This window comes from Paenibacillus sp. FSL H7-0714 (assembly GCF_038003765.1).
Taxonomy (GTDB): domain Bacteria; phylum Bacillota; class Bacilli; order Paenibacillales; family Paenibacillaceae; genus Paenibacillus_AQ.
In genome coordinates this window covers 403,700-461,370 of sequence record NZ_JBBOPT010000001.1, presented here as the reverse complement: position 1 = coordinate 461,370, position 57,671 = coordinate 403,700, and the positions used below count along the sequence as shown (strand labels likewise).

At 44.5% G+C, this 57,671-nt stretch carries 54 protein-coding genes and 1 riboswitch (2 of these 55 running past the window's edge); of the genes, 25 read left to right on the top strand and 29 right to left on the bottom strand.

The genetic code is table 11. The features are described from left to right. From NST34_RS02060 to NST34_RS02045, 4 genes are all read left to right on the top strand, one after another. Positions 1-877 carry the 3' portion of an ABC transporter substrate-binding protein gene (locus tag NST34_RS02060; protein ID WP_076300093.1) on the top strand. 173 nt of this gene lie to the left of the window's left edge, so 877 of the gene's 1,050 nt are visible here — the last part of the coding sequence; the start codon falls outside the window, past its left edge; its stop codon occupies positions 875-877. A 79-nt stretch (positions 878-956) separates the two neighbouring features. Then, positions 957-1,250 (top strand): thiamine-binding protein, encoded by a 294-nt coding sequence (locus NST34_RS02055; RefSeq protein WP_036682688.1) that lies wholly within the window; start codon positions 957-959, stop codon positions 1,248-1,250. Then, entirely contained in the window at positions 1,247-2,008 is a 762-nt protein-coding gene (locus NST34_RS02050; protein WP_076300092.1) for an ABC transporter permease, read from the top strand. The genes NST34_RS02055 and NST34_RS02050 overlap by 4 nt, the downstream gene beginning before the upstream one ends. 16 nt (positions 2,009-2,024) lie before the next feature. Beyond that, positions 2,025-2,867: an ABC transporter ATP-binding protein gene (locus tag NST34_RS02045; RefSeq protein WP_081393129.1), complete on the top strand. Its 843-nt coding sequence runs from the start codon at positions 2,025-2,027 to the stop codon at positions 2,865-2,867. 114 nt (positions 2,868-2,981) lie between these two features. Here the strand turns inward: NST34_RS02045 and NST34_RS02040 are convergent, their stop codons facing one another. From NST34_RS02040 to NST34_RS02030, 3 genes are all read right to left on the bottom strand, one after another. Continuing rightward, a complete protein-coding gene (locus NST34_RS02040) occupies positions 2,982-4,532 on the bottom strand; it encodes a flavocytochrome c (RefSeq protein WP_076285167.1) in 1,551 nt (516 codons plus the stop codon). Between the two features lie 203 nt (positions 4,533-4,735). Continuing rightward, complete coding sequence (locus NST34_RS02035; RefSeq protein WP_076285166.1) at positions 4,736-5,485, bottom strand: WecB/TagA/CpsF family glycosyltransferase; 750 nt, start codon at positions 5,483-5,485, stop codon at positions 4,736-4,738. 78 nt (positions 5,486-5,563) lie between these two features. Further along, positions 5,564-6,448, bottom strand: coding sequence for a nucleotidyltransferase domain-containing protein (locus NST34_RS02030; protein ID WP_076285165.1), 885 nt, complete (start codon positions 6,446-6,448; stop codon positions 5,564-5,566). Between the two features lie 183 nt (positions 6,449-6,631). Here NST34_RS02030 and NST34_RS02025 point away from each other — a divergent pair, with 183 nt between their 5' ends. Further along, positions 6,632-7,681: a YncE family protein gene (locus NST34_RS02025; protein ID WP_341058968.1), complete on the top strand. Its 1,050-nt coding sequence runs from the start codon at positions 6,632-6,634 to the stop codon at positions 7,679-7,681. A gap of 34 nt (positions 7,682-7,715) precedes the next feature. Here NST34_RS02025 and NST34_RS02020 read toward each other — a convergent pair whose 3' ends face one another. Next, positions 7,716-9,239: a DHA2 family efflux MFS transporter permease subunit gene (locus NST34_RS02020; protein ID WP_341127031.1), complete on the bottom strand. Its 1,524-nt coding sequence runs from the start codon at positions 9,237-9,239 to the stop codon at positions 7,716-7,718. A 192-nt stretch (positions 9,240-9,431) separates the two neighbouring features. Between NST34_RS02020 and NST34_RS02015 the strand changes: the two genes are divergently transcribed. The 5 genes from NST34_RS02015 (at position 9,432) to NST34_RS01995 (ending at position 14,851) form a co-directional block, all read left to right on the top strand. Further along, entirely contained in the window at positions 9,432-10,322 is an 891-nt protein-coding gene (locus NST34_RS02015) for a TetR/AcrR family transcriptional regulator (RefSeq protein ID WP_256716355.1), read from the top strand. 26 nt (positions 10,323-10,348) lie between these two features. Continuing rightward, entirely contained in the window at positions 10,349-11,038 is a 690-nt protein-coding gene (locus tag NST34_RS02010) for a response regulator transcription factor (RefSeq protein ID WP_042193184.1), read from the top strand. Further along, a complete protein-coding gene (locus NST34_RS02005) occupies positions 11,035-12,039 on the top strand; it encodes a sensor histidine kinase (RefSeq protein ID WP_076285162.1) in 1,005 nt (334 codons plus the stop codon). The genes NST34_RS02010 and NST34_RS02005 overlap by 4 nt, the downstream gene beginning before the upstream one ends. 114 nt (positions 12,040-12,153) lie before the next feature. Beyond that, on the top strand, positions 12,154-12,915 hold the full coding sequence (locus NST34_RS02000) for an ABC transporter ATP-binding protein (RefSeq protein ID WP_341127030.1): 762 nt from the start codon (positions 12,154-12,156) through the stop codon (positions 12,913-12,915). Further along, a complete protein-coding gene (locus NST34_RS01995; protein WP_076285160.1) occupies positions 12,905-14,851 on the top strand; it encodes an FtsX-like permease family protein in 1,947 nt (648 codons plus the stop codon). Before NST34_RS02000 ends, NST34_RS01995 begins: the two co-directional genes overlap by 11 nt. A gap of 58 nt (positions 14,852-14,909) precedes the next feature. Here NST34_RS01995 and NST34_RS01990 read toward each other — a convergent pair whose 3' ends face one another. Further along, positions 14,910-15,455, bottom strand: coding sequence for a GNAT family N-acetyltransferase (locus NST34_RS01990; protein ID WP_341127029.1), 546 nt, complete (start codon positions 15,453-15,455; stop codon positions 14,910-14,912). Positions 15,456-15,524: 69 nt separating this feature from the next. Beyond that, the gene (locus tag NST34_RS01985; protein WP_341127028.1) at positions 15,525-16,196 is read right to left on the bottom strand and encodes an O-methyltransferase; all 672 of its coding nucleotides are present in this window, start codon (positions 16,194-16,196) and stop codon (positions 15,525-15,527) included. A gap of 349 nt (positions 16,197-16,545) precedes the next feature. Between NST34_RS01985 and NST34_RS01980 the strand changes: the two genes are divergently transcribed. Further along, complete coding sequence (locus tag NST34_RS01980) at positions 16,546-17,442, top strand: LysR family transcriptional regulator (protein WP_341127027.1); 897 nt, start codon at positions 16,546-16,548, stop codon at positions 17,440-17,442. 86 nt (positions 17,443-17,528) lie between these two features. Here NST34_RS01980 and NST34_RS01975 read toward each other — a convergent pair whose 3' ends face one another. After that, on the bottom strand, positions 17,529-18,713 hold the full coding sequence (locus NST34_RS01975; RefSeq protein WP_076300174.1) for an MFS transporter: 1,185 nt from the start codon (positions 18,711-18,713) through the stop codon (positions 17,529-17,531). A 243-nt stretch (positions 18,714-18,956) separates the two neighbouring features. Here NST34_RS01975 and NST34_RS01970 point away from each other — a divergent pair, with 243 nt between their 5' ends. After that, the gene (locus tag NST34_RS01970; protein ID WP_076300086.1) at positions 18,957-19,532 is read left to right on the top strand and encodes a TetR/AcrR family transcriptional regulator; all 576 of its coding nucleotides are present in this window, start codon (positions 18,957-18,959) and stop codon (positions 19,530-19,532) included. An 82-nt stretch (positions 19,533-19,614) separates the two neighbouring features. Here NST34_RS01970 and NST34_RS01965 read toward each other — a convergent pair whose 3' ends face one another. The 3 genes from NST34_RS01965 to NST34_RS01955 form a co-directional block, all read right to left on the bottom strand. Further along, positions 19,615-20,097 (bottom strand): NUDIX hydrolase, encoded by a 483-nt coding sequence (locus NST34_RS01965; protein WP_076300085.1) that lies wholly within the window; start codon positions 20,095-20,097, stop codon positions 19,615-19,617. Between the two features lie 33 nt (positions 20,098-20,130). Next, complete coding sequence (locus tag NST34_RS01960) at positions 20,131-21,846, bottom strand: ABC transporter ATP-binding protein (protein ID WP_341127026.1); 1,716 nt, start codon at positions 21,844-21,846, stop codon at positions 20,131-20,133. Between the two features lie 311 nt (positions 21,847-22,157). Then, the gene (locus NST34_RS01955; RefSeq protein ID WP_341127025.1) at positions 22,158-24,410 is read right to left on the bottom strand and encodes a beta-L-arabinofuranosidase domain-containing protein; all 2,253 of its coding nucleotides are present in this window, start codon (positions 24,408-24,410) and stop codon (positions 22,158-22,160) included. Between the two features lie 144 nt (positions 24,411-24,554). Here NST34_RS01955 and NST34_RS01950 point away from each other — a divergent pair, with 144 nt between their 5' ends. Next, a complete protein-coding gene (locus NST34_RS01950) occupies positions 24,555-25,448 on the top strand; it encodes a helix-turn-helix transcriptional regulator (RefSeq protein ID WP_341127024.1) in 894 nt (297 codons plus the stop codon). 72 nt (positions 25,449-25,520) lie between these two features. Here the strand turns inward: NST34_RS01950 and NST34_RS01945 are convergent, their stop codons facing one another. From NST34_RS01945 to NST34_RS01935, 3 genes are all read right to left on the bottom strand, one after another. Next, entirely contained in the window at positions 25,521-27,077 is a 1,557-nt protein-coding gene (locus NST34_RS01945; protein ID WP_341127023.1) for a sigma-70 family RNA polymerase sigma factor, read from the bottom strand. Positions 27,078-27,162: 85 nt separating this feature from the next. Then, positions 27,163-27,492 (bottom strand): carboxymuconolactone decarboxylase family protein, encoded by a 330-nt coding sequence (locus NST34_RS01940; protein ID WP_341127022.1) that lies wholly within the window; start codon positions 27,490-27,492, stop codon positions 27,163-27,165. A gap of 1 nt (position 27,493) precedes the next feature. Next, on the bottom strand, positions 27,494-27,898 hold the full coding sequence (locus NST34_RS01935) for a tautomerase family protein (protein WP_341127021.1): 405 nt from the start codon (positions 27,896-27,898) through the stop codon (positions 27,494-27,496). A gap of 110 nt (positions 27,899-28,008) precedes the next feature. Here NST34_RS01935 and NST34_RS01930 point away from each other — a divergent pair, with 110 nt between their 5' ends. Both NST34_RS01930 and infC read left to right on the top strand, forming a co-directional pair. Then, entirely contained in the window at positions 28,009-28,914 is a 906-nt protein-coding gene (locus tag NST34_RS01930; protein WP_341127020.1) for a LysR family transcriptional regulator, read from the top strand. A gap of 60 nt (positions 28,915-28,974) precedes the next feature. Then, positions 28,975-29,493 carry a translation initiation factor IF-3 gene (gene infC / locus NST34_RS01925; RefSeq protein WP_042184315.1) on the top strand — a complete coding sequence of 173 codons (519 nt, stop codon included), beginning with the start codon at positions 28,975-28,977 and terminating at the stop codon, positions 29,491-29,493. Positions 29,494-29,601: 108 nt separating this feature from the next. Here the strand turns inward: infC and NST34_RS01920 are convergent, their stop codons facing one another. The 9 genes from NST34_RS01920 to NST34_RS01880 all read right to left on the bottom strand — a co-directional run bounded on the left by NST34_RS01920 (position 29,602) and on the right by NST34_RS01880 (position 37,806). Further along, complete coding sequence (locus NST34_RS01920) at positions 29,602-30,303, bottom strand: histidine phosphatase family protein (RefSeq protein WP_076285147.1); 702 nt, start codon at positions 30,301-30,303, stop codon at positions 29,602-29,604. Positions 30,304-30,321: 18 nt separating this feature from the next. Then, complete coding sequence (locus NST34_RS01915) at positions 30,322-30,924, bottom strand: response regulator transcription factor (protein ID WP_042184310.1); 603 nt, start codon at positions 30,922-30,924, stop codon at positions 30,322-30,324. Further along, positions 30,921-32,075: a sensor histidine kinase gene (locus NST34_RS01910; RefSeq protein WP_341127019.1), complete on the bottom strand. Its 1,155-nt coding sequence runs from the start codon at positions 32,073-32,075 to the stop codon at positions 30,921-30,923. Before NST34_RS01910 ends, NST34_RS01915 begins: the two co-directional genes overlap by 4 nt. A gap of 4 nt (positions 32,076-32,079) precedes the next feature. Further along, complete coding sequence (locus NST34_RS01905) at positions 32,080-32,814, bottom strand: ABC transporter permease (RefSeq protein WP_076285145.1); 735 nt, start codon at positions 32,812-32,814, stop codon at positions 32,080-32,082. Between the two features lie 2 nt (positions 32,815-32,816). Next, entirely contained in the window at positions 32,817-33,725 is a 909-nt protein-coding gene (locus tag NST34_RS01900) for an ABC transporter ATP-binding protein (protein ID WP_076285144.1), read from the bottom strand. A gap of 194 nt (positions 33,726-33,919) precedes the next feature. Next, positions 33,920-34,672, bottom strand: coding sequence for an oxygen-insensitive NADPH nitroreductase (gene nfsA / locus NST34_RS01895; protein ID WP_076285143.1), 753 nt, complete (start codon positions 34,670-34,672; stop codon positions 33,920-33,922). A gap of 31 nt (positions 34,673-34,703) precedes the next feature. Then, on the bottom strand, positions 34,704-37,166 hold the full coding sequence (locus NST34_RS01890) for a heavy metal translocating P-type ATPase (RefSeq protein ID WP_341127018.1): 2,463 nt from the start codon (positions 37,164-37,166) through the stop codon (positions 34,704-34,706). 113 nt (positions 37,167-37,279) lie between these two features. Then, entirely contained in the window at positions 37,280-37,480 is a 201-nt protein-coding gene (gene copZ / locus NST34_RS01885) for a copper chaperone CopZ (RefSeq protein ID WP_042184300.1), read from the bottom strand. Between the two features lie 53 nt (positions 37,481-37,533). Further along, positions 37,534-37,806, bottom strand: a complete 273-nt coding sequence (locus tag NST34_RS01880) for a metal-sensitive transcriptional regulator (RefSeq protein ID WP_231573462.1) — start codon at positions 37,804-37,806, stop codon at positions 37,534-37,536. Between the two features lie 377 nt (positions 37,807-38,183). Here NST34_RS01880 and NST34_RS01875 point away from each other — a divergent pair, with 377 nt between their 5' ends. The 7 genes from NST34_RS01875 to NST34_RS01845 all read left to right on the top strand — a co-directional run bounded on the left by NST34_RS01875 (position 38,184) and on the right by NST34_RS01845 (position 44,722). Next, entirely contained in the window at positions 38,184-39,704 is a 1,521-nt protein-coding gene (locus tag NST34_RS01875; RefSeq protein WP_042184296.1) for an MDR family MFS transporter, read from the top strand. A 5-nt stretch (positions 39,705-39,709) separates the two neighbouring features. Further along, the gene (locus tag NST34_RS01870; protein ID WP_042184294.1) at positions 39,710-40,273 is read left to right on the top strand and encodes a PadR family transcriptional regulator; all 564 of its coding nucleotides are present in this window, start codon (positions 39,710-39,712) and stop codon (positions 40,271-40,273) included. A gap of 118 nt (positions 40,274-40,391) precedes the next feature. Further along, positions 40,392-41,369: an aldo/keto reductase gene (locus NST34_RS01865; protein ID WP_076285141.1), complete on the top strand. Its 978-nt coding sequence runs from the start codon at positions 40,392-40,394 to the stop codon at positions 41,367-41,369. Between the two features lie 379 nt (positions 41,370-41,748). Then, the gene (locus NST34_RS01860) at positions 41,749-42,933 is read left to right on the top strand and encodes a hypothetical protein (protein ID WP_341127017.1); all 1,185 of its coding nucleotides are present in this window, start codon (positions 41,749-41,751) and stop codon (positions 42,931-42,933) included. A 1-nt stretch (position 42,934) separates the two neighbouring features. Beyond that, entirely contained in the window at positions 42,935-43,522 is a 588-nt protein-coding gene (gene sipW / locus NST34_RS01855; protein ID WP_076285139.1) for a signal peptidase I SipW, read from the top strand. 90 nt (positions 43,523-43,612) lie between these two features. Then, positions 43,613-44,233 (top strand): TasA family protein, encoded by a 621-nt coding sequence (locus tag NST34_RS01850; protein ID WP_076285138.1) that lies wholly within the window; start codon positions 43,613-43,615, stop codon positions 44,231-44,233. 159 nt (positions 44,234-44,392) lie between these two features. Continuing rightward, a complete protein-coding gene (locus NST34_RS01845) occupies positions 44,393-44,722 on the top strand; it encodes a helix-turn-helix domain-containing protein (protein ID WP_042131791.1) in 330 nt (109 codons plus the stop codon). Positions 44,723-44,923: 201 nt separating this feature from the next. Here NST34_RS01845 and NST34_RS01840 read toward each other — a convergent pair whose 3' ends face one another. Then, positions 44,924-45,079, bottom strand: a complete 156-nt coding sequence (locus tag NST34_RS01840; protein WP_231573373.1) for an anti-repressor SinI family protein — start codon at positions 45,077-45,079, stop codon at positions 44,924-44,926. A 26-nt stretch (positions 45,080-45,105) separates the two neighbouring features. Then, positions 45,106-45,190: riboswitch (cyclic di-GMP riboswitch) on the bottom strand. Positions 45,191-45,661: 471 nt separating this feature from the next. Between NST34_RS01840 and NST34_RS01835 the strand changes: the two genes are divergently transcribed. Beyond that, positions 45,662-48,529, top strand: coding sequence for a 2-oxoglutarate dehydrogenase E1 component (locus NST34_RS01835; RefSeq protein WP_042184285.1), 2,868 nt, complete (start codon positions 45,662-45,664; stop codon positions 48,527-48,529). A gap of 52 nt (positions 48,530-48,581) precedes the next feature. Further along, entirely contained in the window at positions 48,582-49,856 is a 1,275-nt protein-coding gene (odhB, locus tag NST34_RS01830; RefSeq protein WP_042184283.1) for a 2-oxoglutarate dehydrogenase complex dihydrolipoyllysine-residue succinyltransferase, read from the top strand. A gap of 273 nt (positions 49,857-50,129) precedes the next feature. On the opposite strand, the gene NST34_RS01825 is transcribed toward odhB, so the two are convergent. From NST34_RS01825 to NST34_RS01805, 5 genes are all read right to left on the bottom strand, one after another. Then, positions 50,130-51,098: a hypothetical protein gene (locus NST34_RS01825; RefSeq protein ID WP_341127016.1), complete on the bottom strand. Its 969-nt coding sequence runs from the start codon at positions 51,096-51,098 to the stop codon at positions 50,130-50,132. Beyond that, on the bottom strand, positions 51,059-51,724 hold the full coding sequence (locus NST34_RS01820; protein ID WP_341127015.1) for an RNA polymerase sigma factor: 666 nt from the start codon (positions 51,722-51,724) through the stop codon (positions 51,059-51,061). The genes NST34_RS01825 and NST34_RS01820 overlap by 40 nt, the downstream gene beginning before the upstream one ends. Before the next feature lie 277 nt (positions 51,725-52,001). Next, positions 52,002-53,240: an L-lactate MFS transporter gene (locus NST34_RS01815; RefSeq protein ID WP_341127014.1), complete on the bottom strand. Its 1,239-nt coding sequence runs from the start codon at positions 53,238-53,240 to the stop codon at positions 52,002-52,004. A gap of 138 nt (positions 53,241-53,378) precedes the next feature. Further along, positions 53,379-54,107 carry a LytR/AlgR family response regulator transcription factor gene (locus tag NST34_RS01810; protein ID WP_042184277.1) on the bottom strand — a complete coding sequence of 243 codons (729 nt, stop codon included), beginning with the start codon at positions 54,105-54,107 and terminating at the stop codon, positions 53,379-53,381. Next, the gene (locus NST34_RS01805) at positions 54,104-55,708 is read right to left on the bottom strand and encodes a sensor histidine kinase (protein WP_340975098.1); all 1,605 of its coding nucleotides are present in this window, start codon (positions 55,706-55,708) and stop codon (positions 54,104-54,106) included. Before NST34_RS01805 ends, NST34_RS01810 begins: the two co-directional genes overlap by 4 nt. A gap of 262 nt (positions 55,709-55,970) precedes the next feature. On the opposite strand from NST34_RS01805, the gene NST34_RS01800 reads away from it, so the two are divergent. Beyond that, a complete protein-coding gene (locus NST34_RS01800; RefSeq protein WP_042193171.1) occupies positions 55,971-56,486 on the top strand; it encodes a nucleotidyltransferase family protein in 516 nt (171 codons plus the stop codon). A gap of 51 nt (positions 56,487-56,537) precedes the next feature. Here the strand turns inward: NST34_RS01800 and NST34_RS01795 are convergent, their stop codons facing one another. After that, positions 56,538-57,671, bottom strand: partial view of a methyl-accepting chemotaxis protein gene (locus NST34_RS01795; protein ID WP_341127013.1) — the 3' portion only. It continues 384 nt past the right edge of the window; the window shows 1,134 of its 1,518 coding nt (coding positions 385-1,518); the start codon falls outside the window, past its right edge; it ends in the stop codon at positions 56,538-56,540.

Sequence of the window (57,671 nt, the reverse complement as noted above, 5' to 3'; positions counted from 1 at the left end):
GGATTGGACACCGAATACGAACCACACCGGTCTATACGTAGCCAAGGATCTTGGTTATTACGCGGAAGAAGGTCTGGATGTAGAAATCGTTCAACCTGGCGCAGCGGGTTCTGATACTATGGTTACCTCTGGCGAAGCTGCTTTTGGAATCAGCGCTCAGGAAGGATTGACTCTAGCTCGTCTACAAGGCGTTCCCCTTGTCTCGATTGCAGCCATTATTCAGCATAATACTTCGGGATTCGCCGCTCCAGTGGATCGCAAGATTAAATCACCAAAAGATTTTGAGGGTAAAACTTACGGAGGTTGGGGCTCTCCCGCTGAGGAAGCAGCCATGAAGGCGATCATGGACCCTGTTGGTGGCGATGTGAAAAAGGTGAAGCTAATCAGTATTGGTGAAGCTGACTATTTTACTGCAGTCAAACGTGACATTGATTTCGCTTGGATCTTCTACGCTTGGACCGGTATTGAAGCCGAACTGCGTGGTGAGCCTCTGGATATGCTCTACTTGAAGGATTATGCGCCTCAGCTCGATTATTACACCCCTGTGCTGACCACGAGTGAGAAGCAGATTTCTGAGAATCCAGATTTGGTGAAGGCTTTCCTGAAAGCCACATCGAAGGGTTATCAATATGCGATTGATCATCCAGAAGAGGCTGCCGCTACATTATCCAAGGCTGTGCCTGACCTTGATGCCGAGCTTGTCCTAGCTAGCCAAAAATGGCTTAGCCCGAAATATAAGGACGACGCCCCACGCTGGGGAGAGCAAAAAACCGAGGTCTGGCAGAATTACGGCGACTGGATGTATGATTTGAAGCTGCTGGACAAACCGCTGGATGCAGCTAGTGCATTCACGAATGATTTTTTACCGGCGGAGTAAATAACAATTATAAATGAATTACTTCGTTATCAAAGTTGGCTTTTTGAACTACCTATACAATTTGAGAGGATTGATTATTGTGGCTAATACATTATTAAGCATTCAAGTAATTCCTAAGACTCCAAACAATGAGGACTCCATCCCATACGTAGATAAAGCGATTGAAGTTATTCAAAAATCCGGCGTTAAACATCAGGTGAATCCACTGGAAACTACTATGGAAGGTGAACTGAGCGAGCTCCTGGAGGTTGTACGTCAAATGCAGGAGGCGCTGATCGAAGCAGGTAGTCCAAGCGTGATCTCCCAAATCAAAATCGCTCATAATCCTAACGGAATCAGCATGGATAAATTGACGGAGAAATATCGGCCGTGAGATCGACCTGGAAGCTAATATGGCCGCCCCTTGTGGCGGTCGTCTTCTTTTTAACCGTATGGCAGTTATCTGTTTCTCTATTCCATATCGAATCCTGGATTCTGCCGAGTCCTGCTGATATTGCTCGCGAATCCACCAGTAATGCCTCAGGTCTCTGGGCTCATACGATGGCTACGCTCCGACTCACATTAATCGGTTTTCCTATTGGTACAGGTGTAGGCTTGATCGTCGCTCTACTTTTGCATCTTTTACCTTGGGCTAGACGGGCTTTTTATCCACTCATTATTCTGAGTCAAAATGTTCCCTCTATCGCACTCGGACCACTGCTTATCATCTGGTTTGGCTTCGGTCTTTTGCCCAAAATCGTGCTGATTACACTGGTATGCTTCTTCCCGGTAGCTGTCGCTGCAATGGGCGGCTTGTCTCAAAGTGATCAGGTCATGATGAATTATATGAAAATGGCTGGCGCAAGCAAGTGGCAAATCTTCACCAAGCTGGAGCTTCCGTCTTCTATCCCTGCACTATTTTCCGGTGTGAAAATATCTGCTACTTATGCGGTTATGGGAGCCGTGGTCGCTGAGTGGATTGGCGCGGATAAAGGGATTGGCTATTATATGCTCCTGCAAAAATCGGCTTACCGTACGGATCGGATGTTTGTCGCTATTGTTATTATTGTGCTCCTTAGTCTTGTGCTTTTTGCGATTATCGCCTTGCTCGAAAAATGGTTAGTTCGCTGGAAACCGCGCCGTAACTCATAGAAAGGAAGATGCCTGTATGTCTCAAGTGACGCAAATAGAGCAAAGAACAACTGAAAACATAAGCTCTCCTGAAGCTCATACTGCACCACCTGCTCTTGAAGTAAGCGGCATCTCCAAGTCCTTCACCCATCGTCGCCGCGAGACGAACGTGCTTAACAACGTCTCTCTTAAGGTAGAGCAGCAAGAGTTCGTTTCGATCGTCGGTCCTTCCGGCTGCGGAAAAAGCACCTTATTCCATATGATCGGCGGACTAGTGAAGCCCGATGCAGGAACGATCCGCATGAACGGCAGAGCCGTTACGGGTCAACGTGGTGAAATCAGTTATATGCCGCAGCAGCCTGCGCTTTTTCCTTGGCGAACGATTGAAGATAATGTACTTCTAGCCGGGGAAATTAAAGGCGCTCTGCAGGATGGAGCTCGTGAAGAAGCGCGCCAGTGGCTCGCCAAGGTTGGCTTGAATGGATTCGAACAGGCTTATCCGCATATGCTGTCTGGTGGGATGCAGCAGCGTGCTGCTTTTCTCAGAGCATTGCTGGCTCCGCAAGAGTTGATGCTGCTCGATGAACCTTTCAGCGCATTGGATGCACTAACTCGCAGTGAAATGCAGCGCTGGCTGCTGGAGCTGTGGGAGGAGAATCGCCGCTCCGTGCTATTCATTACCCATAACATCGAAGAAGCGTTGCTGCTCTCGAATCGTATTTATGTATTCTCGGGTCGCCCCGGCTCCATCCTACATACTGTTGATGTGCCATTTCCACGGCCACGCCGCGATGAGATTACGGATTCCCCGGAATTCCTTAAACTCAAACGCCAGCTGTCACAGTGGATGCGAGAAGAACAAGCTAAAAGCGAGAAGTAGCTTTTTGAATAGAGGTCACTCCACTCACTTTAAACGAGAGATTAAACAAAGAACCGCCCGGGCTTCAATTAGCCCAAGCGGTTCTTTTGTTTTAACCAGAATAGCAGTTAAATCTTATTGTGCTTGTACAAACTCAGCAGATTTAATCCCTGCTTGACGGCCGAAAATAATGATTTCAGCTACAGAGTTACCACCGATCCGGTTTTGACCGTGCAATCCACCTGTAACTTCACCAGCCGCATACAGGCCAGGAATAGCAGCGCCGTCTTTATTTAATACTTCTGTGTTCGTATTGATCTTCACACCGCCCATGGTGTAATGAATCCCTGGGGCGATCTTAATAGCGTAGTAAGGACCCGCGGATAAATCGTTGTCCATCCCTGTTGTTCTGCCGAATTCAGCATCGTTCTTGTTCTTTACCGCGCTGTTCCAAGTATCAAGTGTCGCTTTTAGCTTATCGGCTGGAACACCGATTTCTTTCGCCAATGCTTCGATGGTATCCGCTTGGATCACGAAGCCCATTTTGTCATATTGTTCAATTGCTTTCACGCGTGATTTGACGCCGGAATCAAAGACAAGCGTTGCCGCTTTTTCAGGAAGTGCATTGATCGCTTCGGTAACTTTATCACGTGTAGTCAATTCGTTTACGAACCGTGTGCCTTCGCTATTCACGAGGATAGAACCTTCGCCGCGTACAGCTTCCCCGATCAGATAAGATTTTTCTTGTTGAACTGTTGGGTGAACCTGGATTTGATCCATATCAACGGTGGTTCCGCCAAGTGCCTCAATCATCTTGATGCCGTCGCCGGTACTGCCGATTTGGTTAGTCGTTACGTATCCTTCCAGATCAGGTCTAACTTTTGATATCATATCCATGTTGGATCCAAAACCACCTGTTGTTACAACAACTGCCTTCGCTGTAATGGTTTTTTCATCAGCTTGGTTAAAGAGTACTTTGACGCCGTTAGCCTTACCGTCTTTTTGAGTAATTTCTTTAACATCCGCGTTCACAAACAGTGGAATTTCTTTTTCTTGTACGTTTCTAACCAATCCTTTGACAAGGTATTGGCCTACCGCAGAGCCGTCTTCTGGACGGTGGGTGCGTTTTTCGCTCATGCCGCCTGTGATCGTAATATTGTTCAGCTTGATTCCGATCGAATCCAACCAATCGATTGCACTTGCGGAATTGTCAACGAAGAAACGAAGCATCTCTTTATCGTTCGTGTCATGGCCGCCCTTTAGTGTCTCTTCATAAAACTTATCATTGCTATCTTCAATGCTTTGCTCTTTTTGAAATTTCGTTTGGGAAGCGTTCATTCCTGAGGAGGATTTACTTGTATTCCCACCTGCAACCGGCATTTTTTCTAAAATAACAGGGTTCAAGCCTTTGGCCTTAGCTTCCAGTGCAGCAGACATTCCTGCACCACCAGCACCAACAATAACGATATCATAATTATCTTTTAATTGATCCAGTGGTGTGTAACTAGCTTCTGATGCACCTGATACGGCTTCAGCTTTATCATTTTTGGCCGTCTCATTTACCTTACTTTTGTTCTCGTTGCCATTACTATTACCTGCGCTGTTGCTATTACTGTTACCGCAGCCTGCGATTACGAGCATGACAGAGAGAATGAGAATGAGAGCAGTACTTGTTGTCTTCTTCATCTTTATAACGCCCCTTTGTGAATGTTTTCACATTAATGATAACGCAAAGATGCTGTTTTGGGAAGTTTTTTATGTAATTAGTTATGGTTACTGTTACATTTCCATGAATATTTTCATTTAAATTTTCATAAAAATTCTTAATTTCAATATTTCCTCAGCTTACTACTCAAAAAAAGCCACCCTTTCCAGGGCGGCCATCTGCCTTATTTCCTAATCATAGCTCGATACACGAATTTAGGAAGAACTGCTTGCCTGCGCCAGCGCGACTTTTGTCCTTTGGCCACAGGTGCGAATAAGAGTCGATGCAGCCACTCCAAATTGAGCTTCTTCCATATCGCAGGGGCTGGAGTCACTTTTCCCGCTATAACATCCAAGCTTCCCCCCACGCCAAACACAACCTTAACCTGAGAAAGCGCCTGTTTATGCTTATAAACCCACTTGTCAGAGTATGGAGCCCCCATCGCGACAATCAGGAAATCTGGCTGTGCGTGCTGAATCTCTGCCACAATGGCCGGTTCCTCTTCTTTAGCAAGAAAACCATTATGTCTTCCGGCAATTTTCACATTCGGATATAGCTCTGTAATCTTTTCGACCGCTTTACAGCTGGTATGCTCATCCGTGCCTAAGAAATAAAAGCTCCAGCCCAGCTTATTCCCTTGTGCGAGCAGCTCAAGAAGTAGTTCATACCCCGTAACTCGTTCAGCTATAGGGTCACCTTTTCTTCTCGATGCCAGCACAATGCCAATCCCATCAGGAGTAATCAAATCTGCCTCATGGAGTATGGTTCGAAGCAGCTCATCCGATTGGCTTGTTATCGTAATTTCCGGGTTCGCCGTAATCAAATGAAATAGCTTCGGTTCTCCGGATTGAATATGTTTTGTTAGATGAAGTGTTGTCTCGTTTAGTGTTAGTTTTGAAAAAGGAACGCCTAATATAGAGACTGTCCCAGCCATTTAATCACCTCTTACTGAAAAGTTCATTCCAGTATACCTTACCGTAATCAAGAAGGATAGTCAGCGTCATTACTCCGTTTATTCATCCAAAAACTTCCACCACTCTATTAACCAAGGTTCATCGATCCCCCGCAGGCGGAATTCCTCCAAAAGTATCTTTCGAAATTGTTTTTCCATTTTGACAAAATTATTGTCCTCCTGGTACATGGGAGCAAAGGATTCATCCTCTCTAAGATAACTCCAAAAATCGCCTGCACACTCCAAAATCTTTCGACCTACGACCGTTTGCTGCGCTACGGGAACAAGCCATTTGTCATAGGGATACGGATAACCTTCAATAGTGATTGCACAGCGTAAAGCCTCTTTATAAAGGGAAACCGCTAAGAACAAGATTGGAAAGGCGTCGCCACGAACTACAGGATTATCTAGACTTCTGGCATAGCTTCTTAGCTGTATGTATGAATTCTTACGAATTTTCATTAGTACTTCAGGTTGGAGTGGAACATAGGAATGGAAAAGTGACTTCAGATCCAGCAGATCGTAGTAAATATAGGACACTGATGCATTCCACAGCCATTCCATATCCCCGCTCATTAAAGCTTCTTTGATATCAGATATTTTATGGAGTGTATAATGCCCTGTCTTCCCACTCGGAAGCCTTAAATCCATAAAAAAACTACTGTGCTCCGGAATCAGCCCTTTTTCCTCGAACCGATGATTAATACTGTTGTAAGACTCATCCTCACAAATAATGATTATATCTACATCCGACTGCCCATCTACCACCCCGAGTGCGGTCGATCCATCTAGGATAATGCTTACCCTCTGACGATCTTCTTGCAATAACGGATGATTCAGGATCTCTTGCGTAATGAACTTTCCAATCTCCTCTAGTAATTCGCGATGAAGTAGCAACTTATCAGGTGTTAGTAAAATATCCGACAATACTGATTTCATCATCATATCCATTAGCCTCCAATCGATCTCAACCCCACTATTAATATAGCGCTTACATTTAATCTCAAATGTAGATTCGGGAATATTATTCTACACTCCGAAGATACATCTTGCAACGATATATGTAGTACCCTTTTGCCTAAGCCTAAATATAATGAAGTATCTATTTACTTGAAAAGGGGTATAAGCATGGCGCAGCCAAAAGTGATTGCTACAGTCCGCTCTGCCGGACCGATCGGAGATATCGAAGTAAATGTCAGCACAAATAGGGTATACTTTGTTAACCCAGACACTGAGGCTGGAACTATCGGGGTACTCGATGGCATAACGAATCGAATTATCGCACGCATCAATGTTGGAAGACTGCCAACACAGCTTGGGATTAACCCCCAAACTAACCGAATCTATGTAACAAATTTTCGTGACGATACGGTTTCTGTTATTAACGGGCGGACAAACCAGGCGATAAAGACTGTGAAAGTGGGCCGCATGCCTGATAATATCGGAGTAAATGTTCGAAAAAATTTGATTTATGTAACTAGCATAGCAGGAATTATATTCGTCATCGATGGGAAAACAAACCAGATCAAAACGAAGATTGAAGTCGGCGGTCGCCCTTCCAGAATCGTTATTAATGAGCTTACAAATCGTATATATGTGACCAATACAATAAAAAATTCCGTCTCCGTCATTAATGGAAATACACAGGCTATCATTGCCACCATAAAAGTCGGTAATAACCCTGTGATACCACCCGCACTTAATGTAATCACAGGCCGCATTTATGTCGCTAATAACTTAAGTCGGTTTCTCTCGGTAATCAACGGCCGCAACAATAAATTGCTGCAAAATGTACAGCTGGGGCGTCTGCAAAGTGAGGTCGTTATCAATCCGCTGACAAACCGTATCTATGTCTCAAGTGCACAAGTTGAAGGTAAAGGAAAGCTATTCGTCATCAATGGAAGTAACAACAAAATCATCACTACAAAGGTTCTGCCTACCTCCTCCAACATAACCATTAATCCGAATACAAATCATTTGTTTGTTGGTAATTTCGATAAGAACCACATGTCCGTTTATAACGCCACCACGTTTAAAAGGCTCGTAAGATTCCCTTTAGTGTCAGGCAGTACTGTGCTAAACCCAGTCACCAATAGAGTTTATGTTGGAGGAAATGATTCCATCACAGTCATTCAGGATGTATCAGAACTTATATTTAAAAAAGGCGCCCACCATTAGGTGGGCGCCTTTCTATATAACAAATCTCGTAGAACTAATGCGTTGTAACCTGCTTAGCAGCTACTTTCTTTGCAGTCACTTTCTCTTCTGCCGTTTCCTTAGGCTGTACACCTCTTTTAATAAAGAAGGCTAGAATAAATGCAATAATCGCTACGCCTACAGATACTAAGAATGCATCATTAATTCCTTCAATAGTAGCTTTCGCAATGACTTGATTTTGTATACCAAGCAATTGGTCTGCCGAAGGTTTAGTCGTTAATTTACTTATAGCATCAGCGACCATATCTTTCACATGTGAAGTGGTACTGTTAGACATAATGGTTACGAGCAGTGCCCCACCTATTGCCCCTGATACTTGCTGAATCGTACTGTTCATAGCTGTACCATGCGGCGTATATTTGGCTGGGATAGAATTCAAACCATTGGTCATAACTGGCATCATCACCATAGAGATCCCGAACATTCTCACAGAATATAGAATCATGAGTGTCGAATATTTAGTCGTTTCAGTCAGATCACTAAAGAAATACGTACTAATTACTACAATCGCTAGACCGATTAGCGCTAATACCTTACCGCCGAATTTATCGAACAATTTACCTGTGATTGGAGACATAACACCCATAATTAACGCACCAGGCAACATTAGAAGTCCCGAATCCAATGGTGAAATCCCTCTAATATTTTGCAGGTAAATCGGCATTAGCATCATCGCTGAGAACATTGCCATATTCAGTGTAATCGAAATCGCTGAAGATAAAGCGAACATCGGATATTTGTACACTCTGAAGTTAAGCATAGGCTCCTTCATCTTCATTTGGCGCATAATGAAGATCACTAATCCAATCGCTCCGATAATAAGCGCGGAGTAGACCATTGGATCATCCCATCCTTTATTCCCAGCAGAACTGAAGCCATATAGGAGACCCCCGAAACCAATCGCTGATAGAACTACAGATAAGAAATCAATCTTAATAGCCACATCTTTTTTAGGATCATGCAATTTGAAGAAGGCCAGAATGAACACCAACACAGCGATTGGGGCAATCATAAAGAATAGTACAGGCCATTCATAGTGCTGAATAATCCATCCAGATAATGTAGGTCCGATAGCTGGTGCAAAAATCATAACCAGCCCGAACATCCCCATAGCTGAACCACGTTTCTCAGGTGGAAAGGTAGTGAACAATACATTCATTAATAATGGCATCATGATCGCAGCCCCTGAAGCCTGAACCATTCTGGCGATCAGCAACACAGGGAAGCTTGGTGCTAATCCGCCGATAAAGGTTCCTATCGCAAATAATCCAATCGCGATTAAGAACAACCGTCTCGCGGTATACTTTTGAATCAAAAAAGCTGTTGAAGGAATCATGATCCCGTTCACCAGCATATAGCCCGTTGATAGCCACTGTACCGTTGAGGCACTGACATTAAAATCCTTCATAATCGATGGTAAAGCTATATTGAGTAGGGTATTACTCAGTAAAGCAACAAATGCACCAATCATGAGGATTGCCAATATCCCGTAAGATGCTTTACTTTCTTTTGCTTTCATTTTGGAATCCTCCATTCTATAATCATACTAACGGTTCAAAATTGAACTCGTGTTATAATCCGGTGTAAAATATATTACTCCCTTATTTCTCGCTTGGCAAGACAAAAATCACTTAAAATTGAAATTGTATTAAGTGGAAATATACGCTAGTCTATATTGGAACAAAGAGTTCAGCTTAAAGGGGCACCTCAGATGATAAATAAACGAAAAGAGCAAGTGGTTCATAAAGCGCATGAATTATTTATTGAAAAAGGCTACCACGCCACATCCATTCAGGATATTTTGAATCATAGCCGGATCTCCAAAGGATCTTTTTATAACTATTTCCCTTCAAAAGGGGATCTCTTTAAGGCTGTATTTACGTCCATTCACGATCGACTTGAAGAAGGGCGAAATTCCCTGCTCATAGGTCAAGATCCTTCTGACATTAAGATATTTGCCGAGCAGATTCAGCTGGTCATGAAAATCAACAAGAAAAATAAATTGTTACAGCTCGTAGAAGATGCTTTGGTCTCCAATGACCCAGACTTAATAACGTTTATCAAAAAAACAAAGTTCAACCTCCTTACCTGGGTACATGAACGTTTCCTTCATATTTTCCCTGAGGATAAGAAACCCTATTTACTGGACGGAGCCATCATTTTTACCGGAATTCTGCAAAATATGCTACAAATCAACAGTGCTATGAATGAAGTCATCACCTCTAAGCAAATCATTGATTATTGCACTACGCTTATCCAAACCATTGTTGAAGAAGTAAGTCAAATGGGCATTCAACTCATCTCACCAGAGCATGTGGGCAAATTATTACCCGCAGCGGAATACAGTGATTTTTTCAATAATGATTTATCCTTTGCGACCATCAGCTTAAAAAAAGTAATAGAGAGATCATTTACAACTGGTGATGCGAACCTCACTAATTATCTAAAGCTGTTATACTTTATCCAGGAAGAAATCATGAACAACAAGGAACCGAGACAGTTCTTAATCGAAAGTGCTCTACTATCCTTAAGGACATGTCCTAATCTAAATGAAGCCAAAGAGTTTAAGCATTATCAGGATGTATTATCTAAAATGCTGTAAAGCTAACTAAAAGTGTGGTGAAGCATTTGTTCAAGCTATTATTAATCGAAGACGATTCAACGCTGTTTAATGAGATCAAGGAGCGACTTACCCAGTGGTCTTATGATGTGTATGGCATTCAGGATTTCAGCAATGTCACGCAGGAATTTATAGAGATCAAACCTGATTTAGTCATCATCGACATCCAATTACCTAAATTTGATGGGTTTCATTGGTGCCGAATGATTCGTTCCCACTCTAACCTTCCGATTATCTTCTTATCATCCCGGGATCATCCTACGGATATGGTAATGTCGATGCAGCTTGGAGCCGATGACTATATTCAAAAGCCCTTCCATTTCGATGTACTCATTGCCAAAGTACAAGCGATTCTTCGGCGCGTCTACAATTACAACACGGATAACCTTGAGCTCAAGACATGGTGTGGAGCAACCGTGGATTATGAGAGAAATGTATTGACGCATGATATGGGATCGATTGAGCTTACGAAAAACGAGATCTTTATATTGAAATTGCTTATTGAGAAAAAAAATAAAATCGTCACCCGCGAGGAATTAATCAATAGCTTGTGGGATGATAAACGTTTTATAAGTGACAACACCCTTACCGTCAACGTAAACCGGCTGCGAAAAAAGCTGGATGAGATAGGCTTGGGTAGTTTCATTGAAACGAAAGTAGGACAAGGGTATATGGCCATCGAAGAGGAAGCACTATGATTAAAAAGTATCTCTTGGAAAGAAGTAGCTGGATCCTACTAGTCCTCTTTACCAATCTTTTTATACTTTTTGTCACCTATATGGATTCATCAATCCCATTCTCTTCAGTTCTCTATCTGGTCTCCTTGTCGATGCTTTTTTTTGTGATGTTCTTAATCCTTCGCTATCCCAGAGAAACCAGGTTCTATAAAAGCTTGGTTGAGCGAGATGATGATCTGGATGTAACGAGTATCGCCACCCCCGAAAGCCCGTTTGAGCATATTATTGAAGAGAGTATTATCAATCAAGCTAAATGGTTAAAACAGGCTGCCTCGAACAATCAAATGACGTTAGAACAGGAAAAAGATGAACTATTATCGTGGATTCATGAAGTGAAGACCCCTCTGACAGCGATGCATCTAATGATGGAGCGAATCGAAGATGATGTAATGAGGAAACATCTGACCTATGAATGGCTGCGCATACATCTTCTGCTGGATCAACAGCTACATCAAAGGCGAATTCCCTTTATCGAAAATGATCTGTATATAGAACATATCGATTTAGAAACGCTTATTTTCGGGGAGATTAAGACGTTGCAATCCTGGTGTATTCAGAAGGGAATCGGCTTTGAGCTGAACTTGGAAGTAGCTGAAGTACTTAGTGATGCCAAATGGCTGGCTTTTATTATCCGACAACTACTAACCAACGCCGTAAAATATAGTGAGGCTTCAGATATTACAGTGAGTAGCTATCAGCAAGCTGAGCATATCGTTCTTGAGGTGAAGGATGGTGGGCGCGGGATAGATCCCAAGGATCTGCCTCGGATATTTGATAGAGGATTTACTTCCACCACCGTGCATCGCGACAATGCCGCCACAGGTATGGGATTATATTTAGCCAAAAAAGCGGCGCAATCCTTGTTGATCGTCATCGGAGTTGAATCGAGGCCCGGATCAGGGACGACATTCACTTTAACCTTTCCGCTTAAAAATGAATTCGTGAAGCTCTCAAGCGTGTGACAACAATGTCACATGCTTTTTTATTTTGTTCGGGCAATCGAAGGATAAGAACGGCAAAGCCTTTTATAATAAAGCTATACAAAAAGAACGAGTATAAAAAGGGAGTGAATCATTATGGCAATTCTTGAAGCCACTAAAATTCATAAAAGCTACGGAAATAAATTAAACAAACAATCCGTGTTGAGTGGACTGGATATTTCTATAGAAGAAGGCGAATTTGTTGGGATCATGGGCTCTTCCGGTTCAGGAAAGACCACCCTGCTTAACGTTCTCTCGTCAATTGATCAGATCAGCAACGGATCGATTACCATTGAGGGTACTGAAATTTCTAATATGAAAGAAAAGCAATTAGCTGAATTTCGGAAAAATCATTTAGGATTTATTTTCCAAGAATACAATCTCTTAGATACGCTGACGGTGAAGGAGAACATCCTGTTACCTCTATCCATTACCAACATCCCTAAGAAAATTGCCAATGAGAAATTCGAAAACGTCGCGAGGGAGCTGGGGATTTTAGAGTTGAAAAATAAGTACCCGAATGAAATCTCTGGGGGTCAAAAACAACGCACCTCTGCAGCTAGAGCCTTCATTCATGATCCAAGCATTATTTTTGCTGACGAACCTACAGGAGCCTTGGACTCTAAATCTGCTTCTGATTTGTTAAACAAGCTGAGTGAACTAAATCAAAGACGAAAAGCAACGATCGTTATGGTTACACATGATCCAGTGGCAGCTAGCTATTGCAGTAGAGTTATTTTTATAAAGGATGGTACGATCTATACGCAATTAAATAAAGGAGAACAATCAAGACAAGTCTTCTTCAACGACATCATAAAAACACAAGGTGTATTAGGTGGTGTGCAGAATGAGCATTAATGTACTGATGCTTCGAAATCTGCGAAAAAACATCAGAAATTACTATCTGTATGTATTTGCTCTCGTTTTTAGCGTGGCCTTATATTTCGCCTTTGTTACGTTGCAATACGATCCTTCGATGGATGCGGTAGAAGGCTCGATCAAAGGTGGCGCAGCAATCAAGGCTGCCTCAGTCTTACTGGTTGCGATTGTATCCATTTTCCTGTTATATGCAAACACTATCTTCATCAAACGCCGGGGAAAAGAAATTGGTCTGTTCCAGTTAATAGGGATGACCAAAAGTAAAATATTCCGAATCCTTTCGGCAGAGAATTTCATCCTATATTTTGGTTCTTTAATTCTAGGAATAGCCGTGGGCTTTTCTATTTCCAAATTAATTCTTATGATTCTTTTTAAAATAATGGGGATCGATGCGATAGCATCCCTTCGTTTTTCTACCCCAGCCCTGGTTCAAACGCTGATCGTATTCTTTGTAATCTATCTTTTGATCATGCTGATGAATTATGGATTTATTAAAAGACAAAGCATTCTATCCTTATTCCGGGTGACCTCAACCACAGAAGGCAACGTGAAAAAGCTGTCCTTCTTTGAAATGATTATAGGGATCGTTGGGATTGGATTGATTCTGCTTGGCTATTCGATTTCATCCCGATTATTTAGCGGAGACTTAACATCAATGACTGAGCTATCTATATCCATGATCACTATTCTGGCTTCAGTTATCATCGGGACTTATCTTTTTTATAAAGGCTCGGTAAGCTTTATCTTTCATCTCATTCGTAAAAAGAAAAACGGGTATCTGAATATTAAAGAGGTGTTGTCTCTCTCCTCCATTATGTTCCGAATGAAATCAAATGCCGTACTGTTAACCATCATTACAACGGTATCAGCTCTGGCGCTGGGTTTATTATCCTTGAGTTATATTTCTTTCTACTCTGCTGAGAAAAGTGCGAAGCTCTATGTTCCGTCAGATTTTATTCTTACGGATATCCAGGATGCTAAACAATTTAAAGAGGCATTAACGACTGAAAATTTGCTGTTTACGGAAAAAATAACCGAAGTCATTCAAGTGGATGTAAATATAGAGAAGCTTCTGGCAGAAAATTCCAAGGCGCTCGGTATGATGTCGAATAATATGACTCTTCCCGTCATCAGTGAAAATTCGCTGGAGGGCATTGATCTATCCCCTGATGAGGCCTATTTTACGAAGACAAGTAGTGCAATGGAGAATCTGATTTCTATGAAGGACCAGGGTGGCATTGAATTCAAGGGACAACATGAAGTCATTCCGCAGTTTTATAAAAGAATTGATATGGAAGCCCCCGTTTTATACAATTTCACAGGTGGTGGCTTACCCCTTGCTATTGTAGACGACACGACCTTTGAACGCTTAAAGAAGGATCTAGATCCAGCCCTTCAAAGAAAGTCCTCTCTTAATATCGGCATCGATATGAAAGAACGGGCAAGCGTTGAGCAGGCTAATGAGCTTTTTCAGAACATGAAATTTGCAAAAGGCCACATAACCGACTCTCAACTGGAGACGAAGAACAATCAAAAGCAAACTATGGGACTTATCATGTTTATCGTGGCCTTTCTGGGGCTAACCTTCCTGATTACCTCTGGATGCATTCTTTACTTTAAACAAATGGATGAAAGTGAGAATGAAAAGCCCAACTACACGATCCTCAGAAAGCTTGGTTTCACGCAAGGGGATCTGCTTAGAGGGATTCAGGCGAAACAATTATTTAATTTTGGGATTCCATTAGTCATTGGATTGCTTCACAGTTACTTCGCCGTAAAATCAGGATGGTTCTTCTTCGGTACAGAGCTCATGACACCGATGATTCTGGTGATGCTGCTATACACCGCTTTGTATTCGATTTTTGCAGTGCTATCCGTGTTCTATTATAAAAAGGTAATTAAAGAGTCACTTTAAAAAAAGAGGGGTTCCACAAGCCAGCATGGCTTAGGAACCCCTTGTTGTTATCATACCTCTATCTCCTATCTTCATATTCAATTCTAGTTAACCCGTAGAAGACTATATCCTCGAATTTATCCCATTTTAAAATATGCCGTTTAAATTCTCCTTCAAATCTCATTCCAGCTTTTTTCATAACGTTAGAGGAGGCAGGATTTCTAGTCATTGCCGCTGCCCATATTTTATTTAATGCGAGGTCTTGAAATCCAAAATCAATTAATCGCTTAGCTGCTTCAGTCGCATAGCCATCTCCCCAAAAAGGTCTTCCTACCCAATAAGCAAGCTCACCTCTTTTATGCGATTTGTCTATATTTAGACTCATACAGCCTATTAAGGTATTACTCTCTTTACTAATTAAAGCAAAAGGAAATCCTTCCCCTTCGTCTGCGCTTTTCCTACAGGCACCAATCCAAGATTCAGCCGCTCCATCAGGGTATGGATGAGGAATAGACAGCGTTGTTCTAGCTACTTCTATATCCCCAGCAAGCTCTTGAACTTTACTTGAATCTGTGGATTGAAACGGTCTTAGTATTAACCTTTGTGTTTCAAATGTAGGTTGCATAGAAAGTACCTCTCACTATTGGATTTTCAATAGATTATATTGCAATTGTTGGATATTGCAATACATATATCAGCTATTCACAATCCCCAATACGAAACCATCATACCCTTTACTTCCCACTGTCTGAATGGCAGTAGCCGAAATCTTAGGCTCTTCAGCCAACAGATCATAAAATTCACGTACGCCTACTACACGAGGATCTTTGCTATTCTTGTTAATGATCTCGCCTTCACGAATCACATTATCGCCTATAATCACTGTACCGGGCCGGGAAAATTGAAGCGCCCACTGTAAATAGTTAGGGTTGTTAGGTTTATCAGCATCAATGAATATAAAGTCAAAGGGCTCCACACCCTCCTGTTTCATCTGAGACAATTGCCCCAAAGCATCGCCTATACGAAGTTCTATCAGATCATCTACCTGAGCAAGCGCGAAATTGGCCCCAGCCACCTGAGCATGAGATGGATCTAGCTCTAAGGTAACGATTTGTCCATCAGACGGAAGCGCTCTTGCCATCCAAATCGTGCTGTACCCACCCAAAGTGCCAATCTCCAGAATCCGGCGTGCACCTTTCATTTGAACCAATAGGTTAAGGAATTTTCCCTGACTAGGTGAGACATCAAAGGGCGGCAGCCCTGCCTGTTGATTCGCGGACAACACTTCCTCCAGCACGGAGTCCTGCGGAATTAAGCGCTCTGTAATGTACTGATCGACTTTATCCCATGTAGTCGTTTGATTCATATTTATCACTTCTCCTTTGAAATAAAATTTTCATTTCCACAATTAGGGATCGGTCGTAACTACGAGGAGTGTTTGGACTTCCGGCCGCTGTTGTCTCCAGATTTCTTCGATTAAAACCACTATTCTTGGTTGAAATCCGTAGACAAAGGCGGTCGCTGACGCTCCTACAGTTCCAAACCTCCTCTTCGGTACTCCTTTTCCCTAACTAAAGATTCAAGTTCAACTTCAACTTCAACTTCAACTTCATACCTGTATTGTAAATCAGTTATAATCATAAATATAATATATCTTTAAATCTAAACTATATATTAAATATATGAATTAAACGATAGCAGATAGGAGCTTAACCATGAATCTACACGCCTTGCGCTTATTCCATGTGATCGCATCAACGGGCAGTGTGACACGCGCCTCCGAAACTTTAAATATCAGTCAGCCTGCGATTACGGCTCAGATCAAGAAATTCGAAAAGGAACTATCCTTCGCCCTATTTAAGCCTCAAGGTAGAGGAATTTCTTTAACGGATGCGGGTGAAGAGCTTGCTCTACTCGCGAAAAGACTGTTCGCCGTTGAACAGCAGATCGAACAATTTGCTCAAGATTATGTAAACGGCACGAATGGAAGTATTCGTCTAGCCGCGACGTATTTGCCCGCTCATTTCCTTATTCCTACCTGGATCGCAAAGTTCAAGCAACAATATGAGCAAGTGGAAATGGTGATTACTACCACCAATTCAAGCGATGCCCTGAAGCAGCTGTTAAATGTAGACGTGGATATGGCGATTTACGGAGGGATTACCGAAGCCTATCCAGATACGATCCGGACAGAAGAGTTATTTCAGGATGAGTTATGGTTTGTGGTCGCACCCCATCACCCCTATGCACATCAGCGAATTTCTTTATCCGAAATGATGAAGGAGCCCTTTGTCATGCGTGAGGAAGGGAGTTCGACGAGAGAGAGATTATTATCGTTATGCCGTACATATAATACGCCAGCTCCCACGATCTCTTTGCAGTTTAATGGACTTCATGAAGCGATTCAAGCCGTTATCGCCGGGTATGGCGCCAACTTCGTCTCTTCACTCGTTGTTCGCGAATATGTTGAACGTGGAGAGTTATGCCGAGTTTATGTTGAAGGCATACATCTGAAGAACAGCATTGCGATCTGTACGCGAAAAAATGAACCATTATCCGCCTCAGCGGCAAACCTTATTCAAATGATTCGCCAAAATCCTTATACGATGTAGCATTTTTTAAAAAAAGACTGCTTACTAGGCTGACTATATCCAGCCCGGAGAGCAGTCCTTGTAAGTACAGGCTTTATTGGAACGCCTTACGCTTGCTTCTTCTCCGTTAAATAGTACAAGAAGGCCAAGATCGGCAGCGCCAGACCGATCAAGCTGGTCAGACTCCAGCCCCCGTACGCATATGCCCAGCCGCCTAGTGAAGAGCCAACGGCTCCGCCTACAAAAAATATCGCCATAAATAATCCGTTTAAACGTCCTCTCGCCTCGTTGCCAAGGGAATAAATTGCCCTTTGTCCAAGCACCAGATTACCCGATACCCCCATATCCAGCATAATAGCTGCTGCAACCAGCAATCCGAGCGTCACTCTTGAATCATTCTGAAACAAGTAAGCAAGAAGAAAAGCCACAGCTGCCAGCACAAACGCAAGTCCGGTCAAAGGGCGGGTCCAGCCCCGGTCAGCCAATCTCCCAGCGATGGGAGAAGCGATAGCCCCAGCCACTCCGGCTAGCGCAAACAAGGCAATGCCTTGCTGACTTAAATGATACGTATCGGCCAGATGCAAAGAGACCGTCGTCCAGAACAGGCTGAAAGCTCCAAACAGGCTAGCCTGATAAATCGCCCGGCGGCGTAACACTGGCGTACTCTTCAGTAAAGTACCTAGAGAACGGATCAATCCGCCATAATTCATTGTAGGCACAGGTTGACGCTGCGGCAGCACACGGGACAATAGAAGTGTTAATAAGGAAATCACTACGGCGGATATGGCATAAATCGCATGCCAACCCCACAATCCAGAGACAAAGCTGGCCAGTGGCCGGGCGAACATAATACCGAGCAGCAGCCCACTCATTACATTACCGACCACCCGGCCGCGCTGCTCTTCAGCAGCCAGAAAAGACGCATACGGCACAAGAATCTGGGCAGCTACGGAACCGAGACCAATGAACAGGGATGCTCCCAAAAAGATCGCTGCATTCGGAGCTAGTGTGGCTGCTACCAGTGATACCACCACCACAGCCAGCGACACCACTGTCAGGCGGCGATTCTCAATAATATCGCTAAGCGGTACTACGAACAAAAGTCCAAGAACGTATCCTACCTGGGTCAAAGTTACAATCAGACCCGCTGCCCCAGAAGAAAGCTGCGTAGCTTGGGCGATCTGTCCGATCAGGGTTTGGGCGTAATACAGATTGGCCACAATTAGTCCGCAGGAGGCCGCTAATAGAAATGTAATCCATCCAGGGATCGTCTTTCCTTCCGCATGCTCCATCGCTGAATTCACTGAACTTCCTGAACTTACAGGATTCATTCGTCTTCCTTGATTCATAAGATCTCCACCCTTCGATTATAAATACTGAACGTACAGTTCATTAATTAATTTAAATATATACTGAACGTTCAGTTTTGTAAATAGGCGATTGGCTACTTCACATAACCTTTTGTATAATGAACGTATAGTTTCTTTTTAGATCGCAAGTTAAATAAAGGATAGATTAATCGGGAGGGATCTCTGATGGATAAAAAAAGAGGACGGCCGCGCAATAGCGAAGCCGAGGCTTCTATTCTGGCAGCATCGTATGATTTACTACTAGAGACTGGATTTGGTGCGGTGACCGTAGAGAAAATCGCGGAACGGGCCAAGGTAAGTAAAGCGACCATTTATAAATGGTGGCCTAACAAAGCAGCTGTGGTCATGGACGGCTACCTCTCTGCAGCATCCGCAAGATTGCCAGTGCCGGACACCGGTTCGGTCATGGACGATATTATGATGCATGCCACAAACCTGGCTAATTTTCTTCGCAGCCGAGAAGGAAAGATCATTACCGAGTTGATCGGCGAAGGTCAATTTGATGCCGGCCTTGCTGAGGCCTATCGTGCGAGGTTTTTCGCTCCCCGTCGCCAAGAGGCACGACAGTTGTTGGAGCGTGGGGTGACCCGGGGCCAATTAAAAGCGGAACTGGATATTGGGATCACGATTGATCTGCTGTATGGACCGATATTTTATCGGCTTCTGATCACAGGGGATGAGCTAGACGAAGCTTTTGTGAAATATTTGATCACCTCTGCCTTTGAGGGTATCAAAGCATAACGAGCATAAACGCCTTTGGCGAAACTTATACTTTCTTATATTTTAAAAAGCCATCCTTTGCAGGATGGCCTATCACTTATATTTACACCGTTCGATCTAAGTTAACTTCAAACGTGTCTCCAGTTACATAATCCATATACCTCGTATTCCCATCGTAATCCAAATAAGCTTGATAGCGGGTACGAATAGCCGGTTGTGTAATCCAATCAAGTACTTTCTCTTTTGCCATCCACATCACTTCAGAGGTTTCCTCCGAGGTACATAATTCCCCACCCACAGGCTTGCAGATAAAATCAAACATAACCTTGGTAGGAACATCGGTTACACCGTCATACCATTTATGAATGCCTGTATTGGAATACACACCAATCAATTGAGATACCGTGACGTCTATTCCACTTTCCTCTTTAATCTCTCGAATTAATGCATCCACCAGGTTCTCTCCGACCTCTACTTGTCCACCAGGAAATACCCATCCACCATCATGAGTCTTTACTAAAAGGATATCTCCTTGTTCATTTTCTGCGAATCCACCTGCCGCTACAATATGTGTTGGCCAAGCCATAGAATGCACCTCTTTTTAGAAGAGGTTAACAATTTAATCAGCATTTGTAAACGATATTTTTCTATTCCATAACGCTTTAAAAGCTTCGCAATGCTCTATTAAATCATCAAACTTTCCTTCACCCACGACCGAGCCTTGGTCCACTACCAGTATCTTATCAACGTCTTTTATAAAATTTAGTCGGTGGGCAACAATAATGATGGTTTTATCCTTAAATTCCTGCAAAATCGTCTCCATAAGGCTTTGCTCCGTAATATTATCAAGTGCAGAAACAGGTTCATCTAGAATTAGAATGTTTCTTTTCTGAGCAATGATTCTGGCAAAAGCTAATCGCTGTCTCTCCCCGCCTGATAATTTAACCCCTTTTTCACCTACCAAAGTGTCTAAACGATCCGGTAATTGGCTTACCTTTTCTTGCAGATGAACCTTTTCCAAAATCTCATACAACTCTTCATCGGACAAGGAATGCTCATCAAATACAATATTGTCCCTAATCGTAGCGTCAAAAATCGGCGTGTCTTGTGATAAGTAAGAGATATGATCATAGTAGCTATCCAGATGGATCTCATCGATATCCTTACCGTCCAATAAGAGTTCACCTTTGTCCTTTTTTAATAAGCCTACGATTAACTTAATCAGAGTTGATTTACCGCCCCCACTTAATCCGACAATAGCAACCGACGTTCCTCGTGCAATCGAAAAGGATAGATTATTCAAGATCTTCACTTGCCCATAATCAAAAGATACATCCCTAAATTCAATATTACCGTGGATCTCAGTGATAACTTCTCCTCGTTCTAGATTCTTATCTTCTGGGGCATGAATAAACTCTTCAAATCTCTTGTAGGTCACTCTATTCAGTCTGTAATCTACAAAGAGGACATTGAAGATAGCAATCGGCGAATAAATCTTATCAATAAACATAAACAAAGCGACCACAACACCAAGTGACGTCTCACCTGCGACAATGCTTTTCACACCGTAAATTAAGACAACGACTTTAATAATCGTGACAAACAACTCGAATATCGCGAAAAAAGCTTCATGGATCATTTGTAACTGGGCATTTTTTTGAATGATAGTGCGTGCAGTCTGGCTTAATTTATCGATCTCTTTCTCATATCTTTTGTTCGTTCGGAAGACGACTAATTCCATAAATCCACGGATAGAGAATCTGGACATCTTTTCTTGTTCCTCTAGAATGGCCGCCTTCCTCGCATACAGAAATTTCAACAGCAGATTCGTTATCAAAAAGACGACCACATAGCCAGCAGCAATCACTACCATGATCCTTAAATCATAGAAACTGATAAAGATAAGACTGAACAGAAGAGTGGGCAATAACTCATGTAATGTTTTGAGGAAAAAGGAGAAAATCATGCTGTTTCCAGCTGCTGCTCCATTCTCGATCACTTTAATCATCTGACCTGTGCCCATATCCTGATAGGCTTGATAGTCGATTTTGGATATTTTAGATAGTGCAAGTATCTTTAACCTCTCCGTTATACTGTTCGATAAATACACACAAGGGTATTCATCCACATAATTTAGGATCACCACCCCTGCCAGCAAAAGGCCGTACACCAAGATTAAATTAAATAGCTCACCAAAGCTGTTGATCACCGTGACCTTGTCTAATATTTTTTGAAACACTACAATGCCTAAACTACTCAGCAGCTGAATAGTAAAACCCAATAAAATATAACCGCATATCCACCATTTCAGGTGAGCTAGACTCTTTTTCAACATATCGTTAATCCCCTATCTTTTAATTGAATGCAAAAAAGCCAGGCAACCCCCACCATCCAACTATTAAAAACCATCCACAAATAAACGGTTCTCAAAGTTAAATAGGTTAAGTGCCTGGCTCTATACAAAAAGCTGCCTATGGCACCGTTCAAAGCTCTAGTTAATGTAATCAAAAGGGCAGACTCCCCCCTTGATAGCTGGTACGCGTTTGACCCAGCCCGATAACTAGTTACTTCGAACGATACGGAAAGACATCCATTTCACCCCAATTAAAAGAATTGTTCCTATTATAATTCTCTAATCCATATATTTCAAGAATTACGTTTGACGATACGTAGTCCTGCCACTTGGCCCACCTTATGTCCTTCATGCGAAGCGAACTTGATCGTAACCGCTGAGTTGCTGCCCGTGATCGTCTGCGGAAGCTCGTAACGAATGGTCTCCAGCTTGTTCATCTCTTCAGACTCAAGGACGCCTAGCCCAAGTTGTTCCCCATCTGCCGTAATATCGAAAGCCACCGAAGTATCGTTGGACTTCAAATACGTTACCACCAGATCCACTTGCTCCTCTGGCAAGACTTCCATCGTGAAGGAGAACCAGCCATTGATCCAGCTATCGCGATACTTGCGGTTGTAGATTTTGCCTAAGCCTACATACTCTCCTTCGAAGTTATGGTCACGTTCAGGTTGCATTTCAGCAGGTTGTACCGAATCGACGGTTAGCTGTTCAAGCAGCAAGTTATTCTCCACGGCTTCGCGATACTCAACTTCTATCAGCTTCCATTCCTCCGGCGTGAACAAATCCCAATACACGGAATAACGATGATCATGCATAGGGTAAAATGGACGAAGCTCATGGTCTCCTGCATATCCTAAACCTTTCATCCGGAACACATTTTTGCTAACGTTAGACTGAATCAGGCTATCCGTTAGCGTCTCGCGATCTCCAATTAATACAGAAGCAAGGGCGCGATCACTGCCTAGCTCAGCATTTATAGGTCCAAAATCACCTGCAAGCACAAGCGGTCCATAGAGGAATGCAATTCGGTTTGGATTATCCGGCATGGACTCGATTCTTACCGACATCGGAATATCATATTCGACAACGTCTCCATCCTGCCATACTCTATCCAAAGCTAGGTAGCTGGATTTGCCCACATTTACTTGAATGTCTTCACCATTTACTTTCACGCTCATACCTTGCTCTGCCCAGTAAGGGTATCTTAGCTTCAATGTGAATTTAGTTGGTTTCTCCGTGCTGATACGCAGGGTGCCTTGTCCCTCTTCAGGGAACTTGGTCTCTTGCTTCAAACTAATGCCTTGCTCTTTCCAAGTCACTGTTGAGGGTACGTACTGATTCACATACAGCTCATCTTCACTATGGAAGTAAATCGCCGATCCATACATAGAATGGCTTTCCATTCCTGAGCCTACACAGCATGTAAAGCTCTCAAACTGGGAGTTGAACGACTTATGCCCACCCATTTCAAGGGATACAAAATAACACACACGTCCATCTACCGGCTCCTGAGAAGCTAGGATATGGTTATACATTGCACGTTCGTAGTAATCCGCATACGCTGCATACGCATCCCATTGGAACATATGCTTAGTCAGCTTCAGCATGTTGTACGTGTTGCATGTCTCACATGAACCTTCACCCAATCGATCATTTAACTTATCCGGTTCACCAAAATGCTCATTATAGCTGTTGCCGCCGATCACATAAGAATGATGATTCACGACCCGATCCCAGAAGAAGCGGGAAATACCTGCATAATGCTCCTGCCCTGTTACCTCATATTGTCTAGCAGCTCCAATGATTTTTGGAATCTGTGTATTAGCATGTCTTCCAGCTAGGGTATCTTTTTCTATAGCAAGATCATTTAGCACTTCCCCATGATAAAAGCTTTCCGCTAACGTGAGGAAACGGTCATCGCCAGAATCCTCTGCCAAATCTGTGAGGACTTCATTCATACCGCCGAATTCACAACGCAGCACCTCTTGGATCTGATCTTTATTCAGCCCAGCAAAAATATCTTCAAGCCACATTCCAAGCTTCGTTTCAATAACGAGCGCCTTCTGATTTCCGGCCAATCGATAAGCATCACGAAGACCCGCAAACAGCTTATGCATCGTGTACAGCGGTACCCAGCCACCGTTAAGGTCAAAGCCCTGTGAGCGAATGTCGCCTACCTTCACTTCCTCAAACAGCTCTTTGCCACGAGGAATACCGGAAATGAAGCCATTACCATGCACATCCTGACAATGCTCCAATTCGTCTACTACATAATTCACGCGGGTGAGCAACTCTTCATTCCCTGTAGAGGCATACATTAACGCACATCCAGAGATATAATGGCCTAACGTATGGCCGCTAATGCCTTGAGATTCCCAGCCTTCATAATGAGCAGCCTTAGGCTCTAAGCCAGCATATTGGCGAAAACGCGACAGAAGCCGATCTGCCTCAAGCTTGAGTAAATAATCCGTGTTTAACTCCATCGCATGGAGAAGTGGACCTGAATCAATGCGTACATTCTGCAAATCAAAAGCTTGCGTCTTCAATGAAATCGCTCCCTCGCAATCTTGTCAGGGTGATATGACAAGTGTATATTTGTATCCATAAGATAACATCGGAACGTTGATTTGTCGGTAGATCAGTCGTACAAATAGTGGACAAACCCGACTTATTGATTGCTAGAGGACCGCATGACCTATTTAAAAATTAATGTAGATGTACCTGTTCATTTTACAGCGGCAGGTGAATTTATCTCAGAAACACCATGGAAGCATGTGGAGCGTGTTATGGGGAACTACGAACTAATCATTGGCGTGAACGAAACGGTATATTTGAGTGAGCAAAACAAACAATTTGAAGTAGGCCCTGACGAAGCCCTTTTACTTATGCCTAATCGCACACATGTCGGCTATAGAGAGTCACGACCCGGGGTTAAGTTTTATTGGTTTCATTTCGAACTGACAACCGAGGGGTTATTACTGAGTGAGGAGGAAATGAAGCCTGAGGCGGAAAAAATCTTTTCGCGCACACAGCGCTTATGGTCCGTACATGATCTATATCTACCACAGTTCATAAAGATCGAGCACAGTGACCGGATTCATATTCTGGCGAATCAAATCCTCCATGTAGCCAACTCGGGGTATTTAACCTATTCCAGCGTTAATTATTTGTTGACCTCACTCTTAATTGAGCTTTCTGAGCATGCGCTTCAACCGTTCGCCAGTAAGCTAATCCGTGCGCAGCAAGATGTCACCTTTGTAAAAATAGCCGAGTGGACAAGAATACATGCAAGCGAACCTCTTACGGTGGCAATCATCGCGGAGAAATTCAATTACAACAAGGATTATTTAGCTCGGCTATTTAAACAACATACCTCGATGGGGCCTTTGGAGTATATTCATTCCGTACGTGTGACTAAAGCGAAGGAGCTGCTAACCAGAACCGCCCTCAGCGTGAGGGAAATCGCGACAGAGACGGGGTTCACCGACGATAAATATTTCATGCGCCTCTTCCGAAAATACGAAAACATGACACCGACCCAATATCGTAACGCCTATCATAAGACGTTTATGAATAATGATTGAAGTAAAGAAGCTGCCTCTAAGTAGCATTCACTACTTTTGAGACAGCCCCTTCTCTAACTAACAAACTTTAAATTATTGAATCGTTTGCGAAGAAGAATTCCATCGCCAGCGCGGAGTCGATCCTTGCAGATGCACCCCTCCATACCATTCATCGATTCCTTTTTTCTGAACCCAGTCTTCATTTCCAGCCAATACACTTTTGCCTAGCTCGGTTAATGCAAGCTCGCAGTCTTTGAATGGCATTACTGGATCGTTATAACCAGGAAAATCATTGAACCCATGGGTTTGCAGCAAAGGGTACGGGCGTTGTGCCATCTGTCTTAGAATATGCCAATATTGCAAATCGCCCATGCCTAGTATATGAAGCTTATCTCCCACATTTTTGAACAACCCGTAAGGGGAATTCATTCCAGCATGAATCATCTCCAGAGTCATCTGTTCAACAATACCAAGTCCATTAGAGGTCGATGGGAACCGAGATAAATGCGCTATGAAGGCGTCATGTGCAAATGGCAATGCGGATGTATCCTTAGTTAGTAGCTGTTGTAATGATTCTGGATTCGGTGATACATAGGCTTCCCAGAGTTCTTGGCCTACCTTTAGCTCCTTGTCGCCGATTAACTTCCACGTTCCTGATAAAGTCTCCATTTGCTCTACAGATAGTTGTCCAAGTCCTCGAAACAGCTCAATGCCGGGATATTCTCCAATACACAATAAACTCAGCTTCGTGGATCCCTTCTTCTGCTTGGAGAACCAATGGAGCAAATAGCACAGCATCGTCTGATCGAATAGATCATGCTCGAACCATAATACAACTTCATCATATTTATGAAAATCAGCTAAGATCTTTTCCTGTTCCTTACTGATCTGTATAAATTCCTTCTGCGGAATCCCCATCGTTTGTTCTAAATAATGCGCTCTTACTAAGCGGTTATTCTGTTCCCCAGGCTCTAAAAAGACCTGACCATGAGAGTAGACCTCTCTCCATACTAGTACATCACCTTTCACGATTCCTTGCCGCAGCTTCTCTCCCACTACATCTCCATTTACAATATGAAGCACACCTTTTCCTCCTTCGTACAAATGATTGAACACGGAGAGGACATCCGCAACAGGTAGCGCACCCTTAAGCTTGCGGCGAGCATCAAAGAGTCGTTTCTTCAATACCGGGACTGAAGTCCCCAGAAAGTCAGCAATCTCTTGAAGGGAATATCCCTGAAAATAATATAATTGAACGGCGATCCGCATATTGGATGTCAATGCAGCTATAGACTCGTGAAGTAGTCGTCGCGCTTCTTTTTTCTCAATAATGTCCGCCACACTAAATGAAGATTCTGTCGCTTGCGCAGCTTCATCGTAGGGTAATGCAGGATGCTGCTTTCTTCGCAAGATACGATAACATTGCCGCACCACAATAGCTTTAAACCAGCCCGAGAATGCCTCTATTGCTCGTAATTTATTCAAATGCAAAAAGGCTTCTGTGAAAGCTTCCTGCACAGCATCTTCCGCTAATTGATAGTCACGCAGCTTTTCGAACGCAACTGCATTGGCCATCGGTGTAAAATGCCTAACAATCTGTTCAAAAGCTTGTCGGTCTCCTTGTTTAGCCTCTTCGATATACTGAAGCATTTTCTCCCCCGCTCCCTTCTTCCGTATTATATACAAGTGCCAATGAAGTTCCCAAAGGTTACGGATGGGATTGAAAAGTCAGACGTTATTTATTTTTTCCTATTACATCCTTTGCAACCTCTAGAGCTGAAGAGGCTCGCGGCCAGCCTACATAAAAAGAAAGGTGGGTAATGGCCTCCACAATTTCTTCAAGTTGTAATCCGTTCTCTAAAGCCAAGCGCAGATGATAGGGGAGTTGTTCCGTCATGCCCCCCATCACCAAAGCAGAAATCGTAATCATGCTACGATCCCGAAGTGATAATTGCTCCCGTCTCCATAAGTCCCCAAATAACACATTTTCCGAGTAGTCGACGAATGCCGGAGCGAACTCCCCTAACGATTCCCGTACATTTGTGATGATTTTCTGCTGCGCCATATTACACCTCCCTAACCGGAGGTTGTAGCATTTGAGCAACACCGTTACCAAACGACCAATCTTCGAATTCCGTGTCGACGAGCACAATGAATATATCTTCTTTTCTGATGTTTAGCGTCATCGATAATTCCTCGGCTAACATCGCGTAAAAGCTTGTTTTCTGCTCCGTCGATCTTCCGGACTTTAGCGTAACTTGGATATATATCAGTCCGTCGCTTCGTTCAATATTTAAATAATCTTTACTATAAAAAAATTCCCCCGCTTTATGTGCATGAAAAACCTGAAATAGATCATCCTCCGGTACATGGAAATGCTGAATTAACGCGCTCATAATCGCTCTACATATTCCTTCTAGCTGATGAATGTCGTATTGTTGCTCCAGATAACTGACTCTAATGAATGGCATTTTAATTCACTCCTTCTTTGGAATTCTTTTATTGTACTCTCAGTATTTTGATTTATATAATTGAATAAGATAATAATCTTAATCAATTATACCGATAGAGGTGACAATCGATGGATCTAAAAGAACTGATGGCTTTTAAGACCATCCTTCAAGAAGGCACTTTCTCACGCGCTGCCGAGAAGTTGAATTATGCGCAGTCTACCATTACCAACCAAATTCAACGACTTGAAAAAGAATTGGGCATACAACTCTTTCACAGAGGCTGGGAAGTAGAACTGACAAGTGCTGGGCAAGTTTTTGCAGCGGAAATCGATAACCTTATTCAACATTGGAACTATGTATCAGAACTCACCAAGGCTTTACAGCATGACGAAATTGGCACACTTCATATCGGAGGCATTGAATCCATGATGGAATCCGTCCTACCGAACGCCTTGCGAAAATTTCATGAGCAAAAACCAAAGATGGCATGTAACTTCATTCAGGGTAACACTGATTCCCTCTCACAACTTGTTCTACAAAGAGAACTGGATTTCGCCATCTGCGGTGAGCCGTCCGACCTGTCTTTCTTTTATTTCGAACCGCTCTATCACGAGAAAATAGCTTTTATAGTAGATCACAATCATCCTTTAAGCGAACGACACGATATTCCATTTCGAGAAATTCTTGAATATCCAATTATAGCTGGAGGACACACTTGCTTATATTATCTTCGGTTAGCTAAGCAATTTTCGAGATTCGAATCAAAGCCCACTCTATCCACCATAAGTCAAATTTCTGCTATTCCTCATTTTGTAAGAAAGAACCCTGGGGTGGGGGTAGTGCTTGATTCGACATCTTTAATGACAGATATAATAAAAATCGATGTTGAACTAAGCGAGCCGTTCATTCAAGTTGGTATATTGCAGCGGCGCAACCGAGAATATCTAGCAACATCATCAAAAAAACTATTCATACAAATCATAAAAGAGGAAATTGAGAGGATTAGTAACGCTAATCCTACGCTCCATATTTGAACCTCAAGCTAGTTCCATATATGATAGCTATATCATTGTTCTCAGGGAGGATTCACCCAAGTGGCCGTATTAATTAACGAACAAATTAGAGCATCCGAAGTAGTACTTACTGGACTTAGAGGTGAGAAGCTGGGGATTGTGTCCAGAGAAGAGGCGCTGGCCATGGCTCGTTCAGCAGGTGCTGATCTGGTATGCACCTCACTAATGAGCAGCCCACCGCCCTGCAGCCTAACTGCAAAGGGCAAAGCAAAAGCGGCCGCGCAGAAAGAAGCAGCCTCAGCACGCAAGGCTAGTGGTGGCTCAGCAGCAAAGGGCGGCAGCAAGGAGAAGGTCAAAGAGCTCCGCTTCACGGCTCATATTGAAGAGCATGACTACGATACGAAGCTCCGTCAGGCTGAGAAGCATCTCCGCTCCGGCAAGCCGGTGCAATTAGTCGTGAAGGCATCCGGCGCCAAAGAAGCGGCTGCCTCCAAGGCCGTATTGGAGCGACTAGTGACTGACTTGAAGGAAGTTGGAACGAAGGACACTGGCATCCAGACAGGTGGTAAAGGGTCACAGGTGAAATTAAATCCACGTTGAAGAGTGCTCTATTCGTTCCGATCATATAGAGCTAGTAAAAAGGCCATCCTCTGTGGGATGGCCTTTCACTTCATAGGCAATGTTCTTACTCACTCTTAAGCATTCACTTTAAACATGATTGCCCATTAATCCCCTCGGGCGATAGTTCATGCCGCTAGCATAAAGGTGGGAGACATCTCCTAGTCCAATACATCTAGGAACCGCAAAGTTCTCGCTGCGCTCTTCAAACAAGATCGTCGTTACCGAGCTTGGCGCTAACCAAAATACGGACCAAGCCAAAGCTAAAGGAATCTGTAATAAATGAGCTAGCCATGCGAGACCAAAGCCGCCATGGCATACTACTCCAATCTTCTTGGTAGAAGGCTCAAGGATCCTATACAGGCCATCTTCTCTTTTATAATGGTGTCGAAGTAAGAATTGATCTGAAGCCACTTGTAATTCGCTGAACCGCAATCTGTATTCCTCTTGCTTCAACCAATGATCTGTTTCATCAGACCATACTCTCTTTCCACTCGATAGTTCGCTAATATGTTCTCCGGGGCTATCCCAAATAGACGACAATTGTCCATCTAACATAATCTCTGTCCAATCCAGTTCACAAGTCCAAGGTTCTGTCTGAATTACAAGTCCCGTCTCTTTGGCCACATAACTGGCTGTTGTCTGTGCTCTACCCAGTGGTGAAGCATATAGTTCATCCAGACCGATAGATGCCATGCGTTTTCCTAGTGCTGCTGCTTCCTGATGCCCGAATTCTGTTAGACCATCTATGGAATAGTCCGGATCACCATGACGAATCAGAAATATTTGCATAATAATGCCCTGCTCCCCTCAAATCCAGCCTTTTTCCTCTGCCAGTCGTACCGCCTCAATTCGACTTTTCACTTCCAGCTTATTGAGTATTTCTGAAATATAATTGCGAACAGTTCCATAAGAAAGGTGTAGCGAAAAAGCAATCTCCGCCGCCGTTTGCCCTTCACCAGCCAACTTTAAAATCTCTCGTTCCCGTGCTGTTAGTGGATTTTCTTCCCGCAGGCTACCAAAAACTAACTCGGGGGATACCTCCCGATGTCCAGCCATGACACGGCGAATAGATTCAGCCAGCTTATCTACAGGCTCGTCCTTCAACAAATATCCTTGTATACCAGCTTTCACTCCACGCTCGAAATAGCCCGGACGGGCAAAGGTGGTCAAGATGATAATTCGAGTCGGACAACCTTTACTCCGCAATATTTCTGCAACCTCCAGCCCGCTCTTGAACGGCATTTCAATGTCCATGAGACATACATCCGGCTGAAGCCTGTCGATTAAAGCTAACGCCTCAGCTCCATCACAAGCCTCTCCGACGACTTCGATATCATCCTCAAGATCCAGCAGCGATGCCATCGCTCCCCGAAGCAGACGTTGATCCTCCGCTATAACGATGGTTATCATGCACTCTCACCTCCTGTTGCTTCCTTAACGATTAGAGGGATCATAACGATCAGCGTAGTTCCCTGACCTTCTTCTGAGCTTAGCGACAGAGAGCCATCAATCAGGGATAGACGTTCCGCCATCCCCTTCATACCATTTCCATCACTAAGCTCACCATTACATCTCTCACCGTTCTGGAGGCCAATTCCGTTATCTTTAACGGTAACTCGAACTTCTCCGGCGGTCTTTGCCACCCCGATGAAGCATTTATCCGCTCTACTATGCTTCACAATGTTAGTCACCGCTTCTTTGATACAGAGGCTGAGAATATTTTGCGTCAGATCGGATACTCCCTCTAGCGAGATGTCCCCTTCCACTTCCAAGGCAATCTCCGCCGTGCGCAGCATTTCCCCGGTTTCTGCCAGTTCTTCTGCTACTGAGATCGCACGCATTTCCGACACTAGCTCGCGCACCTGACGGAGCGCAGCCCGTGAAGTACGCTGAATTTCCCGCGCCTCCTCTTGGGCTCGCTCCGTATTTTTGGTCACCAGCTTCTCTACGAGTTGGCTTTTTAATGTAATTAAGGACAGCGTATGCCCGAGGGTATCATGCAAATCACGAGCGATTCTCATGCGTTCCTCACGCTTCACCAACTCTTTAATCACCTCATTAGCTTGATCTAGCTCTTTCTCCAGCTTCTGATGTTGATGCATGGATCTTACGCCGAATGGCATAATCAGCATAATAACGATAAACGGGATTAAGAACATAATACTAACCCATTCCAACTCACGGCCTACTAAGACCAGCACCGAAAGTACCATGACCACAAAAGAAGTAAATGCAATTTTAAACCCTTTATTCTCCGTATAATAAGCTATAAAATTCACGGTGAAAAAGCCCATATACAGATTAAAGGGCGTATAGAACAAGCTAAGCACCACGATGATCACCATTTGAGTCGTTAACCAAACATTAAACACGCCACCCCGAACCCAATACAGCTGGCGATAGCTGATGGCAAACACCGCTATCATAATCCCACCTAGAATGAGCTTCACTCCAGTCTCCCCGCGCAAATTCAGGATGGGCAAAATCAGATATACAGCCCATACATAAGGGAAAAACCCCTGACTTCTCGGAAATAACTGGAACTGTCCACGCTCGGTCATTACTTTACACCGCTTCCTGTTTTTTTCGAATATAAACCGATAGTAACATAAAAACTACCAAATATCCGAGCAAAATCAAGACATTACTCCAATGCGGGGCTGAACCACGTACAATCTCCCACGCCCCATTTCCATAGTTATAAGAAGGTAACCAATGACCAATCTTCTGCATTAAACGTGGTAAAATCTCAATTGGCATCCACATGCCCCCCGCTACAGCAAGCGCCATATAAATCACGTTACTGACTCCACTAGCCGTATCCACCCGTTTCATAGCACCCACAAGCGTACCAATCGCCAAAAATGGAAGGGAACCGATCAGAATCCATAGCCCACTAAGCACCCATTGACCCGCAGATAAGGAGACACCGTTGATTAAATATCCTGCGATAAAAATACAAATGACCGAAAACAGATGCATCATCGTTTGCCCGAACATTTTTCCGAAGAAATAAACAGAACCCGGTAGCGGGGTAATCCGAATAAAGGTAGTCCAGCCTTGTGTTCGTTCTTGCACTAAACGGATGCCAAGCGTCATGATCGCAGAGCCCATTACACTAAAGGTTGCCATCGACATTAAGTAGTGAGCGCGCCACGTCGGATCATCGTTACCTGTATTAACCACGCGGGTGAAGATGAAGTAGAACATAATGGGCATGAGCAATGACCAGAATACGTAATAAGGATTACGGATGATCCTCAGCATCTCGGCTTTACACTGTACAGTAATTAATCTCATCTTTAGATAGCCTCCTCTTGGTTCATGGTCAATTGTTCAAAAGCGTCATCCAAACGTCCCTGATCTATACGAACATCCTTCACGGGAAGTCCAGTAACAAAAATCGCTCGCAGCGCTTCATCCGTATCGTCTGTCGTCACATGAATTCGACCTTCTTTTTCATAACAACCCTCAATAGCGGTTAGTTCCAGCAGGCTCCTGCGTAATTTAGATCGATCACCTATTGGCAAAAAGGACAGCGAACGCTTCACAATCCGCGATTTAATCTCATCTGGACTTCCGTCTGCAACTAAATGGCCTTTGCTAAACAACAGAATACGATCCGCAATATCTTCAGCTTCCTGTAAGTAATGTGTCGTGAACACAATCGTCTTGCCCTGCTCCGCAAGTCCACGAACCGTATCCCAGAACCGCCGCCGGGAAGTAATATCAAGTCCAACCGTGGGTTCATCGAAAAAGATCAGCTCTGGATCACCAGCCAGGGCCAGCGCGAAGCCTAGACTACGCTTTTGACCGCCCGAGAGCTTCTCGGCATATCTATTCAGATCCGCTGGCGCAAGCCCTGTAGCTTTAATTAGAAACTCCATATCCATCGGCTGTGGATAATAGCTACGGATCAGAGCAATGATCTCCCGAACCTTCAGCCGATCCATCACACTTACCTCTTGCAGCATCGCGCCGGTCTTTTCACGTACGATTTTATCTTTTGGATGTTGTCCAAATATTTTCACTGTACCTTCAGTGGGCTCTAATAGCCCCAATAACATTCCCAATGCCGTTGTTTTGCCTGCTCCGTTCGGTCCAAGAATAGCTGTAATCGAACCCTTGGCAATGTTGAAGCTGATATTATCTACTGCTTTCTTATCCTTATATAATTTGCTAACTCCATTCATCTCAATAACACTATCCATTTCGTAACCCCTCCGATTCCGAATGCGTTTGATCTATTTCAATCATATGGAAAAAGGAGACCTGACATTAGTATGGACTGTCATTTCTTTAAGATGACAACTGTCACCTTCATGCCTCAGGGTACGAAAAAGAGGTTGCCCTACCCGTAGTTTTAACTACGAATAGGGCAACCTCTTTAAGCGAAAATACTAGATTACCTCTTAAAGAATCCTTTTCCGAGAAGGAATTCCTTCATATGCATTCGCGCTGGCTGTGCCAACCGTTCTGCCATAATCACAGACCAAGGGGTATCCTTGGCACCATGAGTCCGCTCACGCATATAGTCTGAAGAGACTTTATCGTAAGTCTTGACCTGCTCCACTGTCGTTTCGGCATTGTAGCGATTACGATGTAGAACAGCCTCTAATGGCAGACGCGGACGCAGGCTTGAGGCTCCATCAGGATAGCCCACACACATTCCAAATATCGGGTAGACCAATTCGGGCAGTCCGAGCAGCTCAGAAACTTCCGCGATCCGGTTACGGATTCCGCCGATATAAACAATCCCGAGCCCAAGCGATTCCGCAGCTACAGCAGCATTCTGAGCAGCAAGCGCAACATCAACGGTAGCTACAATAAGGTTCTCCGCAGAATCCTCATACGATGTCTCTCCCTGCAAATGAGGTTTTGTGACCTCACGCAACCGATATAGATCCGCGCACCAAACTAAGAATACTGGGCATTGTTCTATATAAGCCTGATTACCCGCTAATCCGGCAAGCTCTGCTTTTAGAGCCGGGTCAGTCACTGCAATAACACTATAGGCTTGTACACTGCTGGAAGTCGAAGCCATTTGGCCTGCTTCAATAATAGCTGCAAGCTGCTCTTCACTTACTGGCTTATCCTGATACTTGCGGACAGATGCATGGTTCATTAATAGAGATATTGTCTCGTTGTTTTCTTGCACAGCGGCCACTCCTTACATAGTTAGGTTTCTCTTACAGCTTTACCCGCTGCAAACGAAGTGCATTCAAGACGACGGACACAGAACTGAATGCCATCGCAGCTCCAGCTAGCCATGGAGCTAGAAATCCGAGTGCAGCAATCGGTATACCTATTGTATTGTATGCAAGTGCCCAGAACAAATTCTGCTTAATATTACTCATCGTTTTACGGCTCATCATAATGGCATCGGGTATGCTCTTCAGATCTCCCCGCATCAGTGTAATATCTGCAGCCTCCATTGCTACATCCGTACCTGTACCGATCGCCATGCCCGTATCTGCAGTAGCCAGTGCAGGAGCATCATTGATGCCATCTCCAACCATAGCTACCTTTGTCCCATTCCGCTGCAGCTTACGAACTTCCTCCGCTTTGCCTTCTGGTAGAACCTCTGCTAACACTTTTCGAATACCTGCTTGCTTCGCAATAGCTTCTGCGGTGATTTTATTGTCACCTGTAATCATAATGACCTCTATGCCCATCGCATGAAGCGCAGCTACAGCTGCTTTTGAGGTTGGCTTAATCGTATCCGCCACAGCGACAATCCCGGCAATCTCATCGCCCACCGCTACAAGCATAGCTGTCTTTCCTGCCTCTTCCAGTCTCTTCATGACTGGGGTCCACTCTGTGATGTCCAATTGATGATCTTCCATCATACGCCGTGTACCCACCCTAACTTGTTGATCGGAGACAACAGCCATAATTCCCCGTCCAGGTACATTATCAAACTGTTCAGCGGTGGGTAAGATCAAACCTCTGTCAGCGGCTCCTGCTACGATAGCTTCCGCAAGCGGATGTTCTGATAATTTCTCGGCTGCCGCAGTTAAAGCTAATAGACGATTCTCTGCACTTTCTTTACCATAAGCGGCAATTCCAGTGGTAGTCACGATATCAGTCAGCACGGGCTTACCATTTGTAACCGTACCTGTCTTATCCAAAACAACGATCTTAATCCCTTGTGCGCCTTCTAAATGCTCACCACCCTTGAACAGAATACCAAGCTCCGCAGCGCGGCCCGATCCCGCCATAATGGAGGTCGGCGTTGCAAGACCTAACGCACATGGACAAGCGATTACGAGCACCGCAATAGCTTTTTCAAGGGCATCGGCAAATTGACCAGGTGCTGCCCAGAAGTACCAGACCAAGAAAGTGATCATCGCAATGCCTACAACAATCGGTACAAAAATACCTGAGATGACATCCGCGATCCTCTGGATCGGCGCTTTGGAGCCTTGGGCCTCCTCCACTACTCTAATGATTTGAGCGAGTGCAGTGTCTCTTCCTACTTTGTTGGCTTTGATTCTTAAGATCCCATTCTTATTTAATGTAGCACCGATAACGGTATCTCCAGGTTTTTTCTCTACAGGAATACTTTCTCCGGTCAACATAGACTCGTCCACAGAAGAGGAACCCTCTACTACCTCGCCATCCACCGGCACCTTTGTTCCGGGCTTCACCAATACAATATCGCCGGGAATCACTTCATCTGTCGAAATATTCATTTCTTTGCCATCGCGGATCACGAGAGCCGTCTTTGCCTGAAGCCCCATTAAGCTCTTAATGGCGTCAGAGGAACGTCCTTTGGCTAGCGCCTCGAACCATTTACCGACGAGGATGAGTGTGATGAGTACAGCACTCGTCTCATAATACATTGGGGCGGTATGATTCATTCCCTTCATACTTAATGAATCAATCGTCAGATAAAGACTGTAGAAATACGCTGCTGATGTCCCCAGTACGACCAACACATCCATATTAGCACTTCCGTTACGAAGTGCTTTATACGCGCCTACGTAGAACTGCCAACCGATGATAAACTGTACGGGGGTCGCCAGAACAAGCTGAAACCAAGGATTCATAAATAACTCCGGTGTTGGAATCCAGCTTGTGAATGAGAAATGACCTGCCATCGCCCATAACAATGGGAAAGAAAGAATAGCAGAAATGATCCACTTCCACTTTTTATGCTGAATTTCCTGTACACGACGATCCACATGATCCTTGCGGTCTTCTTTAAGAGTAGCTTTATATCCAATATTGCTTACCTTCTCCATGATCTCTCTTGGACTAATATTACCGGGAGTATATTCTACATGTGCCGTTTCCAGCGCTAAATTCACATTCACTGCTGCGATCCCCGGCGTACGACTCAACACTTTTTCGATCCGCGCCGAGCATGCAGCGCAGGTCATGCCTGATATATCAAAATCCGCGGTCTCTTTGACGGTATCATAACCAAGAGCGCGGATTTTATCTTCAATTTGTGGTAACCCTGATGCAGAAGGATCAAATCCAACTGTGGCTTGTTCCAAGGCTAAATTTACATTTGCGCGAGAAACACCCTCCATCCGGGACAAACCTTTCTCAATTCGAGCTGCACAAGCAGAACAGGTCATGCCTGTAATCTGTACGGTTGCTTGCTGTTCATTGGGTGAAGCTGTTGTTTTTAACTTATCCATGATTCCAAAGCCTCCTCATACCCCTATAGAGTATGATAATTTCTATAAAAAGAAAAGGCATTGGAGCTTATGGCATTCCCATACAGCTCCAAGCCTTATTACTTTGCTTCAAATTAAACTACATCATACCCTTGCTCTTCAATAGCTTCTTTAATAGCTCCAAGGCTCACCTTGTTCTCATCATACTCAACGGAAACTTTTTTAGCAGCAAGATCAACTTTAGCAGTAGCTCCAAGATTACCTACAGCCTTCTCTACAGAGTTGACACAGTGACCACAAGACATTCCTTCAACGTTTAATGTAGCGTTCGACATTATTATTACCTCCAGTAAAAGTTATGAAGCCATGCTCAAGGAGCATTAGCTTATTATTTCATTAATTTGTTAACCGTAATTAGCAGCTCATCGATAACCTCATGTTCACCGGCTTCGATTCGTTCAATAATACAACTCTTCATATGCCCTTCCAGCAGCATCTTACCAACACCGTTTAGTGCCGCTTGAACCGCTGCGAGCTGATTGAGCACATCGTCACAATAAGTATCCCGCTCTATCATACCCTTTATCCCGCGGATCTGGCCTTCAATCCGGTTGAGGCGAGTATTCAAACCATTTTTGAAATCTGTCGAATGATGACTCATTCGTTCTCCAGATGCTGAAGAATGACAGTCAGCTTCGCAGGATTTCTCAGTTTGTTCTTGCTTACTAGTAGACATAAGAATCAGCCTCCTTGCCAATAATATAATATACCCCCGTAGGGTATGTCAAGAGGCATTCTTTATTTCCTATCCCCCAAATCCCATTTTTTCAAGCATAAACGCCTTCGGTGTCCTTATAAGGACGGTAAGCGTTTAAGAGAGAAATATAAGACATATAGTATTGTGTGAAACTTATACTTCTTATATTTGAAAAAAACTATTGCTACCCTATTCAAATTTGAATATAATAAATTTTGCTTCTAACCTATGAACATTTTTTGAACGGATTTATCACTATTAGAAAAAGGAGCCTGCGAAGCATGCATACTAAAGAAAGTAATCTTAAACTCGTAGTTATCGGCCTGCTGCTCGGTATTCTGATGTCCGCGATGGACAATACCATTGTAGCTTCAGCTATGGGAACCATTGTTTCCGACCTTGGCGGTCTGGACAAAATCGTATGGGTCACTTCGGCCTATATGGTCATGGTAATGGCTGGGACCCCTATCTTCGGCAAGCTCTCGGATATGTATGGACGTAAACGTTTCTTCATGTTCGGACTGATTGTATTCCTGATTGGTTCAGCACTGTGCGGTACTGCAACCAGTATTACACAACTAAGTATTTACCGGGCAATTCAAGGAATCGGCGGCGGTGCACTAATGCCTATCGCCTTCACCATCGTTTTCGACATTTTCCCTCCTGAAAAAAGAGGAAAGCTGACCGGCCTTTTCGGTGCGGTCTTCGGAATCTCCAGTGTACTCGGACCCTTATTGGGTGCATATATTACCGACTATGTAGGCTGGCAATGGGTATTCTACATTAACCTGCCGCTCGGAATTATTGCACTTTTTCTGATCGCAACTTCTTACAAAGAATCGATCTCTCACGCTAAACAGCGCATCGACTGGGGCGGAGCCTTCACTCTCGTCGGCGCCATTATCTGCCTAATGTTTGCGCTAGAACTGGGAGGCAATCAATACGCTTGGGATTCCAGTGTCATTCTCGGCTTATTCGCCGGCTTCGCTGTACTCTTGCTGGCATTCATCCTCATTGAGAGAGTGGCGGCTGAACCTGTTATCTCGTTCGCGATGTTCAGTAAACGGTTGTTTGCAACAAGTAGTGTGACAGCCTTGTTCTATGGCTCTGCCTTTATCGTAGCCACCATCTACATTCCTATCTTTGTACAGGGCGTATTTGGCGGCTCCGCTACGAACTCTGGACTGATCCTCATGCCGATGATGATCGGTACGGTCGTGGGCAGTCAGACCGGTGGGCTACTTACAACCAAAACCAGTTTCCGCAACATTATGATCCTATCCGCAGTCTGTTTTGTAGCAGGTGTCTACAGTCTAAGCACTTTATCACCAGATACCTCCCGTCTCATGCTTAATGTATTCATGGCCTTAACTGGATTCGGCGTGGGCTTCTCCTTCTCCGTGCTAAGCATGGCAGCTATCCATAATTTCGATATGCGCCAACGCGGTTCGGCAACTTCAACAAGTACTTTTATGCGCTCGCTTGGGATGACGCTGGGGATTACGATCTTCGGTATTATTCAGCGTAACAACTTCACTAGCAGCATTAGCGAAGCTTTTGGCGGAAGTGAGCAGTCAGCAGCCTTCGGCGATCCACGGGCAGCCCTGACACCTGAAGCAAGAGCCAAGATTCCACCTGAAATTTTAGAGAAAATATCTAGTGCACTGTCCTCTTCAATCGCACATACCTTTATGTGGGCCATGATTCCTGCCGTCCTTGGTTTAGTCTTTGTGCTGCTTATGCCAAAAGACCGTCTCACCATTCCGAGTAAAACTGCTCAGGCGTCCGAGGGTAAAAGGTAACGATTATGTCGATGAAATTGGCTATTCTCGGACTATTGCTTGAACGAAACATGCATCCCTATGAAATTACACTAGTCATGAAAGAGCGCTCCATGGACCGGATTACAAAGCTCCAGCTTGGGTCCCTCTACTATGCTGTCGATAAACTTGCACAAGATGGTTATATCGAAGCTTTAGAAGTGATTAGCAGCAGTGATCGCCCTGACAAAACCATTTACGGTATTACTGAGCAAGGTAAAAATTTATTCGAGCAGTTAATTCTACAGCAAATTAAAAAGAACGAGCCCTTCTATCATCCGATGTATATGGCTCTAGCCATGTCCCGTCATGTTGATCAAAACAAGGTGGAGAAGCTGCTCGAAGAACGTATTCGGGAAACCGAACATCAGGTGAATCTGGCTTATCAGGTATATGAAGAACATATTCCTATTGTTCCTCGTTCCGCCCTTCATCTCATGTACGGCACCTATGAACACACCCTTATTGAACTAAAATGGCTACAACGTCTCTATGATGATGTTGTAGCACGCAAGTTGAATGACATTGGAACACCACTTAATACAGAGTAGAGTCCTTAGGACCTCTACTCTTTTTTTCGCTTTTGCAGAGACAATAAATACCACACTAGAATCTAAGCGTGTACAATATGTACGTGTACGCAATCATATTTCCCTAGGAGGAATCACATTGTTGAGAACACTGCCTTTAAACAAGCGCGGTATACCAGCCAGCCGTATTGCTCTAGGTTGTATGGGATTTGGTGGGGGCTGGGATCATGAACCGATTACCGCCGAGAATGTTAAGCAAGGACATGCAGCCGTCGACGCAGCACTATCTATTGGTATCAATATGTTTGATCACGCAGATATTTATACCCGTGGTAAAGCCGAGAAGGTATTCGGTCAAATCTTTAAAGAACGCCCAGGACTCCGCGAAGAAATCATTATTCAATCGAAGTGCGGTATTAAGCTAATGGAGCCTGGAGACAGCTCTAATGTCTTTGACTTCTCAAGCCAGCATATTCTAAGCAGTGTAGATGGAATATTGTCGCGACTAGGAACGGAATATATTGATATTCTGCTGCTCCATCGGCCTGACCCCCTAATGGATCCAGAGGAAGTAGCTTCTGCTTTGCATCAATTAAAGGCAACAGGTAAAGTTCGTCATTTCGGCGTCTCCAATATGAGCACAGCGCAGATCAAAATGCTGCAAGCCTATTGCGATGAACCTTTTATCGTAAACCAGTTACACATGAGCCTAGCCAAGCTCAGCTGGGTCGATGCTGGAATCAGTGTAAACCGTGAACCTTGGAAGGATATTACCTTTCCCGAAGGAACCCTTGAACATTGTCGAATGGAGAACATTCAGCTTCAAGCTTGGGGCCCACTCGCACAAGGCTTATTTAGCGGACGTTCATTAGAGGATCAACCAGAGAATATCGTCCAGACAGCTGCCATGGTTAAACAACTTGCAGATGAAAAAGGAACAACACCCGAAGCCATAGTGCTATCCTGGCTAATGACACATCCGGCAGCTATTCAGCCTGTGATTGGGACTGTGAATCCGCAGCGCATCGCTGCCTGCGCCGATGCGGACAAGCTGGAGCTTACTCGTAAAGAATGGTATGACCTATATGTTAGTTCACGTGGTACTCGTCTTCCCTAACTGAGCCCACAATTAAACTCGCAAGAATTCTTAATAGCCTAATCGTGCCTCTCGCATGATTAGGCTATTTTTAATACTTTCCCCTCCTATGTATCGTTCTCAATTGAGAATAAAAATAGATATCAAGCGATAAACCGAGATAAATAGAGATAAATTAACATTTTTGTTCTTTATAGAGCACAAACGAGACTTATTGACAGTTTTCTTTTCAATTTATTCCATGTATTATTCATTACAGAAGTTGTTCTCAATAAAGAACAATAATAACGAACCAAAGAAACTCAAGACATTGAGGGGAGGTATTCCTCTGAGACCCAGATCAGCAAAAAGAAGACCTAAACGAAAGAAACAAATCGGATTACGTGTTCTGCAATCAGGAATGGCTGTCTCCGTCTTGTTTCTGACTACCTCGCAGCAAGTGGGTAGTACCTATGGTGGTTTTGGAGCTACTACGCAAACCACTAGCACAATTAGCTTTTGCGAAGTATTTCCAAACTCGATCAAGGGGCTTCTAACAGAACTCAAAGATCATATCGAAAGAGCTACTGCTTTAAAAGGATCGCTGCAAAGCTATACCCCTTCAGGCAGTCTCTCAGACGTTTCGGGAATAGAAGGCATGACGCTGGATGAGCTTGATGTCGCAGTGCAAGAGATTTCCACACAAATCTCCGCGCTTCAATCTCAAATCGATGGCGTGAATGAGCAACTGGCCACCAACAGCCAAATTTGGAACGAAATCAATGGTGAGCTGAACGCAGCAGCAGCCGTCCTATTCCAGATTGGAGGATATATGACCTCTCTAGATTCAAACTGTCTAGAAATCAAGGATGAACAATTCTTCAGAGAGCTGCAAAGCAGCCTGAATCAAAGCGGTGTAATCTCTGAATCCCTGAATGCTTCCTTAAAGGGAGTCATCCAATATCTAAACTCCATACACGACATCGGGCTTCCATTTGCTTCGGTAGTGACCAGTGATGTATATGGACAACCCGAGTTACGCAACGAGGCGTTTCAGCAGCCGTTACCTTTCCTGATTCCTTTTAGTCAGCCGGCCGGAAATATCTCTAGCGAACTTACCTCCACTTATGAAAATCTCAATACTGAAATGAATGGTCTTAAAGAATCGGCTACTTCAGGAATCAGCAATCTTCAGAGTCAGCTCCAATTGATCAGTCAAACCCGTGAACAACAATTGGAAGCACTTGAGAAAGCCCGACTAGAGGCGCTGGAACAAACGAAGAAAGAAGAAGAACGTTTGGCACTGGAGAAAAAAGAAAAGCAAGAAGCTGAGGACAAAGCGAAAGCTGAAGCTGAGGAGAAAGCAAAATCGGAAGTGACTCCACCGACAGGTGAAGCTGCTCCAGAGAAAATAAATAAAGAACAGCCTGAAGCCCCAGCCACTAACCCGGTCGTTCCGGAAATTGGTGAAGAGCTAACGATTCCAAAAGATGTACCACAGCAAGCGGTTCCTCAGGAGGCGCCAAAAGCGGAAGATACAACCACTTCCCCACCGGTAGCAACACCAGCCCCTTCGGACCCTCAACAAGTTAAAGGTGGCGAATAATATGCGGATTAAAAAAATGATCAACAATACATTATCGAGCATCATGCTTGTGATATTCATTCTGCTGGTGGTAGCCGTAGTTTTATCAAAGGCCTCCGGCGGTGAACCTGCCTTCTTCGGATACCAGATCAAATCGGTACTCTCAGGTTCGATGGAACCAGGGATTCAAACCGGATCGATTGTCGCTTTAAAACCCGGAGGAGATATGAATCGCTTCAAAAAAGGCGATGTGATCACCTTTAGAAATGAAGAAAACCTGCTCATTACTCACCGTGTTGTAGAAGCAACAATGAACAACGCTACTGGTGAAGCCATGTATCGCACGAAAGGCGATAACAATGATGCGCCCGATATGAACCCTACCAGTTCCACGAATGTTGTAGCTGAGTATACCGGGGTCACCGTACCTTACGTAGGTTACGCTATGAATTTCGCAGTTTCCAAAGCTGGAAGTGTTGTGCTCATGATCGTACCAGGCTTGATGCTCCTGCTCTATGCCCTGTATTCATCATGGAAGGCTGTAGCTGCACTCGAAAAGAAAAATGCTGCTATACTTCCCACCTCTCCACCTCCAACTGAAATACAGTAATCCGTTGATTGTCCGCTTCCGCTTACGAACCGGAAGTTACAATATATAACTTTTATAAAAAACCACAAAAACCGAGGAGGAATTTTAATTATGGGTATCAAAAAAACATTGGGTCTTGGCGTAGCATCTGCAGCACTGGGTTTATCATTGATTGGTGGAGGAACTTTCGCTTACTTTAGCGACACTGCACAAAGCACCGCTACATTCGCAGCAGGTACACTGGATTTGAACTCTGATCCTTCTGTTATCGTTGATTTGAAGGATCTGAAGCCAGGCGATACGATCAAAAGAGACTTCAAACTAAAAAATGACGGTACACTTGATATCGGTTCGATCCTCCTCAAAACAGCTACCTCTATTAATGATGTAGGTGGTAACAACGGCGCTAACGATTTGGCAAAATCCATCAAAGTTAAATTCCTGGTGAATAAAGATAAAAGCGGCATCTTACCTGGTAGTGAAGAGAAAGTAGTTTGGGAAACTACCCTGGCCGATTTGAAGACTCAGACACCGGATCTCGTAAAAAATACTGGACTTGATGCAATCTGGGGTACTAGCGAAGCATCTGGAATTAAGGCCGGCACAAATGATAGCTTCACCGTTCAATTCGAATTTGTTGATAACGGCCAAGAGCAAAACTACTTCCAAAAAGATTCATTAACTCTGACTTGGGATTTCGTAGGTAAGCAAACTGCTGGATCCGCTAAATAATCTAATAAGTCTTCCATTCGAAGAGCAGCAGATTCTTATTCCGGAAAGCGGATAAGTAGATGCTGCTCTTCTCTTTACAATAAACTTTGTCGAATTTATTGATATTTGCTATACTAATAACAAAAATTACGGAGGGGCGTCAGCATAGTGCCACAAAATATGGGCCAACGTATCCAGCATCTCCGCCTAGAAAAGGGATTGTCCCTATCTGAGCTTGCGGACAGAGCGGATGTTGCTAAGTCGTATCTTAGCAATGTGGAGAGAAACATCCAATCCAATCCTTCAATCCAGTTTATCGAAAAGATCGCCGATGCGCTTCAGGTATCCATCCACGCTTTGCTCTATGGAGAACCTAATGATGCTGAGGAGTCACCTTTAGATTCGGAATGGTTCCGATTGGTGCAGGAAGCTATGGCCTCAGGCATAAGCAAACGCGAATTCAAGGAGTTTCTGGACTACCAGAAATGGCGCCTTGATCAGAAGGATTAATATTCCACCTGACCTGATAAGATCCTCTTCTACTCATACTATTAAACATAAGCGCCTTCGCCTCCTAACATGGATTGCGAAGGCGTTTTATATTCTAGTAAAATATAAGGACTATTTATCTTGTATACTTTCTTATATACCGAAAAAGGGCCCAGCGAGTTATCGCTGGGCCCTTTTTCAAAATATAACGCACTAAATGTATTACTGCACGGCTTGCACAGTCTTCTCATGAAAGAAGCGACGAATTTCATCTGCTTTTATGCCAGCCTTCTTAGCTGCTAATAATAAATGGACCCACTCTACGTCTAGATCAATGACCTGCTGTTCTCTGTTGCTTCCCTGGTTGGACTTGTCCAAAAAATCTCCTCCTAAGATTTTAGTCCCCAGGCAATCCGGCTGTCATAGTATTTCTACCTTAGACCCGCGACTTTGTGCCCCTGCCTTTCGGCAGGTTTACCTTTTACTGGACCCTTTACACGAAAGGATCTACTTTGAAATATATGAAAATCGCTAACTGCAATAACATTATACTATACTAAAGTGGAAAAGTGTGTCGATTTCTGATTAGTTTTTCCATTAAAAAACAAAAAATAGAAGCGCTTTTGTGCGATATCTTGTCCTATTAACACGATACTCGTCCCATTCATAAAATTAATTAAGCCAATATAATGATACTTCCTTCCCTATTAGTTAAAAATAAGGATATTAGAATCATTTTAGTGGGCCTTAGGAATGGGTAATGAGAAGAAACAGCGTTCTTTTCATTAGAACAAGCTAACCCATACCATTTTGCGAACGTATTGGACGAAAGAATGAATTGATTACACGTGTGGAAAGTAGCACAATAAGATGAGAAATGAAACCGCAATCATCACAGCTCCAGTAAGCGTTGACACAAAATGTCACGTATGGAGTTCATCCGTTAAGGAGGATGTATTCATGGCAGCCAAAGAGCCCTATAACGAATCCATTTGGAGTAAGTATTACGGACCCAATTTAGGCTACATTCAAGAAAGATATGAACAGTTTGTGAAAGATCCTTCCACCGTAGAGAATAATTATCGCGAGCTTTTTACAAATTCGGGTCCCCCACCCCTAACACCGGATAGCGAACCGGCTCCACAGCCTCGCATTTCGGGAGACACCGAATGGCTTAGAAAGGCAGTAAGAGCTTCCAAGCTAATCGCTAATATTCGTATATATGGCCATATGGCCGCTGATATTGATCCGCTTGAGCGCGATCACAATCCCATGGCTAAATATCTTGAACTCGAAACCTATGAGCTGACTCGTGAGGATCTGCTCGCACTACCTGCCACGCTCATTTGGGAGAATGCGCCGAATGATGTGCATACCGGATGGGATGCAGTTCAGCGTATGCGTCAGGCTTACACCAAGACAATCGCCTATGAATTCGGGCATGTGCATGAAGAACAAGAACTGAAATGGTTGAACAGACAGGCAGAATCCACAAGCTCACCAGCGCCTTTAAATAATGCAGAACGTAAAGAGCTGCTAAACCGCCTGATCCAAGTAGAGCAATTCGAAACCTTCCTTCACAAAACCTTTGTGGGTCAGAAGCGTTTCAGCTTGGAAGGCAATGACGCTCTCGTACCGATGCTGGATGAAATCGTACGCGCTGCTGCGCATGACGGCGCAGAGCATATTCTGATGGGCATGGCGCATCGTGGTCGCCTCAACGTTCTTGCACATATTTTGGGCAAACCTTATGACATTATATTTTCAGAGTTTCATCATTCTCCGAACAAGGAGCTGTTCCCTTCCGAAGGCTCTACAGGCATTAACTATGGCTGGACGGGTGATGTGAAATACCATCTGGGTGCAGATCGCGCTGTCCGTGAAGGAGAAACCGTACGCACAAGAATAACACTAGCGAATAACCCAAGTCACTTGGAATTCGTCAATCCTGTCGTGGAAGGCTTCACTCGTGCTGCTCAAGAAGATCGGAGCACAGCCGGATTGCCGAAGATTGATACCAGTAAAGCTATGGCGGTACTGATGCATGGCGATGCTGCTTTTCCAGGTGAAGGGATTGTTGCAGAAACACTTAATATTGGCAAACTTCAAGGTTATCAGAATGGCGGGACGATCCATATCATTGTTAATAACCGGATCGGCTTTACGACAGAAAGCGAAGACTCCCGTTCAACGCATTATGCGAGTGACATCGCCAAAGGATATGAAATTCCAATTATCCATGTCAATGCTGATGATCCTGAGGCCTGTATATCAGCAGTTCGTTTAGCTAGTGCATATCGCAATCAATTCAAAAAAGATTTCGTTATTGATCTCATCGGCTATCGTCGTCATGGACATAACGAAATGGATGATCCTGAAACTACACAACCTATCGTGTACGGTAAGGTACGCAATCATCCAACCGTTTACAAGGTGTACGCGGAGCGGCTACAGCGTGAAAAAATTCTTACAGCTGAAGATGTACAAAAGATGCACGTTGAAACAGAAGGCGTATTGCAACGTGCGTACGATAGTATGAAGGAAGGCAATCACAAGAAAAAAGAACCAAAAGCCTTCATTCCTCTTCATACAGATCGCTCAGCGGCAGGCACTACAGCCGTACCGATCTCCAGTCTGCAAGAGATTAATCGTGAGCTACTGAGCGTACCTGATGGATTCCAAGTCTATCCGAAACTGGAGCGAATTCTGCAGCGTCGCAAGGACGCACTGAATGAGGGTGAAAAGGTCGACTGGGCACTCGCTGAGTCCCTCGCCTTCGCAACCATCCTGAAGGATGGAACGCCAATTCGACTTAGCGGTCAGGATGCACAGCGCGGCACCTTCGCACACCGCCATCTGGTGCTGCACGACAGCAAGACAGGAGAATTATTCTCTCCGCTTCATCAGCTAAGTAATTCTCGCGCTTCCTTTGGCGTATATAACAGTCCGCTATCTGAAGCTTCTGTGCTAGGCTTTGAGTATGGTTATAATGTGTTCGCACCAGAAACCTTCGTCATCTGGGAAGCACAATATGGCGACTTCGCCAATGCAGGTCAGGTTATATTTGATCAGTTCATTGCCGCTGGACGTGCGAAATGGACGCAGCGCAGCAATCTCGTCGTCATGTTACCGCATGGCTACGAGGGACAGGGACCCGAGCATTCCAGTGGTAGATTGGAACGCTTCCTACAGTTATCCGCGGAAGAGAACTGGACCGTTGCTAACTTGACCACTGCTTCTCAATATTTCCATGTCTTGCGGCGCCAAGCTGCTTTATGTGGACAGGAAGACGCTAAACCACTGGTGATTATGACGCCGAAGAGTCTCATTCGTAATCCGCGCAGCACATCTGCCGGAACTGAGCTCGCTTCCGGACAATTCCAGCCTGTGTTAGCTGAGCCTCTGCTAGGCCAGAAGCCAGGTGAGGTCAAACGTCTAGTAGTCTGCAGCGGTAAAGTAGCTATCGACATCCAAACAGAGCTAGAAGCTGCTTCAGACAAAGATTGGTCATGGCTACATGTACTGCGCTTAGAGCAACTCTATCCGTTCCCAGAACATGAACTGAGTGCTCACTTAAGCTCCTTCACATCCCTTCAGGAAATTGTCTGGGTGCAAGAAGAGCCGAAGAATATGGGCGGATGGAGTTATACCGAACCTCGGTTACGGGCCATCGCACCGCAAAACACTAGCGTGAGATATATCGGACGTCCTGAACGTTCCAGTCCTGCGAGTGGTTATGCAGATGTTCATAGCTTTGAACAGCGTAGAATTGTTTCAGAGGCCCTAAAAGCAAATTCACAAGTACAAACAGCTGTACCGTCCTCTTAAGAGGACGGTATCACAATAGCGTAAACCATTATGTTTGGGGAGGTAACGGCCTGTGTCAGAAATCTTAGTACCCGATCTGGGAGAATCTATATCCGAAGGAACCATCTACAAATGGCTGGTTAAAGAAGGCGACACGGTAGGTCAAGGTGATGTGCTTGCTGAGTTAGAGACGGATAAAGTGAATTTGGAAATTAGTGCGGAGGTGGAGGGTGTCATCTCCTCCATCCTACGTCAAGCGGGCGAGAACGTAGCCGTTGGCGAAGCCATCGGCATCATTGGAGCCGCTAGCGGCAGTACACCGCAGGCCGCTGAGAGCAAAGCGCCTGAAGCGGCACCGGCAAGCGGCAGCGCAGCAGCCGCACCTGTAGCAGCGCCCGAAGTCGCTGTAGCGGGTGGCGAAAGCCCCGCTGCACTGGCATCGCCGGGCGCACGCAAGCTGGCACGGGAGCGCGGCATCGACCTCGGCGATGTTAGCGCCCGTGATCCTATCGGCCGGATTGGTCAGGCCGATGTGTCGGGTCATGGTGCAGCAGCGCCACAGGCCGCTGCACCGGTAGCTCCGGCGGCACAAGCCAAGCCGGAGCCAGCGAAGCCGGCTGCGAGCAAAGCCGCGCCGGAGGATGGCAAGAACGTGGAGCGCAAGCGCATGTCGCGCAGACGGCTCACGATTGCCAGCCGCTTGGTAGAAGCGCAGCAGACCGCAGCCATGCTGACCACCTTCAACGAGGTGGACATGACAGCGATCCTCGACATCCGCAAGCGCCGCAAGGATGCTTTTAAAGAGAAGCATGAAGTAGGACTAGGCTTCATGTCCTTCTTCACCAAAGCCGTGATCGGTGCGTTGAAGACCTACCCACTGCTGAATGCAGAGATTGACGGTGAAGATCTGATCGTTAAGAAATTCTACGATATCGGTATTGCCGTTGCAGCTAAGGAAGGTCTGGTGGTTCCGGTTGTCCGTGACGCAGATCGCCTTAGTTTCCCGGAAATCGAACGTCAGATTGGCGAACTCGCTTCCAAGGCACGCGCTAATACACTTAGTCTCTCCGAGCTTCAAGGCGGTACGTTCACTATCACCAACGGCGGTGTATTCGGTTCCCTATTATCCACCCCGATTCTGAATACCCCTCAAGTAGGTATTCTAGGGATGCATAAGATTCAATTGCGTCCAATTGCACTGGATGAAGAAAGAACCGTTAACCGTCCAATGATGTATATCGCCCTTTCCTACGATCACCGGATCGTTGACGGCTCTGAAGCGGTTAGCTTCCTTGTCAAAGTGAAGGAATTACTGGAAGATCCAGAAGCACTGCTGCTGGAAGGCTAACCCTGATCGATCTTTCGACTTAAGAATATAAAGAAGGTATCCCTAAAGCTTCGCATTAGGGGTACCTTCTTTTATATCTGAATCAACTCTCCCATATCCTCTTCCTTAATTGCATTCTCTACAACTAAAATCCGTAAAAACGTTTATTTCCACTAATCTAACCAGCAATAGCTGTATTAAATACAACTACAGGGCTTATATAAACGTATTAGTTAACTTTAATTGTACAAAGTACAACTAACTTAGCGCATGCAACTACAAAACTACAAGAATCTACTTCAGCAGCTCCCCAGCCACCTGCAGAAATTGCTCCTTACTCAAAATCTTATCTCCGTAGCTGCTGAGTGTATAATACGCATCCTGCTTCTCGTTATACCAATTCAGATAATCGTAGCTGACCTCTTCCTTCACTACTTTGTTATAGATCACTTCTGTGCCTGCCACCATAATCTTATCCGCTTGATTCTCCGGTTCTTGCTCCACGAACACTTTCCCGCCACGCATGATCGATGCAGAGATACCTATATGAGCGTTATCCTTGGAATAAGTAGCGCTTATCCATCCGGGCTCCGACCACGGTATAGCCATCATGAATAACTTACCGCTCCCCCTCTCTTTATTGGCTTGGGCAGTAAGATCTTCTAACGTCTCCTGATATAGAGAACTTTTCTTCTCCGCATCCGTAGTCGGATGATTAGGGTTTATAACCCCATATTCAAAAGCATACCCTGCTGCCAATGCAGGAAGCATCGGCGCCCCTGTCCGTTTGATTTCCTTCAAAAAATCAGAATATGCGCCTATCCGCTGCTCTTTATACTTAAAGGACAATTCTGTTGCCAAGGCTGCTGCACCTGCATTATTGTTCACAAGATAGGCGATCAATTCTCCCGGTTTAGCGAAAGCATCTACTTTCTGTGCATACTTATCATAGGAGGCTACTCCTGCAGATTCATTCGGCGCAACATGCTGAACCTTTACTACGCCTTCACTATTGCGGATCTGTATATATTCCGCTGCAGCATAAGCTGTCACTGAGATCATCAGGAACAAGGCTAACATACTGGCAATTGTCGTTGTTTTATTCATCGTCTTCAGCGAGAGCGAGAATGATCGCTTTTGCTCTGATATGCCACGGATATGTCCCATAACCTTCTCTTCTACATCGATCTCACCCAGAAGTTCATTCCCGGCTGAGGCATAAATTATATTTTGGTATTCATCGCTGATTGTGGTTCGTTCCATCTGATCTCCTCCTCCAATTTCATAGCTTCCTGCACCTTCCGCTTGATCCGATTCATTCTCTTCGTCAGTGCATTGGGACTGACCCCAAGAATTTCGCTTATCTCCGCATAAGTTTTTTCCTCGAACACCCGCAGAATAAGCATATTCCTCTCTTCCAGCGACAACTGTGCTAAAGCGGCTGACAATGAGGGATTAAACAACCGATCATCCAGCTCTTGTTCAGGACTTGCAGACATAAATTCAGGCTTGAAGATACTCATGACTCGCTTTTGCAAATGCCGTCTGCGCAGCAGGTTTAAGCAATGATGATACGCGATTCGATAGAGCCATGCCGAGAAATGCATCTGCGACTTGTATTGATGGATAGATTGATAGCCTTTTACCAAAATATCCTGAACTGCGTCCTCCGCATCCTGCTTGTTTTCTAACAAACGATAGCAATAGTGGTAGATTGGCGTTTGGAAAGCTCTAACGATAAAAGCATACCGTTCGATATTGCCCTTTTGAATACTAATGATGAACTCTTCCAGCTCCTTTGGGTCTAGCGAATCCTGTGGCGTTGTAAGCACCTCCTTAACCTTTATATCTTCTATAACACTTGGGCAGCGAAAAAAGTGCCTATGCAAACCGAACTATTCTCCCAAATTCACTCCAATTATACACATGTAGAGGCTAATAAGAGCTATACAGTCCGTAACCCTAGCAGAATGAGCCAAAAATCAATAATAGCTGCAATACGGACCGTGTTTCTGTAATATTCTCCAATGAGTAATTCATTCTGAATTCAGATCACCTTAGTTTTTTTGTTTCACATGCTCCACGGACTACTGCCCGCCAATAGAAAAAAGACGTACAACTGTTGTCAGTTTGTACGTCTTTGTTTAATTTATTGTCTTTTTACCTTTAAGCCGTCCGTTCTGTAGCTTTGAGCCGAAGCGCTTTCTTCTCTTTCGCTTTCTCCACCGGAGGTTTTAGCGAAATCGCGATGATACAGGCCAGAAGACACAAGAGACCAAAGATCACGAAGGTAGGTTTAAACCCGCCCAGGAAGACGGCGATGAACGAACCGGAAAGGGCTCCAATACCGAAACCTTGATATACGATTCCATAGTTCTTACTGTGATTCTTAAGACCAAAGAAGTCACTGACAATTGCCGGGAACACTGTAATGTTACCCCCGAAGCAGAATGCAATGGCAGCTACACAAGTGAAGAACAGTCCGAAATTCAGCGTCGCATAGCTAAGGGTCAACATAGCGGCTGCCGTTACTGCAAGCGAAGCGCCAACCAGCTTCAAACGGCTCATTTTGTCAGACAAGGCACCCAAGATCAAACGTCCTGCTGTATTAAAAATTGCGATCATCGCTACGGCATTAGCTGCCGTCTGTACATCAAGTCCAGCCAGCTGCACACCGATGTCTTTTACAATACCGATCAAATACAAACCACACATACAAGCGGTAAAGAAAATAATGAATAACAGATAAGCTTCTTTCGTGCGTAGCATTTCTTTTACCGTGTAGTCTTTTGGTTTAGCGATAGTCGATGTTGCTGTTGCACCCAGTGATGCCGCTTGTACTGGAGCTTCTCTGACGAGTAAGGAACCGATTACAATCATCACCATAACAATCATGCCCCAATACATAAACGTATTAGACACACCCACCGAGTCGATCAAACTACCATTGATATATTTAAAAATCAAGCTTCCCGTTCCGTAAGCACCCACGGACACACCGGAGATTAAGCCTTTATTATTCGGAAACCATTTAATTAAGTTAGATAATGAAGTGATATAAGCTGTTCCGTCTGCAAAACCAACGATTACACCAGCCAATACATAGAACATTAGAAGCGAATTCGCCTGAGAGCTAAGAATCAATCCTAGACCAAGCACAATCCCTGCGGCGGCAGTTAACCGACGAAGACCAAAACGATCCTGCAATTTCCCTGCGAACAAAGTCGCAAAAGCGAGTGCAAAGCTCGTGATCGAAAACGTAATCGAAACAGAATTAAGCTCCCACCCGAATTTTGTTACCAGATGTGCATTGAACAAGCTCCATGTATAAATGGTACCTAGACCCATCTGCATAATTACTGTTCCTAATACGATAAGCCACCGTTTGGCGTTTTTGTTGTCCATCGTCGAAGTCATGGTCTATTCCTTCTTTCCCTCTCGTGATCTGCTACAAGAGCTTCTATTGCCTCTTTATTGTAGCTAAACCAGCGGATGTTGAGAGAAATCTGGCATGAGATGACGAAAATGAAGAATGAACTGCATTTATAGGCGCATGATCTGCCTGAATTCCTTTACCTTGCTTCGACTTACCGGCACCTCAAACTCCAAATCATGCAGGCGCAGCAAGTATGTATTGTTGAACCAAGGGATGATTTCCTTGATTTTGGACAGGTTAACGATATAGGAACGATGGCAGCGAAAAAAACGATCCTCCGGCAGTCGATTATAAAAATCGCTGATGCTGAGCGCCATACTATACTCCTCACCTTTAGTTATTACGCTCGTACTTTTCTCTTGTGCGGAGGCGTAATAAATATCATCAGCATTCACTACGATAATCTTTTCATTTTTCCACAGATTCACTTTATCACTAACTGGATTACGTTCCTCTTCCCCCTGTCTTCCGCGAGCAGCGAACGCCCCCTCTAGCTTGTGCAGCATAGCCTTAATACGAACCTCACTGTAGGGTTTAAGAATATAGTCAAACGCTTCAATCTCAAATGCCTCGGCGGCATGCTCCTTATACGCAGTAATAAACACTATATAAGGTTTTACCGAGAATCTGCTAATATTCTGAGCCAGCAGTACTCCGTCGATCGAGGGTATGTTAATGTCTAGAAAAATCACATCTACCGTCTCAACCTGTAAAAATTTGAGTGCATCCAGCCCATCTTCAAATTGTGCGGCAATGTCGATCCCACTGTGAGTTTCTATTAAATAAGCCAGTTCCTGTCTTGCTAGCTCTTCATCCTCCACGATAATTGCTCTCATAGACCCTCCTTTTTGACATCAAAATAAATGTTCGTCCCTTTATCGAGCCTCTGAATCGTAAGACCAGTTCCATAGATGAGCTTGACCCGTTGATGTACATTAAACAGTCCGATCTTATTCTCCGGCATATCGCCAGCATAGACCTTCTCTATGGTTTCTTTGCTGATGCCAGCTCCGGTATCCCGAATGCCAACTCGCACATTATCGCCTTGATCTTTTACAGAAATCGTTACGGTTCCCGTCCCTCGTACCTTCAGTATGCCATGTATGATCGCATTCTCTACAAGCGGCTGAATGATCAGACTCGGAATCCGAACCTGAACCTCATCAATATCATAGAGGACATTAAGCCGGCTTCCGAAGCGCGCTTTTTCAATCTCTACGTATTGTTGAACCTGTTGCAGCTCGCGCTTAATATCAATGAATTCATCCGTTAGCTCCAGATTGTATCTCATATAACCGGACAGATTCACGATCAGCTCGCGCGCCTTATCCGGGTTAATCCGAATCGAGGACGCAATCGCGTTCAGCGCATTGAACAGAAAGTGTGGGTTAATGCTTGTCTGCAGCGCCTTTAGCTCTGCTTTGTTCGCCATTTCTTTAATGCCCTCAACCCGCGATACTTCCATTAGCGTAGAGATCATTTGCGACAAGCCTACAGCCATAGCTTGTAGAGAATAAGTGATCTTGTGGGCTCTGGTGTAATAGATTTTGAGCGCTCCCGTCACTTCGCCTTTTTCCTTCAATGGAATAATAATCAGCGATTTAATCTCTGGATTCACATAATCACTATCGTCGTTACGGATCGTAATTTCACCACTGGACAACGTCACCTTAGTTTCTTCACTTATAATTTCATTGGTCGTAGTATAGTCCTCTTCCCCAACACCAACGTAAGCGAGAATAAGTCTTGTATCCGAAATAGCTACAGCGTCTGCACCGATATCTTCTTTGATAATTTGGCAGATGGTACGAAGCGACTCGGGATTAATATTGCGAAAATAAGGCAAGGTCTTATTGGCAATATCCAGTGCCAGCTTGGACTGCTTCGCCGCAATCCGTTCCTTTTCACCTTCCACACTCTGCACTAGCATGACAATCAGACCGACACTAATCTGGCTCATAATCATCGGAAAAGCAATTTTGGACACGATATCCACACCCAGCGACGACGGTTCGGCCATCACTAGAATGAGCAGCATCGTCAGGGCTTCACAGGCCATCCCGGCCAAAATACCGGCCATCCAGCGACGTTCACCAGAAGTGCGGCGGTATATTACCCCTGACACAATCCCTGCGGTAATACTCGTAATCAGACAAGGAAGAGAGGTTACCCCTCCGATATCAATTAAAAAACGGTGAACCCCTGAGATGATGCCTGTTATGAGTCCTACCCATGGCCCGAACAAAATCCCACCAGACACGATGGCGATAATTCGTACATTCACAAGCGAGCCTTCCACATTAATGCCACTATAGGTACCGAAGATGGCAAATAAACTGAATATCGTCGTCGCTATGGCAAGCTCCTGCGGGGCGTAGGTTCCTTTTTGAAAAATCTCTTTAAACCGCGGCAGACGAGTCAGCACGAACAGACACATCAGCAGTAGTGCAGCTCTTTCGAATAATTGCAGTAAAATCGTAAACGTATATTGCACGGTCTCCGCCTCCAAAGGACTAGATGTCGACTTATTATAAAGATAGTTCATGCCTCTGTCCATTCAGCCTATCCTTTAATACCTCTATTGAAACTCTTGTTGTATGATATGAACAGAATAAAAACATACATATACGGAGTTGGGCAGTTTGCAAATATTAGAACACGAGGCAGATATCATACAGCTTGTACAAAATGATCCCTGGATGATGGATATATTAGAAAATGCTAGATCGCTGCAGTTACCTGACTGGTGGGTTTGCGCTGGCTTTGTGCGTGCAAAAATTTGGGACACCCTTCATGGCTTCGAAGAACGGACACCTTTGCCAGATGTTGATGTTATTTATTATGACGACAGCAATCTTCAAGAGGAAGTGGAGAAGGATTGGGAGGCGAAGCTAAGAGATTTAAACCCCAATGTTCCCTGGTCTGTTAAAAATGAAGCAAGAATGCATACCGTCAATCAACTTCCACCTTATACATCAGCTGTTGATGCGATATCCAAGTTTCCGGAAACCGCCACAGCACTTGGACTCTCCTTAGATCCAACAGGTAAAATCATCCTAGTCGCTCCACACGGAATTTCCGATGTTATTCATGTAGTATTACGACCTACCCCACATTTTACTGAAAACCCGAGCTTACTCCCTATTTATGAACAACGCGTTATTAAAAAGAACTGGCAGGCGACGTGGAAACAGTTGCAGATCAGCACTACCTAAAATAACAAAAAGCAAGCCCCTAATATAGCAGGGCTTGCTTTTCTGGTTTTATTACACCGCCAAATCGATACCTACTACACCAACGACATCTCCCTGACGATTCTTAATCGCTCTGGATAATGTAACACAAGAACGCTTCGTAATCGCTGATACATAAGGCTTCGAGACATATTCACCTTCATTTATGGCCCCATTCCACCAATCACGTCGCTTGGCATTCAAGAGGCCAGCCGCTGGCTCAGAATAGATAAAGGTCCCATCCGTCCGATTGGACCAAATGGCTTGTACATCCGGATTTTTTTTAATGTAAGAGGTCAAAATACCTTGATGAACTTCAGTATCTGGGTCGTACAGTTCTTCCTTAGCTGAAATTGTCTCCAAGAGACTCTGCATTTCTTTAAGCCGGGCAGCATATTGGCTCATCTCGATTTCTTCTCGGGCTGCTATGCTGGTAACCGATTGCTGCAACGATTGCGACTCCGCTAACAGATTAGCACTGACTTCGTTCAGCTGCCCGATCTGGCTCCGCTGCCGTGTCACCTGTTCCAGCGTAAGATCGACATTGGCAATCGTCTCATTCACGATAGCCACTGCCCCACTCAGCTCCGTCGTCACTTCAACAATCAGCTTGCCCTGCTTCGCGGCAGCATCGATGGTTTCTGTTACGGCGCTGCCTACCTCATCGACTCTCGACGCGATATCATCGAGTCGAAGCTTCACAGTGCCGACCTCGTTCACCCCACGTTCCACTGAAGCTTGCTCTTTCGTCACGGATTCCAGCACCTGCTGTACTCCGTTATTAATGTCGAGCAAGATGCCAGAGGAACGGTCTACCGAGCTCTTGCTTTGATCAGCCAGCTGCCGAATCCGGCTGGCCACCACCGCAAATCCGCGGCCCTGTTCCCCGGCCCGGGCCGCTTCTATAGAAGCATTAAGCGCTAGCAGTGAGGTCTCATCCACAATTCCGTTAATAAGCGTATTGATCTCTTCTACCATCGCAATATGATTACTCAAGATAGTAAACTTAGCTAACATGTCCCCGCTCTGCATCTGTAAATCCTTCATCACAGCATCTGCGATGCTCAAGGAATCAACCATGGTTGTCATTCCCTGACGAGCATATTTCATATTTGACCCCAGTCTCTCCGTCAACTCTTCGATATGTGCTGTAACGGATGCTACTCC

Bases quoted from the DNA above. Each gene is read 5' to 3' on its own strand.
- NST34_RS01995 (WP_076285160.1), top strand. From the start codon at position 12,905: ATGAGCATTAATGTACTGATGCTTCGAAATCTGCGAAAAAACATCAGA.
- NST34_RS02030 (WP_076285165.1), bottom strand. From the start codon at position 6,448: ATGATGATGAAATCAGTATTGTCGGATATTTTACTAACACCTGATAAG.
- NST34_RS01980 (WP_341127027.1), top strand. From the start codon at position 16,546: ATGAATCTACACGCCTTGCGCTTATTCCATGTGATCGCATCAACGGGC.
- NST34_RS01945 (WP_341127023.1), bottom strand. From the start codon at position 27,077: ATGCTTCAGTATATCGAAGAGGCTAAACAAGGAGACCGACAAGCTTTT.
- NST34_RS01810 (WP_042184277.1), bottom strand. From the start codon at position 54,107: ATGAGAGCAATTATCGTGGAGGATGAAGAGCTAGCAAGACAGGAACTG.
- NST34_RS01825 (WP_341127016.1), bottom strand. From the start codon at position 51,098: ATGGAACGAACCACAATCAGCGATGAATACCAAAATATAATTTATGCC.
- NST34_RS01960 (WP_341127026.1), bottom strand. From the start codon at position 21,846: ATGTTGAAAAAGAGTCTAGCTCACCTGAAATGGTGGATATGCGGTTAT.
- NST34_RS01985 (WP_341127028.1), bottom strand. From the start codon at position 16,196: ATGAATCAAACGACTACATGGGATAAAGTCGATCAGTACATTACAGAG.
- NST34_RS01990 (WP_341127029.1), bottom strand. From the start codon at position 15,455: ATGCAACCTACATTTGAAACACAAAGGTTAATACTAAGACCGTTTCAA.
- NST34_RS01940 (WP_341127022.1), bottom strand. From the start codon at position 27,492: ATGGCGCAGCAGAAAATCATCACAAATGTACGGGAATCGTTAGGGGAG.
- NST34_RS01970 (WP_076300086.1), top strand. From the start codon at position 18,957: ATGGATAAAAAAAGAGGACGGCCGCGCAATAGCGAAGCCGAGGCTTCT.
- NST34_RS01965 (WP_076300085.1), bottom strand. From the start codon at position 20,097: ATGGCTTGGCCAACACATATTGTAGCGGCAGGTGGATTCGCAGAAAAT.
- copZ (WP_042184300.1), bottom strand. From the start codon at position 37,480: ATGTCGAACGCTACATTAAACGTTGAAGGAATGTCTTGTGGTCACTGT.
- NST34_RS01875 (WP_042184296.1), top strand. From the start codon at position 38,184: ATGCATACTAAAGAAAGTAATCTTAAACTCGTAGTTATCGGCCTGCTG.
- NST34_RS01850 (WP_076285138.1), top strand. From the start codon at position 43,613: ATGGGTATCAAAAAAACATTGGGTCTTGGCGTAGCATCTGCAGCACTG.
- sipW (WP_076285139.1), top strand. From the start codon at position 42,935: ATGCGGATTAAAAAAATGATCAACAATACATTATCGAGCATCATGCTT.
- NST34_RS01910 (WP_341127019.1), bottom strand. From the start codon at position 32,075: ATGACCGAGCGTGGACAGTTCCAGTTATTTCCGAGAAGTCAGGGGTTT.
- NST34_RS01915 (WP_042184310.1), bottom strand. From the start codon at position 30,924: ATGATAACCATCGTTATAGCGGAGGATCAACGTCTGCTTCGGGGAGCG.
- NST34_RS01950 (WP_341127024.1), top strand. From the start codon at position 24,555: ATGACCTATTTAAAAATTAATGTAGATGTACCTGTTCATTTTACAGCG.
- NST34_RS01905 (WP_076285145.1), bottom strand. From the start codon at position 32,814: ATGAGATTAATTACTGTACAGTGTAAAGCCGAGATGCTGAGGATCATC.
- NST34_RS02040 (WP_076285167.1), bottom strand. From the start codon at position 4,532: ATGAAGAAGACAACAAGTACTGCTCTCATTCTCATTCTCTCTGTCATG.
- NST34_RS02035 (WP_076285166.1), bottom strand. From the start codon at position 5,485: ATGGCTGGGACAGTCTCTATATTAGGCGTTCCTTTTTCAAAACTAACA.
- NST34_RS02015 (WP_256716355.1), top strand. From the start codon at position 9,432: ATGATAAATAAACGAAAAGAGCAAGTGGTTCATAAAGCGCATGAATTA.
- NST34_RS01900 (WP_076285144.1), bottom strand. From the start codon at position 33,725: ATGGATAGTGTTATTGAGATGAATGGAGTTAGCAAATTATATAAGGAT.
- NST34_RS01890 (WP_341127018.1), bottom strand. From the start codon at position 37,166: ATGGATAAGTTAAAAACAACAGCTTCACCCAATGAACAGCAAGCAACC.
- NST34_RS02000 (WP_341127030.1), top strand. From the start codon at position 12,154: ATGGCAATTCTTGAAGCCACTAAAATTCATAAAAGCTACGGAAATAAA.
- NST34_RS02025 (WP_341058968.1), top strand. From the start codon at position 6,632: ATGGCGCAGCCAAAAGTGATTGCTACAGTCCGCTCTGCCGGACCGATC.
- NST34_RS01975 (WP_076300174.1), bottom strand. From the start codon at position 18,713: ATGGAGCATGCGGAAGGAAAGACGATCCCTGGATGGATTACATTTCTA.
- NST34_RS01860 (WP_341127017.1), top strand. From the start codon at position 41,749: ATGGCTGTCTCCGTCTTGTTTCTGACTACCTCGCAGCAAGTGGGTAGT.
- NST34_RS02045 (WP_081393129.1), top strand. From the start codon at position 2,025: ATGTCTCAAGTGACGCAAATAGAGCAAAGAACAACTGAAAACATAAGC.
- NST34_RS01920 (WP_076285147.1), bottom strand. From the start codon at position 30,303: ATGCAAATATTTCTGATTCGTCATGGTGATCCGGACTATTCCATAGAT.
- NST34_RS01880 (WP_231573462.1), bottom strand. From the start codon at position 37,806: ATGAGTCATCATTCGACAGATTTCAAAAATGGTTTGAATACTCGCCTC.
- NST34_RS01935 (WP_341127021.1), bottom strand. From the start codon at position 27,898: ATGCCATTCATTAGAGTCAGTTATCTGGAGCAACAATACGACATTCAT.
- NST34_RS01835 (WP_042184285.1), top strand. From the start codon at position 45,662: ATGGCAGCCAAAGAGCCCTATAACGAATCCATTTGGAGTAAGTATTAC.
- NST34_RS01815 (WP_341127014.1), bottom strand. From the start codon at position 53,240: ATGGACAACAAAAACGCCAAACGGTGGCTTATCGTATTAGGAACAGTA.
- NST34_RS01800 (WP_042193171.1), top strand. From the start codon at position 55,971: ATGATGGATATATTAGAAAATGCTAGATCGCTGCAGTTACCTGACTGG.
- NST34_RS01805 (WP_340975098.1), bottom strand. From the start codon at position 55,708: ATGTGTCTGTTCGTGCTGACTCGTCTGCCGCGGTTTAAAGAGATTTTT.
- NST34_RS01845 (WP_042131791.1), top strand. From the start codon at position 44,393: ATGGGCCAACGTATCCAGCATCTCCGCCTAGAAAAGGGATTGTCCCTA.
- NST34_RS02020 (WP_341127031.1), bottom strand. From the start codon at position 9,239: ATGAAAGCAAAAGAAAGTAAAGCATCTTACGGGATATTGGCAATCCTC.
- NST34_RS01930 (WP_341127020.1), top strand. From the start codon at position 28,009: ATGGATCTAAAAGAACTGATGGCTTTTAAGACCATCCTTCAAGAAGGC.
- NST34_RS01870 (WP_042184294.1), top strand. From the start codon at position 39,710: ATGTCGATGAAATTGGCTATTCTCGGACTATTGCTTGAACGAAACATG.
- NST34_RS02005 (WP_076285162.1), top strand. From the start codon at position 11,035: ATGATTAAAAAGTATCTCTTGGAAAGAAGTAGCTGGATCCTACTAGTC.